Annotated in this window: 57 protein-coding genes (1 of these 57 running past the window's edge); 41 read left to right on the top strand and 16 right to left on the bottom strand. The window is 34.4% G+C overall.

Annotated features, from left to right (window positions below):
- The 3 genes from ABEG11_RS17110 to ABEG11_RS17100 all read left to right on the top strand — a co-directional run.
- A protein-coding gene (locus tag ABEG11_RS17110) for a hypothetical protein (protein ID WP_348825398.1) crosses the window boundary here: on the top strand, positions 1-140 show its end. It extends 2,059 nt beyond the left edge of the window; the window shows 140 of its 2,199 coding nt (coding positions 2,060-2,199); its start codon lies beyond the left edge, outside the window; the stop codon is at positions 138-140.
- Between the two features lie 732 nt (positions 141-872).
- Complete coding sequence (locus ABEG11_RS17105; protein ID WP_348825397.1) at positions 873-1,103, top strand: helix-turn-helix domain-containing protein; 231 nt, start codon at positions 873-875, stop codon at positions 1,101-1,103.
- A gap of 48 nt (positions 1,104-1,151) precedes the next feature.
- Positions 1,152-1,355 (top strand): helix-turn-helix domain-containing protein, encoded by a 204-nt coding sequence (locus tag ABEG11_RS17100; RefSeq protein WP_348825396.1) that lies wholly within the window; start codon positions 1,152-1,154, stop codon positions 1,353-1,355.
- A gap of 77 nt (positions 1,356-1,432) precedes the next feature.
- Here ABEG11_RS17100 and ABEG11_RS17095 read toward each other — a convergent pair whose 3' ends face one another.
- Positions 1,433-1,900, bottom strand: coding sequence for a UpxY family transcription antiterminator (locus ABEG11_RS17095; RefSeq protein ID WP_348825395.1), 468 nt, complete (start codon positions 1,898-1,900; stop codon positions 1,433-1,435).
- 581 nt (positions 1,901-2,481) lie between these two features.
- Between ABEG11_RS17095 and ABEG11_RS17090 the strand changes: the two genes are divergently transcribed.
- The 28 genes from ABEG11_RS17090 (at position 2,482) to fbp (ending at position 30,396) form a co-directional block, all read left to right on the top strand.
- The gene (locus tag ABEG11_RS17090) at positions 2,482-2,907 is read left to right on the top strand and encodes an adenylyltransferase/cytidyltransferase family protein (protein WP_348825394.1); all 426 of its coding nucleotides are present in this window, start codon (positions 2,482-2,484) and stop codon (positions 2,905-2,907) included.
- Between the two features lie 126 nt (positions 2,908-3,033).
- Positions 3,034-3,369, top strand: a complete 336-nt coding sequence (locus tag ABEG11_RS17085) for a hypothetical protein (RefSeq protein ID WP_348825393.1) — start codon at positions 3,034-3,036, stop codon at positions 3,367-3,369.
- Between the two features lie 189 nt (positions 3,370-3,558).
- On the top strand, positions 3,559-4,512 hold the full coding sequence (locus ABEG11_RS17080) for a GDP-L-fucose synthase family protein (protein ID WP_435302850.1): 954 nt from the start codon (positions 3,559-3,561) through the stop codon (positions 4,510-4,512).
- 105 nt (positions 4,513-4,617) lie between these two features.
- Positions 4,618-5,733, top strand: a complete 1,116-nt coding sequence (gene gmd / locus ABEG11_RS17075) for a GDP-mannose 4,6-dehydratase (protein WP_348825392.1) — start codon at positions 4,618-4,620, stop codon at positions 5,731-5,733.
- A gap of 52 nt (positions 5,734-5,785) precedes the next feature.
- Positions 5,786-7,198 (top strand): UDP-glucose 6-dehydrogenase, encoded by a 1,413-nt coding sequence (locus tag ABEG11_RS17070; protein ID WP_348825391.1) that lies wholly within the window; start codon positions 5,786-5,788, stop codon positions 7,196-7,198.
- Positions 7,199-7,312: 114 nt separating this feature from the next.
- Complete coding sequence (locus tag ABEG11_RS17065; protein ID WP_348825390.1) at positions 7,313-8,314, top strand: acyltransferase family protein; 1,002 nt, start codon at positions 7,313-7,315, stop codon at positions 8,312-8,314.
- Positions 8,315-8,360: 46 nt separating this feature from the next.
- Positions 8,361-9,647 (top strand): MATE family efflux transporter, encoded by a 1,287-nt coding sequence (locus tag ABEG11_RS17060; protein ID WP_348825389.1) that lies wholly within the window; start codon positions 8,361-8,363, stop codon positions 9,645-9,647.
- 26 nt (positions 9,648-9,673) lie between these two features.
- Positions 9,674-10,528 (top strand): glycosyltransferase family 2 protein, encoded by an 855-nt coding sequence (locus ABEG11_RS17055; protein ID WP_348825388.1) that lies wholly within the window; start codon positions 9,674-9,676, stop codon positions 10,526-10,528.
- Positions 10,529-10,532: 4 nt separating this feature from the next.
- Positions 10,533-11,072: an acyltransferase gene (locus ABEG11_RS17050; RefSeq protein WP_348825387.1), complete on the top strand. Its 540-nt coding sequence runs from the start codon at positions 10,533-10,535 to the stop codon at positions 11,070-11,072.
- Positions 11,073-11,113: 41 nt separating this feature from the next.
- Positions 11,114-11,719, top strand: a complete 606-nt coding sequence (locus tag ABEG11_RS17045; protein WP_348825386.1) for an acyltransferase — start codon at positions 11,114-11,116, stop codon at positions 11,717-11,719.
- Between the two features lie 13 nt (positions 11,720-11,732).
- Entirely contained in the window at positions 11,733-12,635 is a 903-nt protein-coding gene (locus ABEG11_RS17040) for a hypothetical protein (RefSeq protein ID WP_348825385.1), read from the top strand.
- A gap of 49 nt (positions 12,636-12,684) precedes the next feature.
- Positions 12,685-13,764: a hypothetical protein gene (locus tag ABEG11_RS17035; protein WP_348825384.1), complete on the top strand. Its 1,080-nt coding sequence runs from the start codon at positions 12,685-12,687 to the stop codon at positions 13,762-13,764.
- The gene (locus ABEG11_RS17030; protein ID WP_348825383.1) at positions 13,761-15,005 is read left to right on the top strand and encodes a glycosyltransferase family 4 protein; all 1,245 of its coding nucleotides are present in this window, start codon (positions 13,761-13,763) and stop codon (positions 15,003-15,005) included. The genes ABEG11_RS17035 and ABEG11_RS17030 overlap by 4 nt, the downstream gene beginning before the upstream one ends.
- A gap of 13 nt (positions 15,006-15,018) precedes the next feature.
- A complete protein-coding gene (locus tag ABEG11_RS17025) occupies positions 15,019-16,344 on the top strand; it encodes a hypothetical protein (protein ID WP_348825382.1) in 1,326 nt (441 codons plus the stop codon).
- Positions 16,341-17,480: a glycosyltransferase family 4 protein gene (locus ABEG11_RS17020; RefSeq protein ID WP_348825381.1), complete on the top strand. Its 1,140-nt coding sequence runs from the start codon at positions 16,341-16,343 to the stop codon at positions 17,478-17,480. Before ABEG11_RS17025 ends, ABEG11_RS17020 begins: the two co-directional genes overlap by 4 nt.
- A gap of 137 nt (positions 17,481-17,617) precedes the next feature.
- A complete protein-coding gene (locus tag ABEG11_RS17015) occupies positions 17,618-18,148 on the top strand; it encodes an acyltransferase (protein WP_348825380.1) in 531 nt (176 codons plus the stop codon).
- 46 nt (positions 18,149-18,194) lie between these two features.
- A complete protein-coding gene (locus tag ABEG11_RS17010; RefSeq protein WP_348825379.1) occupies positions 18,195-19,268 on the top strand; it encodes a glycosyltransferase in 1,074 nt (357 codons plus the stop codon).
- A gap of 4 nt (positions 19,269-19,272) precedes the next feature.
- Positions 19,273-20,385 (top strand): glycosyltransferase family 4 protein, encoded by a 1,113-nt coding sequence (locus tag ABEG11_RS17005; RefSeq protein WP_348825378.1) that lies wholly within the window; start codon positions 19,273-19,275, stop codon positions 20,383-20,385.
- 8 nt (positions 20,386-20,393) lie between these two features.
- Positions 20,394-20,936 (top strand): DapH/DapD/GlmU-related protein, encoded by a 543-nt coding sequence (locus ABEG11_RS17000; protein WP_348825377.1) that lies wholly within the window; start codon positions 20,394-20,396, stop codon positions 20,934-20,936.
- A gap of 5 nt (positions 20,937-20,941) precedes the next feature.
- Complete coding sequence (locus ABEG11_RS16995; protein ID WP_348825376.1) at positions 20,942-21,757, top strand: glycosyltransferase family 2 protein; 816 nt, start codon at positions 20,942-20,944, stop codon at positions 21,755-21,757.
- Positions 21,758-21,821: 64 nt separating this feature from the next.
- Positions 21,822-22,766, top strand: a complete 945-nt coding sequence (locus ABEG11_RS16990) for a UDP-glucuronic acid decarboxylase family protein (protein ID WP_348825404.1) — start codon at positions 21,822-21,824, stop codon at positions 22,764-22,766.
- Between the two features lie 116 nt (positions 22,767-22,882).
- Positions 22,883-23,629, top strand: a complete 747-nt coding sequence (locus ABEG11_RS16985) for a glycosyltransferase family 2 protein (protein ID WP_348825375.1) — start codon at positions 22,883-22,885, stop codon at positions 23,627-23,629.
- Positions 23,630-23,754: 125 nt separating this feature from the next.
- Positions 23,755-24,522 carry a polysaccharide biosynthesis/export family protein gene (locus ABEG11_RS16980; RefSeq protein WP_348825374.1) on the top strand — a complete coding sequence of 256 codons (768 nt, stop codon included), beginning with the start codon at positions 23,755-23,757 and terminating at the stop codon, positions 24,520-24,522.
- Between the two features lie 115 nt (positions 24,523-24,637).
- Positions 24,638-26,959, top strand: coding sequence for a GumC family protein (locus tag ABEG11_RS16975; RefSeq protein WP_348825373.1), 2,322 nt, complete (start codon positions 24,638-24,640; stop codon positions 26,957-26,959).
- Positions 26,960-27,113: 154 nt separating this feature from the next.
- Positions 27,114-27,530, top strand: a complete 417-nt coding sequence (locus ABEG11_RS16970) for a VanZ family protein (RefSeq protein WP_348825372.1) — start codon at positions 27,114-27,116, stop codon at positions 27,528-27,530.
- 19 nt (positions 27,531-27,549) lie between these two features.
- A complete protein-coding gene (locus ABEG11_RS16965) occupies positions 27,550-28,920 on the top strand; it encodes an exopolysaccharide biosynthesis polyprenyl glycosylphosphotransferase (protein ID WP_348825371.1) in 1,371 nt (456 codons plus the stop codon).
- A gap of 18 nt (positions 28,921-28,938) precedes the next feature.
- Complete coding sequence (locus ABEG11_RS16960; RefSeq protein WP_348825370.1) at positions 28,939-29,142, top strand: hypothetical protein; 204 nt, start codon at positions 28,939-28,941, stop codon at positions 29,140-29,142.
- A 234-nt stretch (positions 29,143-29,376) separates the two neighbouring features.
- Positions 29,377-30,396: a class 1 fructose-bisphosphatase gene (gene fbp / locus ABEG11_RS16955; protein WP_348825369.1), complete on the top strand. Its 1,020-nt coding sequence runs from the start codon at positions 29,377-29,379 to the stop codon at positions 30,394-30,396.
- A gap of 197 nt (positions 30,397-30,593) precedes the next feature.
- Here the strand turns inward: fbp and ABEG11_RS16950 are convergent, their stop codons facing one another.
- The 5 genes from ABEG11_RS16950 to ABEG11_RS16930 all read right to left on the bottom strand — a co-directional run bounded on the left by ABEG11_RS16950 (position 30,594) and on the right by ABEG11_RS16930 (position 37,111).
- Entirely contained in the window at positions 30,594-30,890 is a 297-nt protein-coding gene (locus ABEG11_RS16950) for a hypothetical protein (protein ID WP_348825368.1), read from the bottom strand.
- 545 nt (positions 30,891-31,435) lie between these two features.
- Positions 31,436-32,905, bottom strand: a complete 1,470-nt coding sequence (locus ABEG11_RS16945; RefSeq protein ID WP_348825367.1) for an oligosaccharide flippase family protein — start codon at positions 32,903-32,905, stop codon at positions 31,436-31,438.
- Between the two features lie 54 nt (positions 32,906-32,959).
- Entirely contained in the window at positions 32,960-34,252 is a 1,293-nt protein-coding gene (locus ABEG11_RS16940) for a glycosyltransferase family 4 protein (protein WP_348825366.1), read from the bottom strand.
- Positions 34,253-34,295: 43 nt separating this feature from the next.
- The gene (locus ABEG11_RS16935) at positions 34,296-36,722 is read right to left on the bottom strand and encodes a YfhO family protein (protein WP_348825365.1); all 2,427 of its coding nucleotides are present in this window, start codon (positions 36,720-36,722) and stop codon (positions 34,296-34,298) included.
- A gap of 107 nt (positions 36,723-36,829) precedes the next feature.
- A complete protein-coding gene (locus ABEG11_RS16930; RefSeq protein WP_348825364.1) occupies positions 36,830-37,111 on the bottom strand; it encodes a DUF4834 family protein in 282 nt (93 codons plus the stop codon).
- A gap of 386 nt (positions 37,112-37,497) precedes the next feature.
- On the opposite strand from ABEG11_RS16930, the gene ABEG11_RS16925 reads away from it, so the two are divergent.
- Complete coding sequence (locus ABEG11_RS16925; RefSeq protein WP_348825363.1) at positions 37,498-39,408, top strand: DEAD/DEAH box helicase; 1,911 nt, start codon at positions 37,498-37,500, stop codon at positions 39,406-39,408.
- 163 nt (positions 39,409-39,571) lie between these two features.
- Positions 39,572-40,339 (top strand): carboxypeptidase-like regulatory domain-containing protein, encoded by a 768-nt coding sequence (locus tag ABEG11_RS16920; protein WP_348825362.1) that lies wholly within the window; start codon positions 39,572-39,574, stop codon positions 40,337-40,339.
- Between the two features lie 606 nt (positions 40,340-40,945).
- Here ABEG11_RS16920 and ABEG11_RS16915 read toward each other — a convergent pair.
- Positions 40,946-41,605, bottom strand: a complete 660-nt coding sequence (locus tag ABEG11_RS16915) for a TrmH family RNA methyltransferase (RefSeq protein WP_348825361.1) — start codon at positions 41,603-41,605, stop codon at positions 40,946-40,948.
- Positions 41,606-41,827: 222 nt separating this feature from the next.
- Between ABEG11_RS16915 and ABEG11_RS16910 the strand changes: the two genes are divergently transcribed.
- Positions 41,828-42,526 (top strand): SIR2 family NAD-dependent protein deacylase, encoded by a 699-nt coding sequence (locus ABEG11_RS16910; protein WP_348825360.1) that lies wholly within the window; start codon positions 41,828-41,830, stop codon positions 42,524-42,526.
- Here ABEG11_RS16910 and ABEG11_RS16905 read toward each other — a convergent pair.
- On the bottom strand, positions 42,510-43,472 hold the full coding sequence (locus ABEG11_RS16905) for an ion channel (protein WP_348825359.1): 963 nt from the start codon (positions 43,470-43,472) through the stop codon (positions 42,510-42,512). The genes ABEG11_RS16910 and ABEG11_RS16905 overlap by 17 nt on opposite strands.
- Before the next feature lie 171 nt (positions 43,473-43,643).
- Here ABEG11_RS16905 and ABEG11_RS16900 point away from each other — a divergent pair, with 171 nt between their 5' ends.
- The 5 genes from ABEG11_RS16900 to ABEG11_RS16880 all read left to right on the top strand — a co-directional run bounded on the left by ABEG11_RS16900 (position 43,644) and on the right by ABEG11_RS16880 (position 49,463).
- Positions 43,644-45,554 carry an SPFH domain-containing protein gene (locus tag ABEG11_RS16900; protein WP_348825358.1) on the top strand — a complete coding sequence of 637 codons (1,911 nt, stop codon included), beginning with the start codon at positions 43,644-43,646 and terminating at the stop codon, positions 45,552-45,554.
- A 312-nt stretch (positions 45,555-45,866) separates the two neighbouring features.
- Positions 45,867-46,613, top strand: a complete 747-nt coding sequence (locus ABEG11_RS16895; RefSeq protein ID WP_348825357.1) for a hypothetical protein — start codon at positions 45,867-45,869, stop codon at positions 46,611-46,613.
- Positions 46,614-46,773: 160 nt separating this feature from the next.
- Positions 46,774-48,027: a peptidase T gene (pepT, locus tag ABEG11_RS16890; RefSeq protein ID WP_348825356.1), complete on the top strand. Its 1,254-nt coding sequence runs from the start codon at positions 46,774-46,776 to the stop codon at positions 48,025-48,027.
- Positions 48,028-48,045: 18 nt separating this feature from the next.
- Positions 48,046-48,609: a YdeI/OmpD-associated family protein gene (locus ABEG11_RS16885; RefSeq protein WP_348825355.1), complete on the top strand. Its 564-nt coding sequence runs from the start codon at positions 48,046-48,048 to the stop codon at positions 48,607-48,609.
- A 278-nt stretch (positions 48,610-48,887) separates the two neighbouring features.
- Positions 48,888-49,463: a hypothetical protein gene (locus tag ABEG11_RS16880; RefSeq protein WP_348825354.1), complete on the top strand. Its 576-nt coding sequence runs from the start codon at positions 48,888-48,890 to the stop codon at positions 49,461-49,463.
- Positions 49,464-49,540: 77 nt separating this feature from the next.
- Here the strand turns inward: ABEG11_RS16880 and yajC are convergent, their stop codons facing one another.
- The 3 genes from yajC to ABEG11_RS16865 form a co-directional block, all read right to left on the bottom strand.
- The gene (yajC, locus tag ABEG11_RS16875) at positions 49,541-49,816 is read right to left on the bottom strand and encodes a preprotein translocase subunit YajC (protein ID WP_348825353.1); all 276 of its coding nucleotides are present in this window, start codon (positions 49,814-49,816) and stop codon (positions 49,541-49,543) included.
- Positions 49,817-49,890: 74 nt separating this feature from the next.
- Positions 49,891-50,802: a transcription antitermination factor NusB gene (gene nusB, locus ABEG11_RS16870; RefSeq protein WP_348825403.1), complete on the bottom strand. Its 912-nt coding sequence runs from the start codon at positions 50,800-50,802 to the stop codon at positions 49,891-49,893.
- A 388-nt stretch (positions 50,803-51,190) separates the two neighbouring features.
- Positions 51,191-52,294, bottom strand: a complete 1,104-nt coding sequence (locus ABEG11_RS16865) for a Glu/Leu/Phe/Val family dehydrogenase (protein WP_348825352.1) — start codon at positions 52,292-52,294, stop codon at positions 51,191-51,193.
- Between the two features lie 200 nt (positions 52,295-52,494).
- On the opposite strand from ABEG11_RS16865, the gene ABEG11_RS16860 reads away from it, so the two are divergent.
- A complete protein-coding gene (locus ABEG11_RS16860; RefSeq protein ID WP_348825351.1) occupies positions 52,495-54,255 on the top strand; it encodes an ABC transporter ATP-binding protein in 1,761 nt (586 codons plus the stop codon).
- A 66-nt stretch (positions 54,256-54,321) separates the two neighbouring features.
- The gene (locus ABEG11_RS16855; protein ID WP_348825350.1) at positions 54,322-54,702 is read left to right on the top strand and encodes a PUR family DNA/RNA-binding protein; all 381 of its coding nucleotides are present in this window, start codon (positions 54,322-54,324) and stop codon (positions 54,700-54,702) included.
- A 233-nt stretch (positions 54,703-54,935) separates the two neighbouring features.
- On the opposite strand, the gene ABEG11_RS16850 is transcribed toward ABEG11_RS16855, so the two are convergent.
- The 5 genes from ABEG11_RS16850 to ABEG11_RS16830 form a co-directional block, all read right to left on the bottom strand.
- Positions 54,936-55,301: a hypothetical protein gene (locus ABEG11_RS16850; RefSeq protein WP_348825349.1), complete on the bottom strand. Its 366-nt coding sequence runs from the start codon at positions 55,299-55,301 to the stop codon at positions 54,936-54,938.
- Between the two features lie 62 nt (positions 55,302-55,363).
- Positions 55,364-55,822, bottom strand: a complete 459-nt coding sequence (locus tag ABEG11_RS16845; protein ID WP_348825348.1) for an SRPBCC family protein — start codon at positions 55,820-55,822, stop codon at positions 55,364-55,366.
- A gap of 277 nt (positions 55,823-56,099) precedes the next feature.
- The gene (locus ABEG11_RS16840) at positions 56,100-56,519 is read right to left on the bottom strand and encodes a hypothetical protein (RefSeq protein ID WP_348825347.1); all 420 of its coding nucleotides are present in this window, start codon (positions 56,517-56,519) and stop codon (positions 56,100-56,102) included.
- A gap of 106 nt (positions 56,520-56,625) precedes the next feature.
- Positions 56,626-56,787 carry a hypothetical protein gene (locus tag ABEG11_RS16835; RefSeq protein WP_348825346.1) on the bottom strand — a complete coding sequence of 54 codons (162 nt, stop codon included), beginning with the start codon at positions 56,785-56,787 and terminating at the stop codon, positions 56,626-56,628.
- Positions 56,788-56,791: 4 nt separating this feature from the next.
- Complete coding sequence (locus tag ABEG11_RS16830) at positions 56,792-57,319, bottom strand: hypothetical protein (protein ID WP_348825345.1); 528 nt, start codon at positions 57,317-57,319, stop codon at positions 56,792-56,794.
- Positions 57,320-57,671: the final 352 nt, after the last annotated feature.

Genomic DNA, 57,671 nt, shown 5'->3' with positions numbered 1-57,671 from the left:
CCCACGGAATATTTGTAAATAGCACTTTTTCAAATTATCCTGAATACAGTAAATTATTAGTGAATTTGAAAGAAAATGTGCCAACGGCAATCCTTGATGAAAAGTCCAATCCTTATCCCCAGATATTAGTTACCCATTAAATTCATATATAAGCAGTTAAACTGCAAATCACACAAAATTCAGATTAATTTGACTTAATCTGAATTTTGCATTTAAATAGCTCCCTCCTCGCCTATCGCATTGTTTTTATTCTCTCAGGGTTATTCTAGAAAGTTTAAAACCTGAATCAGATTTTATTAATTGGCTATAAATATGCTTCCTCTTTGTGCTTGATTCAGTTTTGTTTTAACAAGATTCAAGCTCTGGAAGAGTGTAATATTTATAGAAAAAACAAATATTACATGATCTGAGTTCCATTACTGCGAAATACAGTATTAATAGAACTCAGGTTTTAAACAGGATTTAATAAAACACAGTTTTGCAAGTGAATTATTTCCTTAGTATTTATATCCAAAAAAACTTCAAAAAAAAAGTGCAGTTTGGATTCCTAAAAATATATAATAAAGCATTATCAAACGACTATATAAACCTTTTCTTTCAATAATATAAGTATCTGATAGCCATTAAATTAATATATTGTATTTAATCGGTTTTTAAAATCCTTTGGACAGATTTATTATTAAAATTTGAAAACCTTGTATAATTTTAACTTGAAATTTAAAAGAGTTTTAATCCGTTAAATAGTTATTAAAATAACCATTTTTAAAACCGGCGGCATAAAAGGAATTATTCACTCATAGTTTTCATACTAGTAAATGAATTAAAAATCAAGTCAAAAATTCAAATGTAAATTATTTATATTCTTTGTTTTTATGAAATATAGTGTATACGAAAATATTAGAAAGATAAGGGAATTAAAGAATTTAACTAGAGAATATGTAGCGGCTGAATTGAAAATGAGCACCAGCGGCTATGGCAAAATTGAAAGAGGAGATGTAGATTTAACTGTTTCAAAATTAGTTGAAATATCAAAAGTTTTAGAGGTTTCAACTGAATTTATTTTCAAGTTCGATGTTTCTTATTTTTTTAATGAGACAAAATAGAACCATCTTAAAAGACTAAATTTAAATGTAATACTAAAAAATAGGACTATGGAAAATTACTATTCAAAAATTAAAGAGTATCGATTACAGAACAACCATACTCTGGAATATATAGCGATTCAAATGGAAATTAGTATAAAAAATTATGAAAATATTGAAAAAGGTATCGTTGATCTTAAATTATCAAAACTGGATAGATTAGTAAAGATTCTGGGAGTTAAAAAAAGCGAGCTTTTTAAATTAGAGAATTAATTTTTCAGGAAACAGCATTTTGATTGCTTTAAAAATGAGAAGCCAAATTTCTGATTTCCTGAAAAATATAATTTTCTTTATTTATGTTTTACTTTTAAAACAAACCCCAAAGATTCTAAAATTAAAACATAATGCGTTTTTGTAATATCTTTTACGACAGCATTCTGATCACAAAAAGGCCCAGAATTCAAGTGTATTTTATCTCCAATCTGATACTGCATAACAGATATTTCTTTGGCGGTATCTCCAGATTTAAGCCATTCTTTGATAGTCTCAATTTCATGATCTCTTACAATAGCATGTTTCCCCAGCCAAAACAAATACCTTAAAACTCCTGGAGAATTAAATACTAAGTTTCTATCTTTTTGTGCTAACTGCACAAAAATATAATGATCAAATAATGGTACTTCGACCTTTATTTTCCTGTCGGATCTTTGTTTAACTTTTTGGATTAAGGGACAATAACAATTCACTCCAAATTTAATTAATTGCTCTGAGGCTCTTTTTTCCCATTTAGGTTTTGTGTAAACTACATACCATTTCATAATCCTGTTTTTTTTAGTTCATATTTACTTAAGTTACATTTCAAATTAACCTTTGTCAATCATCATACAATTGCTGTAGATAGATTTTTTAAAGCTTAATTTTTCAGCACATATATTATTATACTAAACTCATTGTAAGAACATTGTTTCTTTAGTCAAAGAAAAATTGATTCAAAAAACATTTAAGGGTTTATCATTGTAAAATTAAATTCATGATATAATATCTGTTCACTATTTTAATATTTTTATTTCCTGATTTAGGACTTTTAGCTACTAAAATTGTGTTTTACATTGTTATAACTGCTATAATTTTATCATTATTATCATTGTTGAGTTTCTGATGATAGTGATTTGAATTTCATGATCTTTTTTAGCCTTGGGATTTAAATCATTTGAAGCAAGCCAGAAATGATTTTTTAATTTTTTACCCTTTATTTTTTTCTTTTTTGGATAGTTAAAATGTAACTATTCACGGGGAACCCTTATTCAAATTCTAAAAAAATCAACGAAGCCTGCTGATTCATGGCTTTGAATTTAATCTGCAATTACACAAAACTTTATTAACCTAAAAACATAATCCAATGAAAATAGGAATAACCTTTAGTGCTTTTGATTTGCTGCATGCAGGACATGTAAAAATGCTTGAAGAAGCAAAGCAAAACTGTGATTATTTAATTGTGGGGCTTCAAACGGATCCAACCATAGATCGACCCACAAAAAACAAACCTACTCAGACTGTTGTTGAACGCTATATACAATTAAAGGCGTGCAAGTTTGTTGATGAAGTAGTTCCTTATGCTACAGAGCAAGATTTAGAGGATATATTAAAATCTTTTACAATTCATTTGCGAATCGTGGGAGACGAATATAAAAATAGAGATTTTACAGGACGCACTTATTGTGAGGAAAAAGGAATTCAATTGTATTTTAATACTAGAGATCATCGATTTTCCAGTACCTGTTTGCGTCAGGAAGTATACCAAAAAGAACTTTTGAAAGTCATTTAGCCCTTTCTGGCGGTACCTAATGTGATAAAAAGCACCCGGATTTATTGATTTGTCTTATTAAAAATACAATTTAATATAGTGATTTGTAAAAATTAGTTTGAAGTTCCGATGTCAAAAGAAAAAATAATGATTACTTCTGAAGAATTTGATTTAGCTATGCAGCTTATCGCAAATTATAAATTGCAGTTAGATAACCAATTAAAAGATGCCCTGAATAAAGATCAAAAAATCAATATTCAGGGGGATATAAAAGAAAATACTTTTAGAGTCCTTCAGAAATATTATCAGATGTATTATGCCATGACACTTCACTGGGAAGATTTAAAAGCGATGGACAGGCATCTATTGGAGACTATTGATTATGACAAGATAAAGCTTTTAAAGGGACACGAGCATATGTCATTGCAGCTCCTCAAGAAGCTGATGATTTCTCATTCAATTATTGACAAAAAGGATTTGTAAAGAACGTACAGAGACAATCTATCTTATTGTGATTAATCAATTTTATCAATCCCCGCTGCAGTTTTTTAAACAGCCAAAATTACTGATACAATTTAAAAATGCAATAGTTTAATCTTATCAAAAACAAATGGTTATATTCCAGTAAATCAAATCAGATTTAAACATTTCATAAAAATAAACAAAGCCCACATGATTGATAAAAATTCGATAATTTATATTGCTGGACACAATGGAATGGCTGGAAGTGCCATATGGAGAACTTTGACTGCAAAAGGATATTCTAACCTTATCGGAGCATCAAGCAGAGAATTGGATTTAAGAAAACAAAAAGCAGTCCGTGACTACCTGCGCAAAACAAAACCTGATGTTATTATAGACGCTGCCGCAAAAGTAGGCGGTATTCTGGCAAATAGAGACTTTCCATATCAATTTTTGATGGAAAATATGCAAATTCAAAATAACCTGATCAGTGAAGCGCATCGATTAGGTGCCGATAAATTTATTTTTTTAGGAAGCTCATGTATTTATCCAAAATTAGCACCTCAGCCATTAAAAGAAGAATACTTATTAACAGCTCCTTTGGAACCAACGAACGAATGGTATGCATTGGCAAAAATAACCGGTATCAAATTATGCGAAGCCATACGTAAACAGTTCAATAAAGATTTTGTGAGTTTGATGCCTACCAATTTATACGGTACCCACGACAATTTCGATTTGAATAGTTCGCATGTTTTGCCAGCCATGATCCGTAAATTCCATGAAGCCAAACAAAACAACAATGCCGTAGTAGTTCTTTGGGGAACTGGCACACCCATGCGAGAGTTTCTATTTGTAGATGATATGGCCGAGGCTGTAGTTTTTGCTTTAGAAAATCAGCTTCCTGACAATTTATACAACATAGGAACAGGAAAAGATCTGGCTATAAATAAATTAGCCTCCATAGTCCAGAAAATTGTTGGTCATACCGGGGAGATTATCTGGGATGATACCAAACCAGATGGAACACCAAGAAAATTAATGGATGTTTCAAAAATGAATAAGATAGGCTGGAAACACCAGACTGATTTAGAAGAAGGAATCGAGAGAACCTATAATTGGTTTTTAGAAAATATCGGCAGTTTCAAGCAAAAAGGCTTTTAACACAGTCTCAATTTATCAGTTTCCGAAAACTCTCAAAAAAACTTTTATTTTTTGCGCAATTGCGTGGCAATTCTTTGTGCCTTATAATCATAAAAAATCAATCGAATGAAAAAAACCGCCCTAATTACTGGAGTAACTGGACAAGACGGAGCCTATTTAAGTGAATTTTTATTAAAAAAAGGCTATAAAGTACATGGATTAAAAAGACGTACTTCATTATTCAATACAGACAGAATCGATCACATGTATCAAGATCCTCACATAGAAAACAGGAACTTCGTTTTACATTATGGTGATATGACTGACAGTACAAATCTGACACGTCTTATTCAGCAGATCCAGCCTGACGAAATTTATAATCTGGCTGCCATGAGTCATGTAGCTGTTTCATTTGAAACGCCAGAATATACAGGAAATGCCGATGGACTCGGAACTCTGCGCCTTTTGGAGGCAGTCCGGTTTTTAGGATTGGAAAAAAAAACCCGTATCTATCAAGCATCAACATCTGAATTATACGGCAAAGTGCAGGAAGTTCCTCAATCTGAAACCACTCCATTTTATCCCCGTTCTCCTTATGCGGTAGCCAAAATGTATGCTTACTGGATTACTGTAAATTATAGAGAAGCTTATGGCATATATGCCTGCAATGGTATATTGTTTAATCATGAATCTCCTATCCGGGGAGAAACTTTTGTGACACGCAAAATTACCAGAGCAGCTTCAAGAATCGCATTAGGCCTGCAGGATAAACTATATCTAGGCAATCTTGAAGCAAAACGTGACTGGGGTCATGCCAAAGATTATGTACGCATGATGTGGATGATTCTGCAGGCTGATACAGCTGAAGATTGGGTAATTGCTACAGGAATTTCTACTCCTGTGCGTGAATTTGTAAGAATGAGTTTTGCCGAAGTAGGCATAACACTGGAATTTAAAGGGGAAGGAATAGATGAAAAAGGCTATATAATATCCTGTAATAATCCAAATTATCAACTGCCGATAGGCAAAGAAGTACTAGCAGTAGACCCAAAATACTTCAGGCCAACGGAGGTCGATTTACTAATTGGCAATCCTGCCAAAGCCAAGACCAAATTAGGCTGGAAATGCAAATATGATTTAGCCGCGCTGGTGAAAGACATGATGCAGGCGGATTTAAAACTAATGCAGAAAGATCAGTATTTAAAAGAGGGCGGCTATACAACTTTAAATTATTTTGAGTAATCAAAAAGGCAAGCAGTCAAAAAAAAGAAACACCTCACAAAAAATATTGAATATGAAGATCCAAAATATCTGCTGTTTAGGAGCTGGGTATGTTGGCGGCCCTACAATGTCTGTCATCGCGTATAAATGCCCCGAAATCAAAGTGACTGTTGTCGATTTAAATCAAGAGCGGATTGATGCTTGGAATGATGAAAATCTAGATAACTTACCCGTTTATGAACCAGGACTTGCTGATGTGGTCCGAGAAGCAAGAGGCCGGAATTTATTTTTCTCTACTGATGTAGAGAATGCAATCGAGATTGCAGATATGATTTTTATAGCAGTAAATACTCCCACCAAAACCTATGGTGAAGGCAAAGGAATGGCGGCCGATCTTAAGTTTGTTGAATTGTGTGCCAGACAAATAGCCCGCATAGCAAAAAACGATAAAATTATAGTTGAAAAATCTACTCTTCCGGTACGAACCGCTGAAACACTGCAGACAATTTTGGACAGCACTGGCAATGGGGTGCATTTTGAAGTCCTGTCGAATCCAGAATTTTTAGCAGAAGGAACCGCCATCGAAGATTTATTTAATGCTGACCGTGTTTTGATTGGCGGCAAGCAAACAGAAAGCGGTCAGAAAGCAATACAGGCTCTGGTTGATATTTATGCACATTGGTTAACACCAAAACAGATTTTAACTACAAATGTATGGTCTTCGGAATTGTCTAAATTGACTGCCAATGCTTTTTTGGCCCAGAGAATTTCTTCGATTAATGCTTTATCTGCTTTGTGCGAAGCTACCGAAGCCGATGTTGATGAAGTAGCAAATGCCATAGGAACCGATAGCCGTATAGGCCCTAAGTTTCTGAAAGCCTCGGTAGGATTTGGCGGATCATGCTTTCAAAAAGATATTTTGAATCTGGTGTATCTCTGCCGTTATTTTAACTTACCTGAAGTGGCCAATTATTGGGAACAGGTAATTATCTTAAATGACTATCAAAAATACCGATTTGCAAAAAAAATTATAAGCTCTCTTTTTAATACCGTTAGCGGTAAAAAAATTGTATTCCTTGGCTGGGCTTTCAAAAAAGACACTAATGACACTCGCGAATCTGCAGCAATTTATGTGGCCGATCATTTGATAGAAGATGGTGCCGAAATCCATGTGTATGACCCGAAAGTCCCGGAAGCTAAGATTAAAGCCGACATGCGCTATCTATGGGAAATAAACGGGCTTTCAGAACATAAAACAGCTTCAAAACTGAAGCAGCTTTTTGTTTACAACAACCCCATGGAAGCACTTGACCAAGCACATGCCGTTGCCATTCTTACTGAATGGGACGAATTTAAAACTTATGATTGGAAAACTATTTATACCAATATGTACAAGCCCGCCTTTATACTAGATGGACGCAATATTCTGGACACAAAAAAATTAAGTGCCTTAGGATTTCAAATCAAGGGAATAGGCAAAGGATAATCAGGATGGGGCCTTTTTCAAGAAGGAAGATATTTTGCATAAAATTCGAATAAAAAAATACGACCGTTAAACTGCAATTCATTTGAAACTACGGTGAAATAAATAATAATTAATATGATTAAACCAGGTTTAGTTCGTTTTGCTCTAGCAAGTTTAGTGGTTTTATTTCATATTACTAAGTTTGTTTTTATAGGTCATCTGGCGGTTTATTGTTTCTTTATATTAAGCGGCTATTGGGTTTCTTTAATGTATGAAACAAAATATAGCAGAACCAGACAGCCATTGATGGTTTATTACTGCAGCAGGATTTTTCGGCTGCTGCCAGTTTATTACATGGTCAGTTTGTTAACTTTTATAATGCTTTTGTTCTTTGATCCTAAAACAATAGAAGCAATAAATTTTACATCAGCTGCCGGTATTGGTTTTGGGCTCGCAAATATTTTTATGCTGGGTTATAATCAGCTTGGTTTTGCTCCTTTAGTCCCAGCTTGGTCGTTAGATATCGAACTGCAGTTTTATTTGTTATTGCCAATCCTGATGCTATTGATGAAACAAAGAAAGGAAAGAATATTATTTATAGCTGCCGCTTTTTTTTTAACATTGGTGTTTTCGTTTTTATTACCAGAATTATTAATTAGCAAAACGATACTTAAATATTTAGTTTTTTTCCTGATAGGAATAGCAGTCTATAAGTCAAAAATAAATTTTAAACCCAAAATAGAACAAGGTTTCAATGCCTTATTTATTGTGGTTTTATTAATACATTATCTGGTTCCAGATTTATTTGCCTTAGTCAGAATAACGGATAGCAGTTACAATGAGGGTTTTAATATTATAACTGCTCTGATACTAATACCGCTGCTTGCCAATAGCGTACTAAGAAAAAGTGATTCCAGGGACATTTTGCTAGGTGGCATGTCATACGTTTTATATTTAAGCCATTGGATGTTTATAATACCGTATAATTATTATATAAAAGAGCTGACCAAAACAGAACGGATTCCCTATACATTAGCTTATCTATTGATAACTTATTTGTTTTCGCTGCTTCTATATCAATATTATGATATGCCACTAGACAGATTAAGGAAACAATGGGTTTCAAAGAAAATGTAAAACAGAGTTGAGTACTTTATTAATTAATCTTATTTTAAATCGAAGTATGCTAAATAGGATAAAGGAACATCCTCAGTATGATAAAGTACTGCAATGGGGAAAGTTAATAAGTATTACTGGCTCTGCACAAATTATTGTTCAAGGAGTAGGATTTGTAAGTGGTCTTTTGATTATACACTTGCTTCCAGTTCATGAATATGCATTGTACACGCTGTCTAATACTATGCTGGGAACCATGACGCTGCTTGCTGATGGCGGAATTGGTACAGGAGTATTATCGCAAGGTGGAAAAGTATGGCAGAATAAGGAAAAACTAGGAGTAATCTTGGCTACTGGTCTCAATTTACGGCGGAAATTTGCCATCGGAAGCCTTCTTTTTGCAATTCCTTTGTTAATTTATCTGCTGTTGCGGAATGGCGCCAGCTGGTTAGCAGCTATTTTAATCGTAACATCTTTGATTCCTGCGTTTTTTGCTGCTTTGTCTGATTCATTGCTGGAAATTTTTCCGAAACTTCATCAGGATATACTTCCTTTGCAAAAGAATCAAATAATGGTAGGGTTTGGACGGCTCATCCTTACCGGCTTGACAATTTTTATTTTTCCGTGGACGTTTGTCGCTATTTTAGCAGGCGGAATTCCAAGAATTTATGGGAATATAAAATTGCGGAAAATTGCCGAAAATTTTGTTGACAATAATCAGACAACCGATCCGGTTATAGAAAAGGAAATTCTCTCCGTTGTCAAGCGAGTATTGCCTGGCGCAATCTATTATTGCCTATCGGGACAGATTACTGTTTGGCTCATTTCAATATTTGGAAATGCTACAACGGTTGCTCAAGTTGGTGCATTAGGAAGAGTATCTGTATTATTAGGATTATTTGCCACGCTGTTTTCTACGTTATTGGTACCCCGTTTTGCACGGCAGAAAAATGAATACAAAGTCTTGCTAAACCAGTTTATATTAAATGTTTTAATTCTGCTGATAATATGCTTGTTTCTTGTTTTAGGAATCTCTTTCTTTTCGTCACAATTTCTATGGATATTAGGCAATAATTATAGAGGTCTAGACGCAGCTCTTGTTCTAAATGTAATTGGCAGCTGCTTAGGATTAATCACAGGTTTATTATTTTCTCTCAGCTCAAGCCGAGGATGGCTTATTAATCCATACATATATATTTTAACCAATTTACTCTGTATCATAATTGGCATTTTCACTTTTGATATTTCAAGCTTGATTGGTGTTTTGCGCTTCAACATATTTATTTCTGTGGTTCAAGCAGTAATATATGCATTCTACACATTATTAAAAATATATAAGTTAAGATCAATTTAGTGTTACCAATTTTTAATATTCATAATATGATTACTCCATTAGTATCCGTTTGCATCCCCGTTTACAATGCCGAAAAGTATATTGAAGAGACCGTAAATTGTTTTCTGCTGCAAACTTATATCAACATTGAAGTAATCATACAAGATGATTTTTCGACTGATGGAACATGGGAAATACTCAACAGTTTATTTCATGGGATGCCTAAAGTAAAATTATTTAGAAACGAAAAGAATCTTGGAATCGGGCCTAATTGGAATAATGCCTACAATCATGCCACAGGCGAATATATTGTTATTGCAAATGCCGATGATATTCATGAAAATACATTTATTGAGAAAGGTGTAGATAAATTATCTGACGTCAATATAGATTTCATTTCATTTAAATACAAAATGCTTTTTGAAAAAACGGGTGTAAAAAAATATACTCTAAAAAATGAATTTATTACATCTGGATATGTTGAAAATGCCTTTGAAAAAATTGCATTTGAAAATCCTTTTCATATAATTTTTACAATTTTCAGAAAAAAAATTTTAGATGAAATCAAATGCAATGGCAAGCTGTTTTTAGACACCCAGATTTGTGATGCTGAATTAATGCTGCGGTACTCCGAAAACAGAAATCTGTATTACTGCGATGAAGTGATTGGATATTACAGAATTCATGAAACTAACAATTCCACCATTCCGCTTGGAGAATTAAAAAGTTATTATAATGATGTCCTCCCTATCTGGCATGCCAGACTCACTAAAAAATTTGGCTTTAAATTCAGAAAGGGGATTTTAATGGGCGCAATTTATTATTTCAAATCAGCTGTTAAAGGCAGAAGCCCTTGGAATTACAAACTATTTTTTAACATGCTCCGATTCACAATAGCTTGATTTAATGAAAATCAGAAACATAATATCCGAATTCAGATTGTACCTCTGCAATCATATAATAGCACATATTCCCAGCCATACAATACGCTTGCTGTATTACCGCAGGATTATGGGTTTCAGTATTGGCAAAGGAAGCTCAATTTATATGAATTGCAGATTTGATTCGGCCAAAGGTTTAGAAATGGGTACTGACTCTGTTATAAATGGAGGCTGCAGAATTGATACCAGAGGCAATGTAAAAATAGGGAGCAATGTGTCCATCTCTGAAGATGTTATTATTTTAACTGCCGATCACGATGAATTATTTGATATCGCTCAACCCCGTGACAAAATGGTAATACTGCATGATTATGTATGGATAGGAACCAGAGCTATGATATTGCCAGGCACTGTAATAGCTTTTGGTGCTGTTGTTGCTGCCTCGGCTACTGTTACAAAAGATGTAGCCACCTGTAATGTCGTCGCTGGGATTCCTGCAAAATTCATTAAAATGAGAGCCAATAACTTTGATTATAGCGGAAAATACAGAAGGTTATTTCAATAAATTTTGAAAATTTTACAACTGATCAAATAATTTTGAAAAAAATGAAACAGCCTATTTTAGCCATATTAAGAGTCAAAATTAGATTTTATGCACAATTGCTAAGAGTCTTATATCTTAAAACATTAGGCCTTCAAGTAAATAAGGGCTGCTTAATTGGAAAAATTGAATGTGACTGGCCATCTAAAATAAGAATGGGAATAAACTGTGAACTGCGCGATTATATTTTATTTTGGTTTAAAGATCCTTTTAATTCAGACAATTACATAAAAATTGGCGACAGGACTTTTATTGGCAGAAATTGTGAGTTTAATTGTAATTCTAAGATCATAATTGGAAAAGATGTTTTAATTGCAAGCAATACGATTTTTGTTGATAATAATCATCAGATTAAAAAAGATATAAAAATAGCCAGCCAATCAGTCAGTATCGCTAATATCATAATCGAGGATGATGTATGGATAGGAACCGGGTGCATAATACTTATGGGAGTTACCATTGGAAAAGGAGCAGTTGTTGGAGCTGGTGCAGTTGTTGTACAATCGATACCTGCTTATGAGATATGGGGTGGAGTGCCTGCTAAAAAAATTGGCGAAAGAACGGGCTCAATACTGCAAACAAAGTCATTTACAATACACTCTAAAATATAGACAGCCAGATTAAATGGAGATTGTTACAACACTTTACGAAGGACATTATGAAAAAGGCGTAGGAGCTCTGGTTAATTCTTTGGTTCAATCCTCTTTTAAAGGGAAAATTTATATTGGATACAGGGGAAATCTGCCTTCATGGATCTGTCAATTGGACAAAACAGATCAAAATTTTAAGATAGGAAATGATGTTCAGTTAATTTTTGTGCTGCTGCATGTTGATATGCATTTTGGATATTACAAACCTTCCTTCATGAAAAAAGTCGCCGATGAAAACCCTGATGTTGCCAGCATATATTATTTTGACCCGGATATTGTTGTAAATGCACCTTGGAGCTTTATTTCCTCATGGACAAATATAGGAGTCTCGGTCTGTCTTGATAATTGTTTCCCTTTTGTACACCAAAACCATCCCTGGAGAAGAGAGTGGCAAAAACTCGCAAATCAGGAGACAAAAAGTGATTTAAATTACTATGTAAACAGTGGTTTTATTGGCCTGCATAGAGATAGTTTCAGATTATTAGACCGATGGATCTTGCTTACGGATAATTATAAAGCCATTGATGGAGATCTGTCCAGATTTGAAAAAGATGGTTTTCGTGCTTTTAAAGGAGATCAGGATTTGCTCAATGCAGCAATGACAATATCGCCAGATCTTACTTTTAGTATTATAGGAACTGAAGGAATGGGATTTACAGATCCTGCTTATTTGATTGCTCATGCTGTAGAAAGCACAAAACCATGGAAAAATAATTTCATTAAACAGATAATAGTAAAAGGCTCTAAACCTGGTACTGCAGCAAAAATGTTTTTTAACTACTGCCAGTCCCCTATCGAAATTTATACTAAATCACAATTGAAGATCAGAAAAATAGATATTAAGCTAGCTTCAATTCTAGGCAGAATATTGGGTTAAAACAATTATAATTGAATAGTGACTGAATTTTGGCAAAAAAAAAGCGTGAATGAAAATACTCTTTTTATGTGGCTCTTTAGAACCTGGTTTTGACGGTGTTGGTGATTATACCCGCCGATTGGCAGGAGAGCTGATCAGGGAAGAACACCAGGTATTTATTATAGCATTAAAGGATAACGGCAAGACTGTTATTACTGAAGAGCTTCAAGAATGTGAAGGCACAGCAGTAACTGTTTTACGTATACCGCATAATACCTCATCACAGCTTTGTTATAATACAGTAAAGCAAAACTTAGCAGTATTTAATCCAGAGTGGATAAGCCTGCAGTTTGTTCCTTATAGTTTTAACGCAAAAGGACTCCCCTTTTGGCTGCCATCTTTTTTAGAGAGATTAAAAGGAAAACACAAGTGGCATATCATGTTTCATGAATTATGGCTAGGAATAGACAAAGAATCATCATTCAAACACAAATGCATAGGCCGATTACAGCAGCTTATTATTAAAAAAATAGTTAATAAAACCAAAACACAATCTGTTAACACACAAAATCAATTATACCAGTTCTTCCTTCAATCTCATGATATAACCGCCGAAGTTTTACCCATTTGCGGCAATATACCTTTGACGGCGGTAAAGAAAGAAGCGACGGGATTTACTCAGTTTGTTTTGTTTGGGAGTATTCACTATGGAGCACCCTTCAAAGATTTTGTTAATGAGTTAATGAGTTTCAATACACTTGTTAAACCTTTAAAATTTATTTTCATTGGCAAAAACGGTGCCGAATTAAGTCACTATACCTCAATTCTCGAAGGTTATAATATTGCGTATGAAGTTCTGGGTATACAATCTGAAAATGTAATATCGCAAGTCCTTATAAATAGTGATTTCGGCATATCTACAACTCCTTATTTTCAGACAGAAAAAAGCGGTGTTTATGCAGCATATAGAGAGCATCAGATAAATACTATCAGTATTTCGCGCAATTGGACGCCAACAAAAGGACAATACGTAATCCCGCAGATTATTAAATATGAAAAAAATAATCTGAATATAATCCCGAAAAAAGTTGAAGTATTTGACTTGCATAGCATGGCAATGCAGTTTATTAATTCCATTTCCAAATCATGAAGTTACTTGTATCTCATCCAACTTTAAATGCAAATTCCAAAAATCTGGTAATTGGGTTATTAAATAACAGGCTGCTTTATAAATTGTTCACATCAATTGCAATATTTCCGGATCAGTTTTTATATAAACTGGGCGACAATCCAAAATTAAAAGATTTAAAAAGAAGGAGCTTAGATAAAACGTGGCAGCCTTATACCCGATCAAAATCTTTTTTTGAGTTTGGGCGTTTACTGGCTTCAAAACTGCATATAACGTATTTAATCAAACACGAAAAAGGCTTGTTCTGCATAGATAATGTTTATCAGAAGCACGAAAAATGGGTAGCAGCACATTTGGCTAAGGCAAAAAAAGAAGGATTATCAGCAGTGTATGGATACGAGGATGGTGCATTAACCACTTTTATAAAGGCCAAAAAATTAGGTCTTTACTGTATTTATGACTTGCCCATTGGTTATTGGAAAAGTGCCCGCCTATTACTGGAAAAAGAATTTGAACTTAATCCCGATTGGTCAAATACACTTACAGGTTTTAATGACTCTCAAGAAAAACTGCATAAAAAAGATCAAGAACTGGCCTTAGCCGATGTTATTTTTGTAGCCAGCAGTTTTACAAAAAAAACATTAGAAGAATATTCTGGAAAGTTACCCGAAATAAAAGTCGTCCCTTATGGTTTTCCAGAAGCCCATGAAAAAAAACATTATCAGCCGCTTGCAAATAGAAAACTTAAAATTGTATTTGTAGGCGGTTTATCCCAAAGAAAAGGGATTTCATATTTATTTGACGCTGTTGATGGATTAGAGGACAAAGTAGAATTAACGATTATAGGACATAAAGCAGTTGCTGATTGTACTGCAATGAACCAGGCCTTAGAAAAACATCTGTGGATTCCGTCAATGTCACATAACCAGGTATTGGCTTGCATGCGCGAAAATGATGTGCTGGTTTTTCCCTCGCTTTTTGAAGGATTTGGGCTGGTCATTACAGAGGCAATGTCCCAAGGAGTCCCTGTCATTACAACAGATCGTACGGCAGGTCCCGATTTAATAACCCATGGCAAAGATGGATGGATTGTTCCAGCAGGCTCTTCGGAAGCTATAAAGGAAGTATTGGAAAAGATATTTGAAATGCCGGCAATATTGCAGCAGTTCGGAACCGCCGCACAAAATAAAGCTCAAACCAGGCCGTGGTCAATTTATGGACAAGAAATGGCTGAGGCACTTGCATCGTTAAGGATTTCATAAACTATCGGAATAAATGTACATAACGAAAGAACATCTATCAGAACCTCAAACGTATAATTCCATAAAAACAGCTGTCTGGGCTTACTTTTTACTTTGGATTTTTGAAGGTGCTCTGCGCAAATGGATTTTGCCTGGCCTAGCGACACCTTTGCTAGTAGTACGTGATCCCATTGCCATATATATAATTCTAAGAGCTGTACAGTTAAAAGTAAATTTTATAAATCCCTATATCACCATTAGTGCGATTTTCACGCTATTAAGTCTAGCAATTACACTCACATTTGGGCATGGCAATCTTTTCGTTGGAATCTATGGAGCCCGGATTATGCTGCTGCATTTTCCATTGATTTTTATAATCGGACGGGTTTTTACCAAAGAGGATGTACTCCAGGCAGGACGAGTGCTTCTGGTGCTCAATATTGTGATGACAGTGATTGTCTATTTTCAATTTACAAGCCCACAGACAGCTTTTATTAATATTGGAGTTGGCGGCGAAGGCAGCGCAGGCTTCTCGGGTGCAATGGGATATAGCAGACCACCTGGCACATTCTCGTTTATTTCGGGATTAGCCAGTTTTTATACTGCTGTATCAGTTTTTATTTTTTATTTCTGGCTGTCAAAAGATTATTGTTCCAAAATTCTGCTTTATGCCAGTACTATTACTTTAGTAATTGCTTTGCCATTAACCATAAGCCGAGGGGCTGTTGTTGCTGTTATAATAGTAGGCTTATTTGCCGTAATCGCATCAATGACCTCTAACAAAATGATTATGAAATTAATAATCAGCACTATAATTTTTTATATAGTAATACTTGCTTTACAAGAGTATTCTGATTCATTTAAATTAAGTACCGAAGTATTTATGGATCGTGTCGAATCAGCCAATAAGTCTACCTCAGGCGGTGGCTTAAAGGATTCTATATTTTTAAGAATGCTTAATGATTTTATTGGTCCAATCGCTGATTTATTTAGTCAGCCATTATTTGCAGGCAATTTAGGCATGGGTACAAATGCAGGTGCTCAAATGTTAAATGGCAAAATTACTTTCCTGATTTCCGAAACGGAACTGGGGCGTTTGGGAGGAGAACAGGGCATCATTTTTGGAGGAGGGCTAATTGTTTTACGCATGTTTTTAACCATTAGTATTGCTGTCAAATCATTTAAATTACCACAAGATGAGAAACTTCTTCCCTTTATCATCTGTGGTGCCGCCAGTGTAACAATAATTCAGGGGCAGTGGGCTCAGCCCAGTATTTTAGGCTATGCCACAATTATGGGAGGTTTAGTAATGGCTAGTTTAAGCAAAACTGATACTCTATTGCAAAAAACTATTCTATGATTACAGAAATAATTTTAATTGGCAACTATAAGCCTGACAAGCAATTCAGCATGCAAATATTCGAAGCTTTAATGGCTGAAGGATATGCCGGATACAACCTTAAAGTCAGTGTAATCCGTCCTGGCGTAGTATTTGGAAAATCAGGTTTTAAGAGTCTCAGCTTAATAAAATGGTTAGCATATATTGATAAATTTATACTGTTTCCAATTAAGATTTTATTAACCCGAAGTTTTAATTTCATGCTTTTCAAAAAAGTAAGCTATCATATCTGCGATCATTCGAATGCATTTTACCTTTACTTTTTGCCTAAAAGCAAAACAATAATAACCTGCCATGATGTTTTAGCAATAAGAGCTGGCCTTGGATTTACCGATACATACTGCACAGCAACAAAATCGGGAGAAATTTTGCAAAAAATTATTCTAAAGGCATTGTCAGGAGCCAATAAATTAGCTGCTGTTTCCGAGTTTACATTAAATCAGCTGATATCAATTGACAACAAGCCCAGAATCAATAAAAAATGGATTTACATTCATAATGCACTGTCTAAAAAGTTTTTTCCTTTGCCAGAAGATCAAATTCAGGTTATTCTAAAAAAGTTTCAGCCATTAAAAGACAAGGCTATTATTTTGCATGTTGGTTCCGATCTGGAACGCAAAAACCGAAAATTATTAATCCACATGATTTATGAACTGAAAAACAAGTGGGATGGATTATTGGTTTTAGCAGGAGAAAATTTAAATACTGAACTGCTCGAATTAATTCAAACATTAGATGTTTCAGATCAAATCCTGCTGATCCCCAATCCTGCTGATAAGGAAATCATAGCTCTTTATTCACTATGTGAAGCAATGATTTTTCCATCCTATTCGGAAGGTTTTGGCTGGCCAATTATTGAAGCGCAGGCTTGTGGAGCTCCTGTTATAACGAGCAATAAAGCACCAATGATGGATGAAGTGGGTGGCAAAGCAGCATTGTATGCCGACCCAGACGATGCCAGTTCCTTTGCAGAACAATTTCTAAAATTAGATGACAAAAAGTTTAAAAATGAAATTATCAGGCTTGGCTATGAAAACGCAAAACGATTTGATTTTGACAGTACAATGCACAAATATGTTGAATTCATAAACAATTGACCATGTTATTTCTAAAAATAATAACCTTTGTATTGCCTTGGCCTCTGAAGCGGTTTATGTTAATTCATTTTTTTAAGTACGAAATTAATCCATCAGCCAGAATAGGACTCTCGTGGATTTACCCCAAAAAACTGATTATGGACTCAGATTCCAATATTGGACATTTTAATGTAGCCGTTCATTTAGATTTAATAACAATGGGAGAGCAATCCAGCATAGCACGAGGCAACTGGATTACGGGATTTCCCAGCAATACTGATTCCAAACATTTTCAGCATCAGCATGACCGCAAATCATATTTGATAATTGGACAGCATTCTTCCATTACAAAAAACCATCATATCGATTGTACCAATACAATTTATATTGGAAATTTTGTAACGATTGCAGGTTATGCCAGCCAATTATTGACTCATTCTATTAACATCGGGTTAAATATCCAAGACAGTCATCCTATAACTATAGGAGATTATTGTTTTGTTGGTACAGCTGCAACTATTTTAGGAGGGGCATCCTTGCCTGCTTATAGTGTACTTGGTGCAAATTCTTTATTGAACAAAACCTTTACAATTCCATATTGCCTGTACGGTGGCAATCCGGCTAAAGAAATCAAAGGCTTATCGAAAGATTTCAAATATTTTAATAGGGAAACAGGTTTCGTTTATTAAAAAATATCTGAAATAAACTTGATATCGCCGAAAATAAACTAAAAACATGAAAGTAATTCATTACATAGCCAGCGTTGATAAAAGTGGCGGAGGAACCACGGAGTATATGCGTTTGCTAAGCAAAGCCTTAAAAAATGACACATCGCTCACCATTGCTACAGGTTTTTCTAAAGATCCAATAACTATCGAGGGAGTTTCAATAAAATTTTTCGACAGCAATATTTATCGATGGTTTTCGCTGATAAATGAATTCAGAGCTTTCCTTGAAGATGAAAAACCAGACATAGTGCATATTAATGGAATTTGGAGTCCTCAAAACTGGGGCTTCCAAAAAGCAGCTCAGGAACTAAAAATAAAAGTGGTAATGTCTCCTCATGGAATGCTGGAATCATGGATACTGCAGCATAATCCTCTGAAAAAAAAAATAGCGTTTTATTTATTTCAAAATAATGCGATTAAAAAAGCAGATCATATTCATGCCACTGCTCAAATGGAAAAAGACAGTGTTCGAAAGTTAAGCTTTGACAATCCAATTTCCATCATACCCAACGGAATAGATCTCACCGAATTAAAAAGAGATAAAGAAGAATATGGAACTAAAAAAATGGTATTCCTGTCTCGTATACATCCAAAAAAAGGTGTTGAAATCCTGCTCGAAGCCTGGAGAAATTCGCCTACCAAAGGCTGGACTCTGGAAATAGCGGGAAATGGTGATGATGATTATCTAGCCACTCTGTGGCAAAATGCACGTGACTTGAAAAATGTACATTTTGTAGGGCCAAAATATGGTGAGGATAAATGGAACTTTTTACGATCTGCTGATGTGATGGTGCTTCCCACCCATAGCGAAAATTTTGGCATTGTGGTAGCAGAGGCATTAGCTGTAGGCGTACCCGTTATCACTACTACAGGGACACCTTGGCAAGATCTGGAAAATTATAATTGTGGCTGGTGGATTGATCTCTCGGTAATAAATTTAAAAGCAGCTTTACAAAATGTCTTTAACACCCCTGTTGACACTCTTGAAACAATGGGCGAAAATGGCAAAAATTTAGTTCAAGAAAAGTACGATATACAGGCTATAGGAAAGAAAATGGTGCAATTGTATAATTATATGTAAAGCGATGAAAATAACAATAGTTCAAGGAGCTTTTTTCCCAATTCCTCCATCATTGGGTGGCGCCGTAGAAAAAATGTGGTACGGTTTAGCAAAGGAATTCGTCAACCGGGGCCACGAAGTAAATTATATATCAAAATCATGCAAAGGCTATCTGGATACTGAAAATGAAGGGGGAATAAATCATGTCAGAGTTAAAGGCTATAAATCCCCATCATCAGGAATTATTCTAAAGATTTTAGATTTGCTTTATACATTGAAAGCTGTTCGGAAAATCTCAAATAATACAGATGTTATTATTTCAAATACATTTTGGCTTCCTCTCTTTTTATCATCAAATCAACAAAAAAAATGCCTGATTGATGTGCAGCGAATGCCAAAAGGACAAATGAAATTTTACACAAAAAATGCACGATTGAGAGCCAATTCGAGTCCTGTTGCCAAAGCAATAAAAAATGAAATCAGGAGAGAATACTTTGATAAGGTGGTTATGATTCCTAATACATTGCCATTTAAAAATAAAAATGCTATTGATTTTTCAAAAAAAGAAAAAACAATACTATATACTGGCAGGATACACCCTGAGAAAGGCTTAGATATTCTAATAAAATCTTTCGTTTTACTCAATACAGAGGATTGGCAGCTCCATATCGTAGGTCCATACTCTATAGAAACTGGCGGTGGCGGCGATGCTTATTTACAAGAATTAAAACTGTTGTCCAAAAATAGCAATGTGGCATTCTTGGGACCAATATTCGACATTGAAAAGTTAAGTGAAGTATATTCTAAAGCTTCGATATTTGTTTACCCTTCAATTGCGGAACAAGGAGAAACATTTGGGGTTTCGCCGCTGGAAGCTATGAGCTGGGGATGCGCAACAATAGTTTCAAATTTAGACTGTTTCAAAGATTTCTTAATTCATAATAAAAATGGTTTGTGTTTCGATCATCGTTCCGAAGAAAAAGTTGAGATCCTAAAACAGCATCTCAAAGATTTGACAGAAAATCCAAAAATTATGAATGACATCGCAAAAGCAGGATTGATGGTTAATGAAACCCATTCTAACGAAAAGTTAGCCACTGAATTCCTAAATGAATTTGAGTCAATGAAAACCAAGTAACGGTAAGAATGAAACAGCAGTACCAGCAAAATTCGCCATACGATTCACCATGGTCTATATCACAGCGTTTTAAAATGATGGTTTGGGAATATGTATGGTTACTATTTTGTATATGGACTCCAAAACCTGCTAACCGCTGGAGATTATTCTGGCTGCAATTATTTGGCTGTACAATTTACGGAAAACCATTTGTACATCAAAGAGCAAGAATCCAGATTCCATGGAATCTAATCCTGCATGATCACGCATGCCTCGGTGACCGGGCAAATGCTTATACACTAGGGGTCATAGAAATATTTGAACACGCGACTGTAGGCCAGGAAGTATACCTGTGCACAGGTACTCATGCATTTGACAAGCCAGCCATGAACCTCCTGACAGATAAAATAACAATCCATAAAAGAGTTTTTATTGGAGCAAGAGCATTTATAATGCCCGGCATAACAATAGGCGAAAATGCTATTATTGGCGCAGGAAGCATCGTTACGAAAAATGTAACAGCAAATACTGTAGTGGGCGGCAGCCCCGCAAAGATTATTAAGCAAAACTGACAAGAATGAGTATTCAAAATAAATTCAGCATAGTCATATTGGCCTACAATGAAGAAGACACATTGCAAAGCTGCTTAGATTCTGTTAAATGGTGTGATGACATTGTCCTTATAGACAGCTACAGCAATGACAATACTTGTGAAATTGCTAAAAAATCAGGAGCAAGAGTTTTCCAAAATAAATTTACCGACTTTGCTCAACAGCGCAATTTTGCAAATGACACAGTTAATTTTAAGCATGAATGGGTTTTCCATCTCGATGCCGATGAACATTTTACAAATGAATTAAGAGCAGAATGCAATAAAGCCATTGAGGCCTATCAATTTGGAGCTTTCTTAGTTCCTGCAAAAGAAATTCTCTGGGGTACCTGGCTAAAACATTCGGCAGGAACGGTATACCAAATGCGGTTTCATAAACTTACAGATGCCCGATATGAACAATATGGCCATGGCCAGAGAGAATGCGATCTGAAAAAAGGTTTAGGAAAATTAAAAAATCCCTATGATCATTATTTTTTCAGCAAAGGAGTAAATCAATGGTTTGTTAAACACTTAAAATATGCATCAGACGAAGCCAAAAATGAACAAAACGTTTCATTGAATAAAATACCATACAGCAAATTAATAACTGGCAAAACCTACGAAAAAAGAAGAGTATTAAAAGCGATAAGCTATAAAATGCCTTTCCGTCCTTTACTGAAGTTTTTTTATATGTATATCCTGAAACTTGGTTTTTTGGATGGCAAAACAGGTTTCAGATTTTGTGTAATGAAAAGTATGTATGAGCAGTTCATTATCTTAAAAAAAGCAGAAGCTAAATGAATTACAATTTGATAATGAATCTATTACATACAATTTCCTAAAATATTCAACTTAAAAAGATATGATGAAAAAAATATTGATAACCGGAGGAGCAGGATTTGTAGGTTCGCATTTATGCAAGAGATTACTCAATGAAGGAAATGAAGTTATATGTCTTGACAATTACTTTACTGGAGCCAAATCTAATATTATCGATCTGCTGAATCATCCTTATTTCGAAATGGTAAGACACGACATTACCGAGCCGTACTATGCTGAAGTAGATGAAATATACAATTTAGCTTGCCCAGCCTCCCCTATTCATTACCAATACAATCCAATCAAAACCATCAAAACCTCAGTAATGGGTGCTATCAATGTATTAGGATTGGCAAAACGAGTAAAGGCCAAAGTCCTGCAGGCCAGTACTAGTGAGGTGTACGGAGACCCGCTGGTACACCCGCAGACGGAAAGCTATTGGGGACATGTAAACCCAATAGGCATCCGCTCCTGTTATGATGAGGGCAAGCGCTGTGCCGAAACTTTATTTATGGATTACCATAACCAAAACAAAGTAGCAATCAAGATCATCAGGATTTTTAATACTTATGGCCCCAATATGAATCCTGCTGATGGCAGAGTAGTATCTAATTTTATTGTACAGGCATTGCAGGGAAAAGATATTACCATTTTTGGGGATGGATTGCAGACTCGATCATTTCAGTATGTTGATGATTTAGTCGAAGGCATGATCCGGATGATGGACTCTGAGCCTTCATTTCTTGGGCCTGTAAACTTGGGCAATCCTAATGAATTTACAATGCTCGAATTGGCACAAGCCATCATCGGCTTGACAGGCTCTAAATCCAAAATTATTCATCTGGAATTGCCACAGGATGATCCTAAACAGAGACAGCCAGATATTTCATTGGCAAATATTAAATTGAATGGCTGGGAACCCAAAACACAATTACAAGAAGGCTTGACTGCAACTATCAGCTATTTTGACAGACTATTGTCAAATCAATAAACAGCTTCTTTTTATCAAAACATTTATTTACACTGATTTTCGTCAATTCATTATTGGCGAAAGCTTCATTGTATGTTCTAATTCGTTAACTACACATAAATTTTAAATAATTTACTATGAAAATCACAATAATAACAGTGTGTTACAATCGAAAAAACACTATTGAAAAAGCCATCAAAAGTGTATTGGAACAAGATTATCATGATATCGAGTACATTATTATTGATGGTAATTCCAAAGATGGAACAAAAGAGATTATTGAATCGTACCGAGACAGGATAAGCCAATACATCTCGGAACCAGATAAAGGAATGTACGATGCCATAAATAAAGGAATCAAATTAGCAACGGGTGATGTAATTGGATTGATGCATTCTGATGATGAATTTTATGATACCAAAGCTATCAGCAGGATAGTCGCCCGCTTTGATTTTTACAGGAATATAGAAGGTGTGTATGGCGATGGCATTTATGTTTCAAATGATACCGAAGAGCGATTAATCAGAAATCGCATAGGAGGTATTTTCAGCTTAAATAAAGTAAAAGAAGGCTGGCTGCCCTTGCATCCTACCGTTTATTTGAAGAAAAGTATTATCGAAAAATACGGTTTATATAATCTTGATTTTAAAATAGCTTCGGATACAGAATTTTTACTGCGCTATCTGTATAAATATAAAATTAATATGATTTATATCAACTCATACATCGTCAAAATGCGAATGGGAGGCATGAGTACCAATATAAAACGGGCTTTTGAAGTTTTATGCGAAGATTACAAAATATACAGGTATCACGGCTTAACTGCATTTATATCTGTCTTTCTTAAAAAAACTATTGCTTTAAGGCAGTATATAGCTCATTAAAAAAGACAGCTGTTATCCGTTCAATACCTTTCTTATCATAAATATTCTGCAACACAAAATAACAGTCTGTTAATTTCTAAAATCAATAAAAATTAATAGAACCTATTATACAAACCTAAACTATCATGAAAAAAATCCCTTTACTTATAATAATCCTGCTATTATTTATACTGCAGTCCTGCACCACAAAAAAAGCGATGCTGTATGTACAAGATATAGACAGCTATACCAATTCACCTTTAAATTATTCGACTACAAAAATACAGCCAAATGATATATTGAAAATTGATGTTGGTGATCTTAATCCCTTAGTCGCTGCGCCATTTAATATGAATGGTGGAAGCTCTTCGCAGCAATCTATAGAAAACATGAGATTAGAAGGTTATCTGGTTAATCCACAAGGCAATATTACCATGCCCATCTTGAACGAAATCCAGGTGGGGGGGCTAACTCCAGCTGCAGCTGAAAGTACGATAAAAGGACGTTTGATAAATGAGGGATATTTAGTGAATCCTACGGTAATGGTAAGAGTCCTCAATAATAAATTTACCATCCTGGGAGAAGTTAATAAGCCTGGTGTAATCCCTTTTCAGGAAGAGTCCATTAGTTTACTAGATGCAATAGGACTGGCGGGAGACCTTACTTATTCAGCAATTCGAAAAGATGTAAAACTTATCAGGGAGCTTGATGGAAAACGCATTGTTTATCACGTTGATCTGACTACTGCATCATGGATTTCTAATCCAAATTTCCGAATCAGACAAAATGACGTTATCATCGTAACCCCCAATAAGCTAAAAGTAAATAGCGGAGGATTAATCAAAGATCCAATTCAATTATTAGGTTTAACAGCCTCCATTTTAGCCCTCTTTTTAGTGATTAAAAACAACTAAAGCAGATATTTTTCATTGGAGAATACCATCTAAAAATGTTTCAATTACATCAAAATAGTTTCTTCTATTTATCAAACTTCAGCTTGTTATTTTAAAAAATTTAATAGAAAACAGTATGGATCTTAAAAAAGAATTTTTAAAATATTTTAAATATTGGCCGTGGTTTCTGCTTAGTTTAATTGTTTGTGCAGGCAGCGCCTATTATTACATTGGTGCGGTCTCTCCTACTTATGAAACTTCGGCTTTGATTAATATTGATACAAAGAAGGAAAAAGATGCAGAGATATTAAATACCAATAACATAAAAAAAGAGAAAGAGGATCTGGAAGAAGAAAAAATGTTCATCACTTCAAATGATTTCTTGTCTAAAATTGTAACTGATCTAAAACTGAATATCAATTATTTTGAAAAAGGATATCTGGACAACAAAGTAATATATGATATCCCCTTTACAATAAAACCGCTGATTTCTAATGATTCGCTGCCACAAATGGTATATAACATTAAAATTGTAGAACACGGATTTATTGTAAATGATGCATCTACTGAGAAAAGCTATTTGATGCGTGGCCACGTAAACAATCGGGTTTTTAAAGGAATCCCTTTTACAATTGAGTTATCATCTGCTGCACAAAAAAACCTCTTGGCTTATCTTGACAAAGAATACGTAGTAACTCTAGAGCCTACTGGGATGGCATTAAAAAATTTGAAATCGTCCCTGAATATTGTCTCATACGAGAGTCCAAACACCAACCTGCTGCTGAGCCATATAGGAACCAATCCTGTACTTTCCGTAAAAATACTTGACAAGCTTATTGAAACGCTTGATAAAGATATGGTTGCTAATAAGCAAAAAAAATACACAAAAACAATATCCTATTTAAACCAGCGGATAGCAGTTTTTACAAAAGAAAAAGATTCTATCGAAAGTGTCAAGGAAAATTACCTGAGTAATAATAACATCTATGTTTTAGATCAATATATTGCCGCTAAAACCAGCGAAAAAACGACAACAGCAGCTAATTCATTAATTAATGAAAAACAATTGGCTCTGACTAAATTTGCAATAGATGACATCAAACGAAGCGGTTATACCACAGTTCTGGGCACAGATTATAATTTAAATCTGCCCTCTATTAACCAAATGCTTGTAAATTACAATACAAAGCTTATGGAGAGCGAAGTACTCCTGCAAAGAGCCCAAAAAAACAATCCTGCTTACATAAGTTTAATGGAACAATTAAAAATCCAAAAACAAGCAATATTAAATACTTTGGGAGATTATTTAAATAATTTAAACCAGACCGATGCTGTTAATAAAATAGAACAGGATAATGCGATTGCCGCAGCAAGAAGCATACCTACAAAGGACAAAGAACTTGGAAACATCAATAATAATCTGGATTTAAAAGAGGAAACTTATCTGGCTTTATTGCAGCGAAGAGAAGAAGCGATTTTGAATGGAGCCGTTTTAGAATCCAATTTAAGCATACTGGATTCTCCGCAAACCAATTATTCGGCCATTTTTCCTAAACCCAAGCCTTTTATGCTGGGAGCCATTTTATTTGGATTTCTATTGCCTTTTGGCTTTATATATCTAAACACACAAATGGATTCTAAGATCCATAATGAAGAAGATCTTCAGGCAGTTCTTGGCGAAATTCCGTTTTTAGGAACTATCCCAAAAATACATGTCCATAAAAAATTAGAAAATTCGGCTACTTCCCGCTCCATTATTGCAGAAGCAACTTGTACCTTATTTTCAAACATCTCTTATTTACTGCCCCAAAATGAAGAAAAAAAAGGAAACATACTATTATTTTGTTCATCTACTCAGGGCGAAGGCAAGTCATTCTGTGCCTTTCATAATGCAATAACAATAAGCAATCTTAATAGAAAAGTTCTGCTTATTGGAGCTGATTTAAGAAATCCTCAATTGCATGATTACTTTAATGCTGACAAAAATGCATTTGGACTCTCAAATTTTTTATCAAATAAAAATGAAGATTGGAAAAACTTTTTGATAAAAGAAAATAATTTTTCTGACAACTTGCATATTTTACTTTCCGGGAAAATCCCTCCAAATCCTACCCAATTATTAACCAATTCAAATTTTGAAGTATTACTCGAAGAAGCAAAAAATCTTTATGATTTTATAATTATAGATTCAGCTCCGGTACAAGTCGTATCTGACACACTTAACTTCAGTTATTTAGCAGATGTGACCATGTATATTGTCAAATCCAATTACTCGGATAGAAATACATTGCGCCAGCTGAAAAATTTCATAAAGAAAGGACAGCTAAAAAATGTTGGCATTGTAATTAATGGAATTAGCGACAAAAATGTGTATGGATATGGCTATACTTATACTTACAAAGAAGAAAAAAAGGATAAGAAGCCATGGTTTAAAAAAAACATCAGACAGCTTTCTTAGGATCGTAAAACTGCTTGCCTAAACCAGCAATTATCTTAAAATCAATATTTTGATTTTTAATGAGTTTTGCACAAAACCAAGATATCGGAAACAAGTGCTTTACCTAAAAAGATAATCATTCCAAATTGTTCTTTTCCTAAAAATAGTATTTAAAATGTCTAAGAAATTAATTCTATTTCCATTGTTAATTGTTACCGGTCTGGTTTTTTACTATTCCTGGTTACCGGATTCTCAAATGCGCTCCGAGACTTACTTGCCGCAATGGCTTTTGGACTGGAGCAATCATTATTACAATCTACGTACAGCAGTTCCCTTTGCCTTTTTTGGGTATTTGCTGGAGGCATATACAATAAGGCGGGTTTCGTACAAAATGAATGAAAATAAAAATTTAATTTTTATACAGAATTTAGGCGTGGCAGGTTTTATAGCTTTCATTGCCGAGTGTGGCCAATTTCTAATAAAAGGAAGAAACCCGGATCTGATGGATATCTATTTTGCAATAATAGGAAGTTTAGCAGGGGCTCTGATTCATAATTTATTTAATAAAATTAAATTGAAAAATGCGAAATAGGCATAAATTTACCTTTATAATGTGCTGTGCCATTGCTGATATGATAGCCATGATACTTGGTACTATAGTCTGTTTAAATGTTGCTTCAGGAGAAAATATCGGATGGAATACCTTATTCCTCAATAAAATGATTCCTATTACAATTTTAAGCTGGCTATTTTCGGTTACTTATTTTCAATTGTATCGGGTAGATGTTCTTTTTAGTTTAGAATATTTTTTCCGTAACAGCTGGCGTGCTTTTTTAACCCAAAGAATCCTGTGGCATAGTTATATATTTATTTTTCAGGACAATGTGCTATACTTTTTTGGAAGCAAGGCTAATCTGTTTCAATTGAGTTTTCTGCTTTGTTATTTTTTATCATCAAGAGTTTTATTTACACTAGTTATAGGAAAAATCAAAGGATGGGTTTTCAAACGGTACACGGTAGCAATTTGGGGATTTAATAAAACGAGTATCGAATTGGCTTCTCATTTAGAGAATAATTCCTTTTTTATTGACTTTATGGGTATTCTCAACGAAAACTCATCTGTAAACTATAAAAGCAATGATGATTTTAGCATAGCACTCTGCAAAGCTATTGATAAGGCATCCAGCAGGAACATCAATGAATTATACATTGTATCCAATCCAGATCTTATTACTGATCTGAATTACTTTTTTGAACTTGGAGACAAACATTGCATGCGTTTGAAATTTGTTCCAGATTTTTCAGCTATTTCAAAAAAACATTTTAGCTCGACACATTTAAATAATTTTCATGTTATAAAACCCCGTTATGAGCCACTGCAAAATGCGTACAACCGACTGATAAAGAGAATATTCGATTTAGTTTTTAGTATTTCAGTAATTATTTTCATTTTGTCATGGCTATATCCTTTGCTGGCATTTCTTATTAAAAGGCAAAGCAAAGGCCCCGTTTTATTCAGGCAATTACGGACTGGCAAAAAAAATGAACCCTTCTGGTGCTATAAATTTCGAAGCATGTATATAAACTCTGGAGATGAAAGCAAGCAGGCTCAAAAGGAAGATTCCAGAATTACTCCAATTGGCAAATTTATCCGTCGCACAAGCTTGGATGAAATGCCGCAGTTTTTTAATGTATTGATGGGAAATATGAGTGTTGTAGGACCACGCCCGCATATGATTAAGCATACTACAGATTATAATGATCATATACATAATTTCATGGTAAGACATTTTGTCAAACCCGGAATTACAGGCTTGTCTCAGGTTTCTGGCCTGAGAGGCGAAACTAAAAAAGTATCAGATATGAAACGCCGTGTGAGCACAGACATTAAATATGTCCAGACCTGGAGTTTAATAACTGATATTAAAATCTGTTTTTTAACAATTATTGTAACCTTAAAAGGGGATAAAAATGCTTTTTAAACTAAAAAAACAACTATCATGGACATTACTTATTACTTAATTGGCTTACTTACAGGAGTTTCTGTAAGCACATTTTTTATTGGCAAAGAATTGTATAAATATTATACTAAGTACACCATCCAGCAAAAACAATTGGATCGCATTTTAAAATTGAATGATAAAATAAAAAAAATAAAAAACTTGCATTCCATTAAAAATCAAAATCTTAATGTTGGCGTGTAAGTCTATTTTTAACTGACTTATTTTTCAATATCTAATGAAGAGCTTCTTTTTCGCATTAGCGAAATACAACATTTGATAATTTAAAATCCAAACAAACATTCAAATCAATAATAGGCCAAAAATCCTATTATTAAAGGAAGTCCTATGCCTATTGGGCTGAAGCTCTGCATTGCAAGTTTTATCATTTAGTCAAAAAAAGAAATTACACTATTTACATTTAAAAACACGCTAGATATGGAAGAAGGCAATAACAAAACATTGGGCGAATTTATAATTGAAAATCAAAATGAATTTAAATATTCATCTGGAGAGTTATCTCGTATTTTTAACTCTATAAAATTAGCTGCCAAAATAGTCAGCCATAAAGTAAACAAAGCGGGGTTAGTTGATATTATTGGTGGTGCGGGAGAAAAAAACATTCAAGGAGAAGATCAGCAGAAATTGGATGTTTATGCTAATGAGGTTTTTATCAAAACAATAATAAACCGTCAGATTGTATGTGGCATAACCTCCGAAGAAAATGATGACTTTATAACCGTTCAAGGAGGTAATAATGGTAACAATAATAAATATATTCTTTTAATAGATCCTTTGGATGGTTCGTCTAATATTGATGTAAATGTTTCAGTAGGAACCATTTTTTCAGTATACAGAAGAATATCAGAAATAGGAACTCCGGTCATACTGGAAGATTTTCTGCAGCCAGGAATAAACCAGGTTGCCGCAGGATATGTAATTTATGGAACCTCTACAATGCTGGTATATACCACAGGGCACGGTGTAAATGGATTTACATTAAATCCTGCTATTGGCACATTTTATCTTTCACATCCTAAAATTAAATTTCCCGAAGATGGAACCACATATTCTGTAAACGAAGGGAATTATATACATTTCCCGCAAGGCATTAAAGATTACATTAAGTTTTGCCAGCAAGAAGAAAGCGACCGCCCCTATACTTCAAGATATATAGGAAGCCTGGTTTCCGATATGCACCGAAATATGTTAAAAGGCGGAATTTATATGTATCCAAATACCAGGTCAGCAAATGGTAAATTAAGACTCTTGTATGAATGCAATCCAATGGCATTCATAACCGAACAAGCTGGAGGAAAGGCATCTGATGGAATTTCTAGAATAATGGAAATTGAACCTGCCAGCCTGCACGAAAGAGTGCCATTTTACAGTGGCAGTATTAACATGGTCAATAAAGTAGAAGAATTTATAGCTAAAGCCAAATTGAGTAAATATTAGATTATAAAAATATGCTGAATAAGTAAAAAAGCCCCTCAATCTGAGGGGCTTTCTGTTTATAAACAGACAAATTAAAATCGTCCTAAATTAAACTAATATATTTAAAAATTAACAGATGTTTACTAATCCAATCTTATTCATTTTTAAGCGACGCTCATTACTGATAATTTAAGGCGATTTGAATTAAAAATTAAAAATTATCCTAAATAACAATTTTCCTCAAAAACCACACCTTCTTCATCTATTGCTACAAGAACCTTTTTATCTTTTGCCGTAACTTGTGTCATGTATAACCAAGGTAAGGACCACATTCCAAGTGTTGCACAGCAAATTAAAAAATTGAGACTATGGTTAACTTTCTTACCTTCTTTATATAGTACTGTAAAAGGCGTTTTTTCATTTTGCTCTATAACTACAAAACCATTTTGAATTTTATTGGCAATAGTTTTTGTAAATAGATTTAATTTTTCTTGTTTAATAAAATGATCTTTCATCTTCTAGACATTTAAGTTAATAAGCATTAATATCATATTGACAACATTACAAATATAAAACTCCTTTAAAGAGTTCGCAATACCCACTTTTGGGGATATTTCAAAATATTTTTTGTATGTAATTGATTATTAATCATTTACAAATAGCAAAATATTAAATGAGCAAAAATAATCGTCAGGCGTTAGTATATAATAAAATAAACACAATAAAACCTACAAAATAAATGTTAATAAAAAATAAATTAACAAGTCGCAGAGTGTTAATTTGTAATAATTTAACAGATCAAGTTTTCTATATGGCCATTTTAAAAATATTATCTGTAATTAAATCGAAAAGAAGCTGATATAACAAATATAAAGTATGATGCCAAAAAGCTATCTGAAAGATTGAAACAGCAGCTATTTTAAGGATAACCTAACTGACATTCTGTATATAAAAGGTAAAAAATATCAAACCTATTATATAAAATGTGAAGATTAATTAATATAAACGTCACTAATGAAACACATCACCCAGAAAAAAATAAAATTAATTAGAAATTGATTTACTTAGTTCTTCGCAGTTTTAAAAATAGCTTATCTAAAGTTTGATTAATTTCGGGCGAAACAACGAACTTATAATTAATAAAAATATAAACAAAAGTCGCTAAAATAGATTTTAAGCTAATAGCAATAAGGGGGTTTATTGGAAATTTCCAAAAATAAAACAATAAAAAAACAACAACAGTAATTCCAATAGAATGCAAAGTCTGTATTGTGAATGGGTACAAATGCATTCTCTTTACAACAAAAAGCAGCTTAGCAATACTATAACACGTTATCGATAATAATGTAGCAAATGCAGAACCAATAATCCCAAACAGAGGGATAAAAATCATATTCAATATTACCGTCAAAACCACAAGCCCAACTCCTAAAAACAATACTGCCCGATAATACTTGGAATTAAAAATTATAGCATTATTGTTTCCTAATATCAAATCAAAATATTTAGAAAGCCCAATCATAAACACAACTGCAATTCCTCCGCTATATTCTTTGGGAACTATCTCATACAGCTGATTGATATTCACAAAAATACACAGCATTACAAATCCGCCCACAATCTGCAGGTTTATTGATGTCTTTTTATATAAATCATTGAGTTCATCATGCTTATTCTCATGCATTAATTTTGCAGTAATCGGATAAACAATCTGGTGCATGGCACGGCTCGGAACAGAAATTACTAATGCAATATAAGTTGCAACCGAGTAATAAGCTATATTTTCAATTTTCATGTATTGGTTCAGCATTATTTTATCTCCATCCAGCAGCAGGTTTGCTACACTTCCCGAGAGAATGATGTAAAAAGTATACACTAATATATCTTTTGCATTTGCGGGTATTACAAACTGAAAAACGGGTCTCTTTATATAAAAAGCATAAAACATTGTAACGAGTAAAGCCAATAAATAAATTCCAGCTGTTACATAAACAAACTGCACCACAGTAATCCATTGATAATAAACTCCAATTAAAGTAATTAATGAAAGCAGGCGCAAACCTACTTCCTTAATAAAATTTCCAAAAACTGAATGCATATGAACCCGGGCCCACGCATAAAATATCTCGAAATAAGCCATACAAATACCTGTAAATGGAATAAGAAAAATGAATGATTTAACTACAGGATTTTTTTTGGAAACAAAAGCTAAAATATCATCAAAGAAAAAAACACCCAATAAAGCCAGCGGAATACACATCAATAACGGAAATAAAACTGTAAATGATAAAAACTGTGACCGCTCTTTTTCGGTTTGATACTGGGCATAAAATTTTACTAGCGTATTCTGCATGCCAATGGCAAACAAAGGCATAATAACATTAGCTGCCGAAAGAATATAATTGGTCAAAGCATAGTAAGTAGCCCCTAGAAATATGGGATACAAATACAAAGTATTTATGGCTCCAATTGCAAAACCTATATATGTTATTATTGTGTTTTTTAAGGATTGATTTAATACTATGCCCATTAAATAGGAGTTTAAAAGTGTTTTAAGGTTTAAAAGTTTAAAGCTGGGAAAACCTTAAATTTTTGATTTTATCAATTGCGCTAATTCGCTGGTCAAATTCTTTCTGGAATATTTTTGCAAACCTACAGCATACGACTGTAACTTCCCATCCAAAAACTGATTATAATATGAGATGATGGTACTTTTTAATTTTTCTTTCTCATTATATTCAAAAAATACCCCAGTATTGGTTTCAGTGATAATTTGGGAAAAATCAGAATCCTTTGGCCCAATGGCAATTATTGGCCTGCAGGAAACCATATATTCAAACAATTTGCCTGGAATTATGCTTTTGGTTTCTTCTGAATTAATTTCGATCAGTAATAAGACCTGAGAATTTCTTTGATGCATAACTGCTTCCGAATGTGATATATAACCCAGATTATTAAGATAAGAATCCAGATTAAACTGAGAAATAGTGTCCAGTATTTCCTGACTTACAGCTCCAATTAATTTTAGCTCTAAGTGCATTTTAAAATCTGGTATTTCCTGGATCAATTCTGCCAATGATTCCCATAGAATAGCGGGATTTCTTTCGGAAAGAAATGAACCGATATGAGCAAGGCTAAATTTAGAATCAAGAGTTGCTTTTGATGCTGGCTCATTATCATAGCCATTGGTAATAACTGTTATTGGCTTTCTGGTTATAGCTTCAAATTCAGCCTTTGTAGTTTTGCTGGTTACAATAATAGTATCAGCAGTATTTAGAACCCTATATTCGAGTGCTTTGTGTTTCCTTGCTGCCAATGTAGATAAACGCAAAGATTTATGATATCCAATCGTAGTCCAAGGATCGCGAAAATCAGCAAGCCAAGTCAAATCAAACTTTTCTTTCAAGCACAATCCTATTAAATGCAAGCTGTGTGGTGGTCCCGATGTAATTATGGTATCTATATTATTATCTAAAATATATTTTTCCAAATAGGCAATGGATGGCTTTACCCAGAAAACACGAGCATCGGGAATAAAGAGATTCCCTCGGATCCATAACAGTATTTTATCCAGTGAAGTTTGTTTTTTCTTATTTGGAATAATACCAGAACTGATTTTTTTCGTCTTATTTTTAGAAAAAAATGAAGCTAACTGATATGGCTCAAAAATTTTATTTTTTAAAACTATAACCTTTTCTGAAACTTCTTTTTCCAGATTAGCATCAACAATTGGGTAAGTTGGATTTTCAGGAACATACACAACTGGCTGTATATCGAAATCAGGCAGGTATTTTGCAAATTTAAGCCAACGTTGAACTCCCGGCCCTCCTGCAGGTGGCCAATAATAAGTTATAATGAGTATTTTTTTTGAGTTCAAATTAATAAAGCATTTGAAATTAATACAATATCAAAAATATCAATTAATTAATATTCTTAAATTTATTCTTTTTCTTTCCCTCAATATACACACCTCCAACCAAAAGAAAGAACATCCCGATACAGCTTATCAATGTAATTGTACCTCCTGTTTTTACAACCTGAGGATCAAATTTAAATTCAATATTATGTTTTCCTGCGGGAACTATAATAGCTCGTAATGTGTAATCGGCTCTCATGATTGGTGTTTCTTTTCCGTCAACAAGAGCCTTCCAGCCTTTTTCATAATACATCTCAGAAAAAACAGCCAGACCTTCCTTAGAATTATTTGATGTGTACTTAATATTATTAGACAGGTACGAATCCAAAGTTATGCCTGCCAAACTATCTTTGGCGAAAGCCTTATTTTTAATAAACGGAAATTCGTTTTCATTAATTATGGCTGTTTCCTTGGAATTAAATTTATCCAAGGCTTTCATCTCACCGTCAGTATTTTTAACTAAATCTATTTTGCTCACAAACCACGCATTCCCATTGGCATCTGGATTGATAATTGGCGTTTCCTTTCCTTCTTTATCAGTTTGGATCACGTATTTTACGTTCAGCATATTAAGGATTTCCATATTATTTTTGGCAATCTGATAATCAAATAATTGCTGCATACGCTTAGGGCGCACAGCACTATACCCGCCAATTGCTTTATGAAAATAAGAGGTTCTGGCCTGCATTAACCCTTGAATGTCAAAAACACGATAAATACCAGGATCTTCCAGGATTTTAGTATCTGCGAGAGTTGGCTGGAAAGGCACTTCTACATCTCTAGCGTTTATAAAATCCTTATTGGAAACATAATTTTTATCAACAAAAAACAAATCGGCAGCCATAAATAAGCCTACTATAATAATAGCTGTATTCTGAGCGATTCTATTTTTGACAAAAAGCCACAAAGTTCCTGCCGCTATAAGAATAAAAAATCCTGAACGCAGTAAATCGGCACTGTATAATGATTTTCTATCAGCAACTAAAGCATCAACAAAGCTTGGTCCATAATTCTGGAGGAAATAACTATCATTTGCAGTCGAAAAACTAAACATGCTTTTAGATAAAAACAGCATTACAATTAATCCAAGACCAACCGCTCCAGATTGCAGCAGCGGTTTTAACTGTTTTTCTTTTTCTAATTTAAAAAAAGACTGCAATCCCATAATAGCCAATACAGGAAAACACAATTCCAGCACTACTTGGATAGAGGACACCGCTCTAAACTTATTGTACATTGGAATATAATCTATACAAAAGTCAGTCAATAAAGGGAAGTTCTTGCCCCAAGAAAGAAGCAGGGACACGAGAGCCCCGCCCAGGAAAGCATATTTAATTTTTCTATCATCAGTAAATAAGGCAACAATTGCCAAGAAAAAAACCACAGCACCTATATAAGCTGGTGCCGATACTATTGGCTGATCTCCCCAATAAGTTGGCATGCCCGAAACGAAATCTGTGGCTTGAGCTTCTGGCACACCTTGCGAAATCATGAATTCAAACATACTGCTGTCTGTTCCAACTTTTTCATTATTGGAACCTCCAAAAAGTCTAGGCGCTATCAGATTAAAGCTCTCAGCAATACCATAACTGTATTCAGTAATATAATCATACGTCATTGCCGAATCGGTAGTACTTTTGGAACCATCAGGATTAAAACTTAAATCACTTTTTCCACGAATACTAAAATTAGCATATTCAACAGTTGCCAATAAATTACCAGCATTTGCTCCAATTGCCAATATTCCTGCACCAAAAAGTGTTCCTATAGATATAAACAGCGATTTATACTCTCTTGCTTTTATTCCTTCGTAAATAAAATAGCCCGAAAGAATTAACAGCAATATCAATAAATAATAAGTCATTTGAAAGTGGTTCGCATTTACTTCCAGTGCAATTGCAAACATGGCCAGTAAACCTCCCAAAATATATTTTCTTTGAAATGTCAGAACAAAACCCGCTACAACCATTGGCATATAGGCAATCGCATGTGCTTTGGCATTATGTCCTACTCCTAGTATAATAATTAAATAGGTAGAAAAACCAAAAGCGACAGCTCCGAAAAAAGCTTTAAGCGGATCGGCTTTTAAAACCAGCATCAAAATATAGAAACTCAAAAAGTACAAAAACAGATAATCAGCTGGACGAGGCAAAAAACGCAGTACATCATCAATAGCTCCTACATAATCATGAGGATATTTAGCTCCTAATTGATAGGTTGGCATCCCGCCAAAAGCTGAGTTTGTCCAATAAGGCTCTTCATGATGAGTGGCTCTGAAATCATTTTGTTCCTTGGCCATACCCGTATATTGGGCAATATCTGACTGAAAAATCTGCTTTCCTTGTAAAACCGGGAAAAAATAAAGAGTAGAAACGAGAACAAAACCAAGAATGGCAAGTGCGTGCGGAAAGAACTTTTGAAGTTGCTTCATTAATAGTATTTTAGATTGAGGATAAACGATTTTTAATTTCAGAATTGAAATTTAATTATTTCTGATTTTGAAATTGACATTGAAACTAATATTATTTCGTCAATTTATCAATCAAGCTCTTCATAATCAACATACTCCCCTACTTTTTTGGTTTCGCGAGGATTCTTGCTGTTAGCAGTATCAATTATGATCTCATCATTATTAGGTGTTTTTCTCCAGGCTGTCTGCTGAGCACGCTGCTGATGCTGCTGAAAATTTTCGCCCGCTTTTTCCACCGCCTTCTTTACTAATAAAGGCAAAAACAATCGCGCCAAAAACTTAAAAATATAATAGAAAGCAATCATATAAAAGACCGCTCTTATAAAACCTGAAAAAGAGGCTGTTTGCATAATCAATGATTTTTAGGCAAAATTAATAAATCAATATTGAAACTATGGAGCAATTTAAAAATATCATTCTTAAATAAATGATAAAAAAGGATTAAATAGCTATCATAAAACATTAAAAAGCACATTACCAATACTTCAAAAAAACTTTTGAAGAAAAACACTAAAAAACTATATAGCATAAAAACAGTTTCAGCGCATCTTTTTTTAACAAAAACACCTGAAACGAGACATATTTTCACAGTCAAAATCAATTTTAAAATCCAAAAAGCAGATCAGCAAAACTTAACAAACTGATTATCAAAACACAATAAAAACTTAATTCTTAAAATTGCATTAGCTTTTATGGATTATAAACAGTAATTTTGCACCCTATTTTAAAAATACATATGAATAAATTTGAACAATTAGGATTGAATGAGTCGTTACTGAAGGCGATTATCGATCTAGGATTTGAGAATCCGTCAGAAGTACAGGAGAAAGCGATTCCCCTATTATTGGAAAAAGACACAGATATGGTTGCGTTGGCTCAGACTGGGACAGGGAAAACGGCAGCTTTCGGTTTTCCGCTAATCCAAAAAATTGATGCCGACAACAGAAATACACAAGCATTAGTTTTATCGCCAACACGCGAACTTTGTTTACAGATTACCAACGAACTTAAAAACTACTCAAAATACGAAAAAGGTATTAATGTGGTAGCAGTTTACGGCGGGGCTAGTATTACAGAGCAAGCCAGAGAAATCAAGAGAGGAGCACAAATCATTGTGGCAACTCCAGGAAGAATGCAGGACATGATTAACAGAGGTCTGGTAAACATTAAAAACATAGATTACTGTGTTCTTGATGAAGCAGACGAAATGCTGAACATGGGATTTTATGAGGATATCGTATCTATTTTATCCGATACTCCAGACGAAAAAAGTACTTGGTTATTCTCTGCAACTATGCCACAGGAAGTTGCCCGAATTGCAAAACAATTCATGAGCGAACCATTAGAAATTACAGTTGGGACTAAAAACTCAGGTTCTGCAACAGTTTCCCACGAATTTTACTTAGTGAATGCACGTGACCGCTATGAAGCTTTGAAAAGATTGGCCGATGCTAATCCAGACATTTTTTCTGTAGTTTTCTGCCGTACAAAAAGAGATACTCAGGCTATTGCCGAAAAATTAATTGAAGACGGATACAGCGCTGCAGCATTGCATGGAGATTTATCGCAGGCACAGCGTGATGGTGTAATGAAATCTTTCCGCGGAAGACAAATCCAGATGCTTGTTGCAACAGACGTTGCTGCTCGTGGAATTGACGTAGATAATGTAACTCACGTAGTGAATTATCAATTACCAGACGAAATCGAAACCTACAATCACCGTTCTGGCCGTACTGGCCGTGCTGGTAAATTGGGAACTTCTATTGTAATTGTAACTAAAAGTGAATTACGCAAGATTTCTGCTATCGAAAGAATCATCAAACAGAAATTCGAAGAAAAATCAATCCCTTCGGGTATTGAAATCTGCGAAATTCAGCTATTACACTTAGCAACAAAAATCAAAGATACTGAAGTAGATCACGAAATTGACAACTACTTGCCAGCAATCAATAATGTTCTTGAGGATTTGTCCAAAGAAGAGCTGATTAAAAAAATGGTATCTGTAGAATTTAACCGTTTCCTTACTTACTATAAGAAAAACAGAGATATTTCTACTCAGTCTGCAGGTTCTGAAAGACGTGACCGTGGTGACGATAGAGAATCAAGAGGAAATAATAACGGAGGTGCCACCAGATATTTTGTAAACATCGGTTCTAGAGACAATTTCGATTGGATGTCATTAAAAGATTACCTGAAAGAAACATTAGACTTAGGCCGTGATGACGTTTTCAAAGTAGATGTAAAAGAAGGATTCTCTTTCTTTAACACTGATCCTGAACACACTGACAAAGTAATGGAAATATTGAACAACGTACAGCTAGAAGGACGTCGTATCAATGTTGAAATATCAAAAAATGACGGAGGCGGAAGACGCGATCACAACGGAAGAAATTCTGGAGGCGGTTTTGGCGGCAGAAGCTCTGCTCCTAGAAGAGAAGGAAATTTTGCTCCAAGACGCGAAGGCGGTTTTAGAAGCGAAAGAAGCTCAAGCTCTAGAGAAGGCGGTTTCAGATCTGAAAGAAGTTCTGGCAGAAGAGAAGGCGGTTTTTCATCTGATAGAGGCTCAAGAGATGGTGGATCAGAAAGAGCTCCAAGACGTTCTGAAAGTTTTGGCGATTCATCTAGGCCAAGACGAAGAAGAGACTAATACAATTTAGTAGTTCCCAATATAAATCTCCCGAAAATTCGGGAGATTTTTTTTTAAGATACGATTGCATTAACTTGGCCAGATTGTTAATTTTCTTATAATTATAAAGGAACAATCAAATATTTAATGCCGTTTTACTACTTTTAAACCTTTAAATCAGTTTATGAAACATATTGTACTTTTATTATTCTTTGTTGCCTCTTTAAATTCAGTCGCCCAAACTGCTGAAATTCCCCAAAAAATATCTGGTACCATCATCAGCGACAACACTGGCACACCTTTAGCCGATGTTAACATCATCAATATTAACCAGGTAACAGGAACCACCACCGATAATAAAGGTCATTTCGAACTTGCAGTAACACAAAGTGACACTTTGCATATTACCCTTCTAGGATTCGAATCATTGCGTATTCGCGTAACCAATGACTGGATTAAAAACAAAACAACTACAATACAGCTTACCCAAAAAGCAATCCCTTTGAATGAAGTAGTTATCAGCCCATATTACCTTACCGGCTATCTCGAAATTGACGCTAAATTAATTCCAATAAAAGAAGACTACCGCTACAGTATCTCTGGCTTAGGACAAGGTTATGAAGCAGGCCAGTATGCCCCCGAAGCTTTTGGAAAAGTACTGGGATCCATCTTCAACCCGGCAGATATGCTATATAATTTCTTCGGTAAAAGACCACAGCAGCTCAAAAAACTCCGCGAAATGCGAAAAGACGACACTGTGAGAAAACTATTAGAAACAAAATATGACCGTGAAACTATCTCTTTACTTCTAGGGGTATCACAAAGTGAAATTGCCGAAATTTTAAGCCGATGCAGCTATTCGGAAGCTTTTATAAAATCAGCTAACGATCTCCAAATCATGGATGCAATAAGCGGCTGCTACGAACAATACAAAATATTAAAAAAGAAATAGTAAGCATTTAAATTTCAGCATATACCAGCATTATCTGGGAGTGCCACCATAAAAAAAAGAAGCCAACTCATCGTAACGGTAAGTCGGCTCCTTTTCTTTATGCTGTCGGGCTATCCGCGCTACTTCGGTAGCCAGCTCTTATCCCAATGTCATTAAGTTAAGGATTTCTTATTAAAGTTTGTCTAAATATAATTCTCGCAGAGACGCTAAGACGCAAAGGAATCCGATTTTAACTTTGCGCCTCTGCGTCTTTGCGAGAGTGAAATAAAGCTTAACTTAATGACATTGGCTCCTATCCCTCACTCGGACAAACAAAAGATTATTGTGCAATAAAAAAATCTTTTAACCTGGACTCTATTATTAATTGTCATTAAAACATTTCGCTTCTATGGAACTATAGGAATCTTGGCCACTTGTTGATTTGCATAAATATTTTGCCACTTCTGTGACTCACCTCAGTTTGTTTTTGACAATATTCAAGCGCAGCAGGAGCATAAAAACAGTTGTGTAATCCAAGCTCCATAGGTGTGATATATATTAATCGGGTTCAGGTTTTTTAGCAGGAATGTGAATACAGCAATCTATAATCTGTTATATCTTATCCAATCAAAGATTACTGCCATAATATCTCTCTTCAATCCGTCTGATATCCTTAATAGATTTCTTTGCCCAATCCAATCGTTTCTCTAAAATCTCATCTTCTGTCAATTGCCAATTAATATCAGAATTACGCAATCGGTTCGTCAGATTCTGAATAATAATTGCTGCCGAAACCGAGATGTTCAGACTCTCCGTAAAACCCACCATCGGAATTTTAACAAAGCCGTCTGCTTTCTGCATAATCTCTTCAGACAAACCTTCTTTTTCAGTTCCAAAAAACAAAGCACTCGGTTTCGAAATATCAAAATCCTCCAGCAGACAGTCATTTGTATGTGGTGTTGTTGCAATGATCTGATATCCTTTATTTTTTAACATATCAATGCAGCTGACAGCACTGTCATAAGCCGAAATATCAACCCACTTTTGAGCTCCCATCGCAATCTGCTTATCCATTCTTTTGCCAAAACGCTCCTCTATAACATGCAATTCCTGTATTCCAAAAACCTCACAGCTACGCATCACCGCACTCGCATTATGCATCTGAAAAACATCTTCAACCGCGATTGTAAAATGTTTTGTTCTGTTTTTTAATACTTTCAAAAAATTCTCTTTTCTGTTATTAGTCAAAAAACCTTCAAGATAATTCAGGTAATCCAAATCAATCATTATTCTTTTTTTTGACAAAAATACTAAACTTGAAATAAAATTCATATTTAACTGCAAGATCTACAAAGCAGGCTCAAGGCACACAAAGCTTTGCAGACTTAACGTAACTCTTTACTAACCTTTTCGTTAAAACTTTACCTCAATTTTCATCAATCTTTCAGTATAAAATTTATAGAAAATTGTGTAATTTGTGGCTCATTATCTCAAGTAAACTAAAAGAAAATGAGAAAGAAATTAATAGTACTTACAGGAGCTGGAATCAGTGCCGAAAGCGGTATCAAAACATTTCGTGACAGCGATGGATTGTGGGAAGGCCATAATGTAATGGATGTAGCCACTCCCGAAGGCTGGCATAAAAACCAAGCTTTGGTACTTGACTTCTATAATCAGAGACGAAAGCAGCTAAAAGAAGTAAAACCCAATCTAGGCCATCATATTTTGGCTGAACTTGAAACTTATTTTGATGTTTACATCATCACTCAAAATGTAGATGATTTACACGAAAGAGCCGGAAGCACCAAAGTGACGCATTTGCATGGTGAGCTGCTAAAAGTACGAAGTACCAAAAATGAAAATCTCATATTAGACTGGCATGATGATTTGAATATAGGAGATAATGATCATCAGGGTCATCAGCTACGTCCGCATATTGTCTGGTTTGGAGAACAAGTCCCAGCATTGGAAGAAGCAATTGACTTAACAGAGCAGGCCGATTATTTTGCGGTTATTGGAACTTCGCTTCAGGTGTATCCTGCTGCGGGCCTGATTAACTATACCCCAAAAACAACACCTATCTATTATATCGACCCTAAACCTATAAAAATTCCTAATCTTAGAAACTCTCTCGAAATAATTCCAGAAATAGCCTCCAAAGGCATGCTTGTTTTAAAAGAACAACTTCTTTCTAATCTACGGCAATAGGATAAAAAGCATTCAGCAATCCCATATCAAGAACTGTACTTTGGTTATCATCGCTTTTGGTATACATGGGCTTAAATTTAGCACCATACACCACTTCGTCAAAGGTGTAAGACGTCCGGGTCGCCACAGTGGTACTGAACATATCGTCAAAAGTTTTTATAATGACTATAATCTCACCCGAAACCGCTTCAAAGTCCGCCTGCATAAAACCATCCAAAGGACTCTCACTGGTTATAGGATGTACTAACGTCCAGGACAATGCAAGCGAATTTATTTTGTGATACTCCAGATCCAGTGTAAAAAATTTATTAACCATTACGCCATCCTCCTCTATTTGCATTCCAAGAGTTACATTTACTTCGGCATCAATGTAATTTGTATTTTTATAAGGAGCTAACCTAAACATCAGTGCCTTTCCATTATTAAAAGGAGCAATGATAGCGTTATCAGAAAATTTCAAATAAATAGCAGGCTTGCTAAAACGTCCGAAAAACAAACCTGTAGCAATTGCAAAACTGAGTAATCCCATTAATGCTTCAGCAGATGACAAGGCACTCGTGTAAAACCCTGTCGGGCTGACATGGCCATATCCAACAGTTGTAAATGTCTGGGCGCTGAAAAAATAAGCTTGTCCAAACTGCATCCATTTATCATCGGCAGTGTCAATTCCGTTAAGATGTTCGATTCCAATTCCAAAATAAAGAATGGCAAATACAAAATTTATAGAAATATAAAACAGCAGCAGGACAAAAAGAAACTTCCACGAAGGCATATCCAGCATGGTATGATACCAGCTGATACGGTCCAGGATTCCAATGCCTTTTTTTGTTGCATTTACAGATCCGTCTTTATTAATAAACCGCCCGCCAGTATTAAATGCACTGCTGCCAAAACCAGTATTAATCAGTGTTTTTGCTTTATTATTAAATCGATGAAATAATGCCATAGATTGTTTTTAAATAGAACGCAAATTAGTTAATAAATCTAATGTAACAATAAATAAAAACAACACTCTAATCATCGAAAAAAACGCAATAAAAAAAGAAAATTCTAACAAAAAAAATTACAACTAAACTTAAAAAAAATTATATTTATAATCTAAACCCTCATTATTATTATGGAATTAATCTTTACTTACTGGTGGATATTCTTAATTGTTCTATCCCTTCTTTTTTACAAATTTGTTTTACGTGTTTTTTTTGGAATGGTCATTGTTCCAGAAAACAAAATTGGTCTGGTAACCAAAAAATTCGTTCTCTTCGGTTCTGAGAAATCATTACCCGATGGCAGAATAATTGCCACCAAAGGCGAAGCTGGATACCAGGCCAAAACACTAGCTCCAGGATTGTATTGGGCTATGTGGCCTTGGCAATTTTCTATCGACATGGCTTCCTTTACGATTATCCCCGAAGGAAATATCGGGTTATTATTAAGTAAGGACGGTGCTGAAATCCCGACTGGGCGCATCCTTGCACAAAAGGTAAATTCAGATAATTTTCAGGATGCTACTATGTTTCTCGATAATGGTGGTCAAAAAGGAAGACAATCTGCCTTTGTAACGACAGGATCTTATCGTATTAACACCCATTTATTCGAAGTTATTATTTCTCCGCAAGTTGTTATTTCTGAAAACATGGTTGGAATTGTTACTGCAATGGACGGAGAACCTATACCAATAGGACAAATAGCTGGTAAATTTGTTGAAGGTCATAATAATTTTCAAGACATTGATCAGTTCCTGAAAAATGGAGGAAACCGCGGACTGCAGCCTCAAGTCATGCTTGCTGGTTCTTATTATATCAACCCATGGGCTGTCCAGATTGAGCAAACCCCAATGACAGACGTGCCTATTGGTTATGTTGGTGTTGTCATTTCCTACATTGGTGAAGACGGACAAGATGTAACAGGCGACACTTTCAAACATGGAAATATTGTTTCCAAAGGACAGCGTGGCGTATGGATGGAACCCTTTGGCCCAGGAAAATATGCCCTTAACAAATACACTACCAAACTAGAAGCTGTTCCTACAACCAACTTAGTCTTGAACTGGGCAGATGCAAGAAGTGAATCCCATAACTTAGATCAAAATCTTTCTACAATAACAGTTCGTTCCAAAGATGGTTTTCCTTTCAATCTAGATGTTTCGCAAATCATTCATGTACCAGCCAATGAAGCACCAAAAGTTATTGCCCGCTTTGGCAGCATGAATAATCTGGTTTCTCAAGTTTTGGAGCCTACTATAGGTAATTATTTCAGAAACTCCGCTCAGGAAAGTGATGTAATTTCATTTCTTTCGACAAGAAAAGAACGCCAGGAATCTGCTAAAAATCACATCAAAGTAGTTTTGGATGAATATAATGTGAATGCTGTAGATACCTTAATAGGAGATATCGTTCCGCCTGAGTCATTAATGAAAACCTTAACAGACAGAAAAATTGCCGAAGAAGAACAGAAAACCTATCAGACACAGAAAATGGCACAAGAACAGCGCCAAGGAGTCGAGAAGGAAACTGCCATTGCAGATATGCAGAAAGAAATTGTAAAAGCTTCGCAAAGTGTTGAAATTGCACAACGCACAGCCGATGCCACCGTAAAAAAAGCCGAAGGAGATGCTACAAGCTTAAAACTTAATGTAAATGCTGAAGCAGAAGCTACCAAAATGAGAGCCAATGCTGAAGCTGAAGCAACAAAAGCAAGAGCCGGCGCACAAGCTGAAGCTACCAAGCTTACTGCTAGTGCCGAAGCAGAAAGAATTTCTAAAACAGGTTTAGCAGAAGCCGAAAAAATCATGGCAATTGGTAAATCTACCGCTGAGGCTTATCAGCTTCAGGTTTCTGCGATGGGCGATGACAATTTTACCAAATACAAAATCACTGAAGAAATTGGAAAAGGAAAAATCAAAGTCATTCCTGATGTCCTGATTTCTGGAAGCAATGGAACAGATGGATCCATGAGCGGGCTTTTGGGGCTGAAACTTATGGAACTGATGGATGCAGATAAAAGCAAAATGACCAATAAAAAAGAATAAGAGGTTCAACCCCTATTTCTAAAGAAAATCTGCTGTAATAGGCAGATTTTTTGTTTTTATATCAACCGAATACATATCCATAACACGCGGACTATTAATATTCTATCTATAATAATATAGTATTTAATTTATAAACAAAAGTAAGAGTTATAACTTAATTTATTTAAAAAAGAAATTTAAAACCAACTTTAACAAAAAATTAAAATATTTTTATCATAAAAAAACAAAAATTTAAAAAAAAAGTTATATTTGTTACACCTAAACAATCCAAAATCAACCAAATACCGCTAAGTTATGAATCTAAAACAATCATTGATTATTGTATTTCTTTTGTTTACAAAAACGTTCTACTCCCAAGAAACAAAAAACGAAACAGCGAGTTCAGAAACAGCTTCCACGATTAAAACTGATAATACTGCAGCAGCTGCACCAGTAGATTTTAAAAAACAGATCCAAGAATTAAAAGAACAGGAAAAAGCATATTTAGCAAAACAAGAGGCTGAAAAAAAAGCTGCCAAAATCAAACAGGAAGCTGACAAAAAAGCAGCAGACGATGCTCAAAAAGCAGCAGATAAAGCCGCAACTCTAGCAAAAGCAGCAGAAGCAAAAGCAGCTGCAGAAGCAAAAGAAGCCGCAGAAAAGGCATCCAAAAATAAAGCAATAGCAGATAAGGCTCAGGCAGAAGCTGACAAAAAGGCCGCAGAAGCCGCCAAAGATGCCGCAAACAAAGCAGCAAAAGAAGCCGCAATTGCTGCAAAAACTCAAGCTGAAGCTGACAAAAAAGCCGCTGAAGAAGCAGAAAAAATCTCTAAAGAAAAAATAGCTGCTTATAAAAAAGAAGTAGATAACGCGAAAGAAGCAAAAGAAAAATTTGCTAAAGATGTTGAAAAACTCAAAAAGGAAAAAGAAGAAGCTGATCAAAAATTAGCCGCATCAGCCAAATTAGCATTACAAAAATCTACTCAATTAGAAGAACAAATTGCTAAAGCCCAAGCTGAAGCTGATAAAGCGGCAGCAGCTCAAGCTAAAATTGAAGCTGAGAATGCAGCAAAAAAATAGTTACCCAATACCCCACAATAAAAACCTAACCCAATTTAAATCTAACCAATTTAAAAACTGAAAATCCGTTGAAAAACGGATTTTTCTATTTTCAAGCATTAACACACACCAAAATTTTCTCTTTTTCAAAAATCCCTATCTTTACCAAAAAATAAATACCATGCAACATATAATTGACCGTTTTGTAGGCTATGTCACTATTGACACCGAATCTGATGCAAGCTCCAATACAACACCCAGTACTGCTAAACAATGGAATTTAGCCAATAAATTAGCTGACGAATTAAAAAACATCGGACTGGAAGATGTTACCATAGACGACAAAGCGTATATCATGGCTACTCTGCCAAGCAATGTCGATCATGAAGTTCCTGCAATTGGATTTATTTCACATTTTGACACTTCTCCTGACTTTTCTGGTGCGAATATAAAACCGCAGATTATTTCTAATTATGATGGTAAAGACATTATTTTAAACGCTGAAAAAAATATCATTTTATCCCCATCTTATTTCAAAGATTTACTGCAGTACAAAGGACAGACATTAATTACAACAGACGGAACAACCTTATTGGGAGCAGATGACAAAGCAGGTATTACTGAGATTGTAACTGCAATGGAGTTCTTGATTAACAATCCAGATATCAAACACGGAAAAATCAGGATTGGATTTACTCCTGATGAGGAAATCGGCCGTGGAGCTCATCATTTTGACGTTGAAAAGTTCGGAGCAGAATGGGCATATACCATGGACGGCAGCCAGATAGGCGAATTAGAATATGAAAATTTCAATGCGGCAGGAGCTAAAATTACCTTTAAGGGAAAAAGCGTTCATCCAGGTTATGCCAAAGGAAAAATGATTAATTCCATGCTTATTGCCAATGATTTTATCAATGAATTACCAGAAGATGAAACCCCTCAGAAAACGAAAGGATATGAAGGATTTTTTCACGTACATCACTTGTCTGGAAGTATTGAAGAAACTGTTCTGGAGCTGATTATCCGCGATCATAACAAATTAAAATTTGAAAAACGAAAAGAACTCATTCATAAAATAACCAAAAAATTCAACAAAAAGTTCGCCAGGCAATTTGGAGAAGACATTGTTATTGCCGAAGTAAACGATCAATACTACAATATGAAAGAAAAGGTCATTCCTGTAAAACATATTGTAAACATTGCCGAAAAAGCGATGAAAGAACTCGGCATTAAACCAATCATAAAACCTATACGGGGAGGAACTGACGGATCTCAGTTATCATACAAAGGACTTCCCTGCCCTAACATATTTGCCGGTGGTCATAATTTTCATGGCAAATATGAATATGTTCCCGTAGAAAGCATGCAAAAAGCGGTAGAAGTAATTGTTCGAATTGCCGAATTGACTGCCAAAGGCGATTATTTAAAAAAGTAAAACTTAATCGGCTCTGATATGGACATGATTAACCATTGGGGAAATGAATTGGATATTTTGAAAGCAATTATAGCCAAAACAGAATTGACTGAAACCAATAAATGGGGAGGCTGTGTGTATGTACTCGATAACAAAAACATTGTTGGTGTAGGAGGATTTAAAAAATTCTTCACGCTTTGGTTTTTTAACGGTACTTATCTCAAAGACGAGAAAAAACGTCTGGTTAATGCAAATGAAGGAATTACTAAATCACTGCGTCAATGGCGGTTTACATCCAAAGAAGAAATCCTTGAAGATGAGATTCTGGCTTATATCCTAGAAGCTATTCAAAACGAAAAAGAAGGCAAAATCATCAAACCTAAAAAAACAGCAGAAACAGCCGTAATCCCTGATATCCTGCAAAAAGAACTCAATGATAATATCCAATTGAAGGATGCATTTCTAAATTTCAGTCCTTACAAACAGAAGGAATTCATCGAATATATTGAAACTGCCAAACGGGAAGAAACCAAACGCTCTAGAATTGAAAAAATAAAGCCGATGATTTTAGACAATATTGGCCTGAATGACAAATACAGGTAAAGAAATTTTAAAATCCAATTTATAAATTCTCATATTTCAAATCTCAAGTTCCACACTAATGGAATTTGGGATTTTTTTTGTTAAAAACATTACCATTTCATTGCTATACAACACGGTAATCCTTTAAAAATCAGTAAAACCTTAACATTGGAGCATTAAAAATATTCACTATATTTGTTAATATACCGAAAACAATTTGGTAACACTGAAATATTTTTCAGAAAAAACTTCCCAATGCAGCATCAATAAAAATTAAATAATTCCTAAAATTACTAATTATGATAGAAAAAAAAGAAGAACAGCCCACTCCTGAAAAAGTGATACTTCCAGAATCACCAATAAACGAAAATAAAGAAGTTCCAAAGGCGGCTGTTTCCAAACCGGCACCAAAGCCAAGAACAGTCAGAACTGCTGCAGCTAAACCAGCAGCAGCTAAACCGGCCACTGTCAGAACAGCTGCCGTTAAACCGGTTACTGTAAAGCCTGCCCCGGTAAAACCAGCGGCTTCAAGATCCACTGTTACCAGAAAGACACCAGGTTCAAGTGACGCAAAAACTGCTGCACCACCTGCCGCAGTTGTTAAAGAAACTACTATTGAAGAAATTAAAACTGAAACACTAGCTGCTCAAGAAGATAAAAAAGATAAAAAGAAGAAAAAAGACAAATCAAAAATGAAAGAAAAAGAAAAAGAAAAAGAGAAAAAAGCAAAAGCGAAAGAGAAAGCCAAGAAGAAAGCAAAAAAAGCTAAGAAAGCCAAAAAAGAAAAAGCTAAAAAAGCAAAACTCAAAGCCAAACTCAAAGAAAAAAAAGCGAAAGCAAAAGCAAAAAAGTCAAAAAAAGGAAAGAAAAAATAACTCCTTAACCAATAAAAAATCCCAAATTCCAGTTATTTTTTAAACCGGAATTTGGGATTTTTTTATTTAAACGAAAACTAAGCCTTTTTAGACAAAGTTGCAGTCAGTTCCAAAGAAATTGAAGAACGCTCCATTTTTAATTTTCCAGCCATTGTCTCAATAATAACTGTCGCATCAGCAAGCTCTGCAATTTTACCGTGAATACCGCTTTTAGTGATTATTTTATCGCCAACTTTTAAGCCGTTTTCAAATTCTTTTTCATTTTTCGCTCTTTTTTGCTGTGGACGAATCATAAAGAAGTAAATAACTACGAACATCAATAGAAATGGCAAAAACTGTTGTATTTGTCCCATAATTTAATTTTTAATATTTGTTAATTGAATTTTATTGTTTTTGTTTTTTTGGAATTTGTTTTTTGGAGTTTGTTTTACATTAAGCCTCTTCCAATTTTTACAATTCTTTTCTTATCTTCAAGCTCTTTAACCAGATTATCCAAAATCCCGTTGATGAAAATACTGCTTTTGGGAGTAGAGTATTCTTTGGCTAATTCCAGATACTCATTCAAAGTTACTTTTACTGGAATCGAAGGAAATTTCAAGAACTCGCAGATTGCCATTTTCAGGATAATAGTATCAATTTCAGCAATACGCTCACTGTCCCAGTTTGGTGTTTTATCAATATATTCTTTAGCTAATTCGGTTTCGTTCAAAACTGTTTTTCTGAACAGATCTTTTACATAAGCCTTATCCTCGTTGTCTTTGTATAATTTTGGAACTCTAAAATTATCATCCTCACCTTGCGTGATTGCCTTCAGCTGTTTAACAATATGAGTGTTCACCAATGGAATATCATCAATCCAGGTTAATTTATCATCCTCAAGATAATCATATAGTTTTTCATTGGGAACTATAACTTCCGAAAAAATCGAAACAATAAATTCTTTGTCTTCCTCAAAAGTATTCACTCGATTGCTCATGTATTTGGCATACAATTCGCTTTCCTTGATAGCATTAAGCAGCAGAATAATATAATCGTCATTTAGTGTCCAATTATTTATCGAGCGGTTTTCTAAAGCAATACTTAAGGAATTATTCTCGGCAAGAATTTGAAAAATACTGTTTTTAATGAATTTTTCATTTGGATTGCGCTCTTCTTTGGTAGCCAAATGTTTCTGGCTTGACAGATGCAAAAAAACAGTTTCTTTTTTACAGATTTCTATCAGTGAAGAAAGCATAATAAGGTATAAATCTTGAATAGCGTCAATACTATGCATAAGGAATTTCTCCTCTTTTTCTAAATTATCAGAACCATTTTGATGCATTGCATAAATGGATTGCATGACTTTAACGCGGATGTGTCTTCTGTTTACCACCTTGTAAGAACTTTTAAAATTAAGTCTGCAAAATTAATACTTTCCTCTCTTAAATGAAAATTTATAACCGTTTAATTTAAGTCCTCAAAACAGCTGTCATTCTACGTAAATATAATCTCATTTTTTAGGAGCAGAAACAGTAGTACATTTCAGGAAACACTGCTCCCGCTATCCGTTGCAATCTTGCTGCCCGAACCCCGGGCAACAAGGATTTTTACTGCTATCGGGGCTAAACGGCACTATTTGATTTTCATAATTAATTACACTCAAAAATCATATAAAAAAAATCAGCTCCAGAATATCCAAAAAATATTCTAGAACTGATTTCAAAAAGAATTACAAACTAACCCCCAAACTATTTTGCGTTTTCTATTTTTCTTAAATCAATACGGTTTTGAGCAATAGTCAAAGCTGCCTGATGAGTCGTGATACTATTTGCAGCAGCGTAATCGAAAATTTCCAATGTTGTATTGTAAATGTTTTCTGTTCTGCGCATGATTTCAGCTTTATCATAATGTTCAATTTCTGCATAAACATTGATAATACCGCCTGCATTAATCAGGAAATCCGGAGCATAAAGAATACCTCTTTCCTGCAGAATCAATCCATGTGTATTCTCGTTTGCCAATTGGTTATTAGCCGCACCGGCAATCACTTTTGCTTTTATTTTATTTACTGTATTGTCATTGATTGTTGCCCCCATTGCGCAAGGTGCATAAATATCGACATCGGCACTGTACAAATCGTCTCCCGTAAAAACCTGTGCATTATATTTAGCAGCCACCTGATATAATTTTTCTTCATTGATATCAGAAATAAAAACCTGCGCTCCTTCTTTTGTCAAATATTCAACCAAAGTTTCTCCTACGTGCCCAATTCCTTGAACCAATACTTTTTTTCCTTCTAATTTTTCGGAACCAAACTGCTGTTTGGCAGCTGCTTTCATCCCCATGTATACTCCAAAAGCCGTAACAGGTGATGGATTTCCAGCTCCTCCTCTTTCTTCAGAAATACCGGTTACATAAGGAGTTACATCCCTTACAATATCCATGTCGGCAGTTTCCATTCCAACATCTTCAGCTGTAATATATCTTCCGCTAAGTGAATGTACAAACTCACCAAATTTCCTCATGAGTTCTGGTGTCTTTTGGGTTTTGGCATCACCAATGATTACTGCTTTTCCACCGCCAATATTTAATCCTGTAATAGCGGCCTTATAAGTCATTCCCCTAGAAAGACGCAGAACATCATTCAAAGCTTCCCATTCATTAGCATAATTGAACATCCGTGTACCTCCCAAAGCCGGTCCCATAACCGAATTATGAATACCTATAATTGCTTTTAATCCTGTATCTTTGTCATTGCAGAAAACAATTTGCTCATGACCATTGAAAGACAATTGTCCAAAAACAGGATCCATTTTTTGAAGATCTTTACCAGTTGTAACTGTAGCATCCATAATACTATTTTTATTAGTTAAAAAATACGAATTTATCAAAAAGACACTTCAAACATACGTAAAAAATAAATATACATCAATAAATTTACTTAGAAATAAATATTTATTAATAATAATTGAAAATATTTATTTTAACATAATTGTTAAAATTCAGACATTAAATAAACAGCAAAATCAATTATATACCGAATCCTCATAATATGAAAGAATTACGTTATTTAAATAAATATTTCGTCAAATACAAATTCAGCTTTTTACTTGGTATAATTATCACCATAATCGCACAAATATTTTCTTTATTTACTCCAAAACTCATCAGCAAATCATTTAATGAAATAGAAGCCTTTGCCAAAAGCAGCACAGCTGACACCAGCGTAATCAGCCAGCAGCTGATTTCAAATATTTTATTAATTATTGCCACTACAATCGTTGCAGGATTTTTGACATTTTTGATGAGACAGACATTAATCGTAATGTCGCGCCATATTGAATTTGACTTAAAAAATGAAGTTTTCCATCAATATGAAAGGCTTTCTCAAAATTTCTACAAACAGAACAGAACTGGTGATTTAATGAATAGGATCAGTGAGGATGTTTCAAAAGTACGTATGTATGTTGGGCCGGCTGTAATGTATTCGATAAACACCTTTATCCGCTTTGCAATCGTGATTGGGTACATGTATAATGTTTCGCCAAGATTAACTTTATACACAATATTGCCGTTGCCTATATTATCATATTGCATTTTTAAATTGAGTTCAGAAATCAACAAAAGATCTACCACTTTTCAGCAGTATTTATCAAAAGTATCGAGTTATACTCAGGAAGTTTTTTCAGGAATCAGAGTGATAAAAGCGTATTCATTAGAAAATCAGCATCAGGACAACATTGCCGATCTGGCCAATGAAAGCAAAAGCAAAAGCTTGAGTCTTGCAAAAGTTCAGGCACTGTTTGGACCACTGATGATTGCGCTGATTGGTGTGAGTAACCTGGTGGTGATTTATTTTGGAGGTTTAATGTACATAAACGGCACCATCAAAAGCATAGGAACTATAGCAGAATTTATTCTATATGTTAACATGCTGACTTGGCCCGTTGCTTCATTGGGATGGGTTTCATCAATGGTTCAAGAAGCTGAAGCTTCGCAGAAAAGGCTCAATGAGTTCTTGAAAATTGTTCCCGAAATACAAAACCAAAATCCTAATGCTTCAAAAATAGACGGGAATATTACATTCAGCAATGTAAGTTTTACTTATGAAGACACAAATATTAAAGCACTGCAAAATGTAACTTTCACAGTAAATAAAGGAGAAACTTTGGCTATTTTGGGAAAAACAGGCTCGGGAAAATCGACAATTTTAGCATTACTTTCAAGGCTTTATGATGTTACTGACGGACAGATTCTGATTGACAATAATGAAATCAGCCAAGTCAACTTATTCGATTTAAGAAACAGCATCGGCGCTGTTCCTCAGGACGCCTTTTTATTTTCTGATACGATTAAAAACAACATTAAATTCGGCAAAGAAGATGCTACTGATCTGGAAGTAGAATCGGCTGCAAAAAGTGCTGTAGTTCATGACAATATCATCAATTTTAACAACGGATATGACACGATTTTAGGCGAACGTGGCATTACGCTTTCCGGTGGTCAGAAACAGCGTGTTTCTATCGCCAGAGCCATTATAAAAAATCCGCCAATATTACTCTTTGATGATTGCTTGTCGGCAGTTGATACCGAGACCGAAGAGGCCATTTTGAACAATCTTTATGAAATATGCAAAGATAAAACTACCATAATTGTAAGCCACAGGGTATCGTCTGCCAAGAATGCCGATAAAATCATAATTCTTGACGAAGGCAGGATAATCGAACAAGGCTCTCATAATCAATTAATAAACAAAAATGGGTATTATGCTGCACTTTATTTAAAGCAACTTTCAGAAAAAGAATTGCTTTAAATGTTGGATAATACATATATTTTTATGATTTTTGATTGCTATTAAATAAAAAATGACGAAAAGATTATGAGAGAAAATGATATGTTAGAAAAAGAAGAAATATTCTCAAAAGTTTTAAGAGCTGGAAGAAGAACCTATTTCTTTGATGTTAGAGCTACCAAAGCTGATGATTATTATATTACGATTACCGAAAGTAAAAAATTCACAGAAGAAGACGGTTCTTTTCATTTTAAAAAACATAAAATCTATTTGTACAAAGAAGATTTTACTGCATTTTCGGAAATCTTAGAAGACATGACTTCTTACGTTTTAAACCACAAAGGCGAAGAGGTAATCTCTGAAAGACATCAGAAAGATTTCAAAAAAGAATATGCTTTAGACAAAACAGACGAAGAAGGCGTACCAAGCACCTCGAGTTTTACTGATATCGATTTTGACGATATTTAATTAAAAGAATAAAACAAAAACAGTCCAAAGATCTTATGATTTTTGGACTGTTTTTGTTTTATAAAGTTCACAGATAATTTGTATTACTCCGATATTATTTTTGAAGATTTAAAGACCTTGACCCATTTTTCTTGAGATTCTGGTGTTATCTCTTTTTGCGGTGCTGACCAAACATTACAAAATAATTTATTTTCTCCCTGTATTATGTACCAGATCTGAGATTCGGACAGGTGTTAAATTTTAAGAATAAACCAAGGATATTGCGCTTTGTAGTCCTGCTCAATTATTGTTCTTTTTGCTGTTGGAACATATTTCAACGGCGGATAGAAAGCTTCGACCCTGCTTAATGGCACATATAGAGAATCACGGCATATATCAGTTGCCAGGCTTTCGCTGGAATTTCCAATAAATTCTTTGTCTTTTAAAAATATTATCCTGGTTAGCATACCCCCAATGTCATCTTGCTGATCAGCTATATGCCAGCCCTCATCTTTTGGCCAGTTAATGGTAAATTTCTCCGTGTTTAAAATGGATTGCGCATTACTGATGCTGTATATAAAAAATACAAATAGAACGATACTTTTTACCAGTCTTCTCATTAATTTGAGGTAATATAAAATTAAAAATGCTTATTTAAGATACTAAAAATGCGGAACAGCTGTTATCTCTCACAAATTTCCTTCAGCTTGTCGAGTGCTTTCGGGTATGTCTGATTCATATAATCCAATAAATCTTCAGCAGCGTCTAAGTCTACTGTTACATTTGTTACCCCATTGTTTTCTTCGAAAGTATAATTTTCAAATCCGTTTGCCCATTTTTCAACTTCTGGTCCTTCTGTCACTTCCTGATCCTCTTTTAAAATACCATAATGCTGAATCGATACAAACTGGTTTGGAATGTTTGCAGCAATTTTAGAAACCATGCCTCCCTTTTGTCCTTTGCTGTCTACTCCAGTAAATAGAATTTTACTTCCCTTGTCCCAGCTTCCCTCATAGGCCGATGTAGGGTTAAACAATGATGTCCATTCCTCATAGTCAGATTTAGTGCTGATACCAAGCATACTATCATATACCTTAGCTTTAGGAGCATTGATGCTTATTTTGAATTGTAACTTTTTCATAATTATTAATTTTAAAGTTAATACATCCAGTTGCTATTAATACGGTATAACGCAAATATGCAAATAAACTTATAAAAAGAACGTGTAAAAAAAGGTCTAGCGATTTGCTTAATCTTCCCAATACAAAACCAATTTCAAATTAAACCTAATACCAAATCCGTTGTAGCGGTTACCAGTAGTACTTCTTATGTATTCTTTGTCGTATTTTTTTCATTCAAAATTTGATCAATGGCAATTTTGGCTTCATTCACTAATTGAACATTATTCCTTCTTTTAATTAATTCTTCTGAAGAAAGGTTTTGAAATTCACGTTGAAAAAAGAAATTTTATTTTCTTGTGTTTTTCTAACTTCAGTTGACTCAGCATCAAACCATTTTTTCTTTAAATCTATTAATTCCCGTAACTTTATGAAAATCAATATTATTAATAATATTAAAGGAATCAGTTGTACAAATCCCATCGATAAACTAAAAGCTTCGCTGAATTTAACCGCATTGAAGACTGAGAGAATTAATGCGAATGTTAGCATCCCTAGACTTAAATCTTTTTTTTCAAGTAGGAGAGCCGTTGAAACAGTCATTGCACTTAAAATTCCAAATATAAATTGAGGACAAAAAGATGGGTTTCTGATAATTGAAATTATTATACTTATCCAAAGCATTATAATAATCACTATTTCAGTTGTCGGTTTTCGCATTCGTCTTCTTTTAGTATTAATGCTAACATCCCCTTGCTACAAGAGGTTTGGGGTTAAATTAAGCCAAATCCCCAAATCTCTTGTAGCAAGTGTTGTGCGATCGGCTTTATTTTTTAGCAGTTATTTTTTCTTTAGGAATTCTTTTCGCAACATTTTTTTTAGTTTTTCTACTTGCAATAAAATCACTAATTTCTTTTCTCTCTTGTTCTGTCAAAGGAGGACTTTGAATAATAAAATCTACACCTTTAGGTTCTTTTATTAAGTTCATAGCTTTAAGATTTAAAATATTTTTTTACTAACTTTTTGGCTGATTCAGTTTCTATAATCATTCTTTGATTTTTAAAATGATAAGCTCCTAAAGTTTCTTCGTAATGTTTAATTAAGTTTGTTTTTGCTGTAAATGCTACAAAACCATCAAAGCCTTTTTGGAATGAAACTTTGCAAGCATAAGCTACTAAATTTCCCGCAACACCTTCGTAAAGTTTGTCTTTTCCAATGTTGAATGGAGAACTTTCGAGTAAATTCATATAAATATGATCTTGTTCAATTGTTATACTCAAAAGACCTTGTAATATTGATGAGTTATTTACAATTGTTAGTTTGTAAACTTCTTTTTGTAAATCTTTAAATTCTGATTTCCAATCAAAATTCCATCCATTTTTTTTAGTTACATTTTTCAAGTCCACAGTTGTCATTCTGCTAACTTCAGTTTGAAAACTGTCTCCTGAAATGGTGTTCAAAATCGAATCAGTTAATTTATCAACTATGAAATCTTGCTCTATTTGAATTTTATTGCTCATACTTCAAAAATACGAAATATTTTGAAGTATAGAAAACGCAATTTTCGGCATAAATTCCTCCTTAGCGTGGTAAAGCTGTCGCACAACATTGAATATGCTATCTCTCTGATACAAGATGCCATTTTATATAACATCCTCAGCATTTCCTTTTTTCAAATATAACCAATAATAATTACAATCCTGAAAAGTGCATTGTAGAAACGAAAAGCACATTCGACCCCTATATATCAGTTTTAAGCCATTAGCACACAAAAATTTTAATTCAGAAAATAAAAGGATCAAGAACAAAACCTGGGGAGGAATGTCAAAATAAAATCAGAAATTTGTAGTCTAAGAATTATATATGACTCCA

The sequence above is a fragment of the Flavobacterium aestuarii genome (assembly GCF_040049115.1).
GTDB classification, from domain to species: domain Bacteria; phylum Bacteroidota; class Bacteroidia; order Flavobacteriales; family Flavobacteriaceae; genus Flavobacterium; species Flavobacterium aestuarii.
This window is presented reverse-complemented; position numbering and strand designations above follow the sequence as displayed.

Coding starts and splice junctions, on each gene's coding strand:
- ABEG11_RS17105 (WP_348825397.1), top strand. CDS start 873: ATGAAATATAGTGTATACGAAAATATTAGAAAGATAAGGGAATTAAAG.
- ABEG11_RS17100 (WP_348825396.1), top strand. CDS start 1,152: ATGGAAAATTACTATTCAAAAATTAAAGAGTATCGATTACAGAACAAC.
- ABEG11_RS17095 (WP_348825395.1), bottom strand. CDS start 1,900: ATGAAATGGTATGTAGTTTACACAAAACCTAAATGGGAAAAAAGAGCC.
- ABEG11_RS17090 (WP_348825394.1), top strand. CDS start 2,482: ATGAAAATAGGAATAACCTTTAGTGCTTTTGATTTGCTGCATGCAGGA.
- ABEG11_RS17085 (WP_348825393.1), top strand. CDS start 3,034: ATGATTACTTCTGAAGAATTTGATTTAGCTATGCAGCTTATCGCAAAT.
- ABEG11_RS17080 (WP_435302850.1), top strand. CDS start 3,559: ATGATTGATAAAAATTCGATAATTTATATTGCTGGACACAATGGAATG.
- gmd (WP_348825392.1), top strand. CDS start 4,618: ATGAAAAAAACCGCCCTAATTACTGGAGTAACTGGACAAGACGGAGCC.
- ABEG11_RS17070 (WP_348825391.1), top strand. CDS start 5,786: ATGAAGATCCAAAATATCTGCTGTTTAGGAGCTGGGTATGTTGGCGGC.
- ABEG11_RS17065 (WP_348825390.1), top strand. CDS start 7,313: ATGATTAAACCAGGTTTAGTTCGTTTTGCTCTAGCAAGTTTAGTGGTT.
- ABEG11_RS17060 (WP_348825389.1), top strand. CDS start 8,361: ATGCTAAATAGGATAAAGGAACATCCTCAGTATGATAAAGTACTGCAA.
- ABEG11_RS17055 (WP_348825388.1), top strand. CDS start 9,674: ATGATTACTCCATTAGTATCCGTTTGCATCCCCGTTTACAATGCCGAA.
- ABEG11_RS17050 (WP_348825387.1), top strand. CDS start 10,533: ATGAAAATCAGAAACATAATATCCGAATTCAGATTGTACCTCTGCAAT.
- ABEG11_RS17045 (WP_348825386.1), top strand. CDS start 11,114: ATGAAACAGCCTATTTTAGCCATATTAAGAGTCAAAATTAGATTTTAT.
- ABEG11_RS17040 (WP_348825385.1), top strand. CDS start 11,733: ATGGAGATTGTTACAACACTTTACGAAGGACATTATGAAAAAGGCGTA.
- ABEG11_RS17035 (WP_348825384.1), top strand. CDS start 12,685: ATGAAAATACTCTTTTTATGTGGCTCTTTAGAACCTGGTTTTGACGGT.
- ABEG11_RS17030 (WP_348825383.1), top strand. CDS start 13,761: ATGAAGTTACTTGTATCTCATCCAACTTTAAATGCAAATTCCAAAAAT.
- ABEG11_RS17025 (WP_348825382.1), top strand. CDS start 15,019: ATGTACATAACGAAAGAACATCTATCAGAACCTCAAACGTATAATTCC.
- ABEG11_RS17020 (WP_348825381.1), top strand. CDS start 16,341: ATGATTACAGAAATAATTTTAATTGGCAACTATAAGCCTGACAAGCAA.
- ABEG11_RS17015 (WP_348825380.1), top strand. CDS start 17,618: ATGGACTCAGATTCCAATATTGGACATTTTAATGTAGCCGTTCATTTA.
- ABEG11_RS17010 (WP_348825379.1), top strand. CDS start 18,195: ATGAAAGTAATTCATTACATAGCCAGCGTTGATAAAAGTGGCGGAGGA.
- ABEG11_RS17005 (WP_348825378.1), top strand. CDS start 19,273: ATGAAAATAACAATAGTTCAAGGAGCTTTTTTCCCAATTCCTCCATCA.
- ABEG11_RS17000 (WP_348825377.1), top strand. CDS start 20,394: ATGAAACAGCAGTACCAGCAAAATTCGCCATACGATTCACCATGGTCT.
- ABEG11_RS16995 (WP_348825376.1), top strand. CDS start 20,942: ATGAGTATTCAAAATAAATTCAGCATAGTCATATTGGCCTACAATGAA.
- ABEG11_RS16990 (WP_348825404.1), top strand. CDS start 21,822: ATGAAAAAAATATTGATAACCGGAGGAGCAGGATTTGTAGGTTCGCAT.
- ABEG11_RS16985 (WP_348825375.1), top strand. CDS start 22,883: ATGAAAATCACAATAATAACAGTGTGTTACAATCGAAAAAACACTATT.
- ABEG11_RS16980 (WP_348825374.1), top strand. CDS start 23,755: ATGAAAAAAATCCCTTTACTTATAATAATCCTGCTATTATTTATACTG.
- ABEG11_RS16975 (WP_348825373.1), top strand. CDS start 24,638: ATGGATCTTAAAAAAGAATTTTTAAAATATTTTAAATATTGGCCGTGG.
- ABEG11_RS16970 (WP_348825372.1), top strand. CDS start 27,114: ATGTCTAAGAAATTAATTCTATTTCCATTGTTAATTGTTACCGGTCTG.
- ABEG11_RS16965 (WP_348825371.1), top strand. CDS start 27,550: ATGTGCTGTGCCATTGCTGATATGATAGCCATGATACTTGGTACTATA.
- ABEG11_RS16960 (WP_348825370.1), top strand. CDS start 28,939: ATGGACATTACTTATTACTTAATTGGCTTACTTACAGGAGTTTCTGTA.
- fbp (WP_348825369.1), top strand. CDS start 29,377: ATGGAAGAAGGCAATAACAAAACATTGGGCGAATTTATAATTGAAAAT.
- ABEG11_RS16950 (WP_348825368.1), bottom strand. CDS start 30,890: ATGAAAGATCATTTTATTAAACAAGAAAAATTAAATCTATTTACAAAA.
- ABEG11_RS16945 (WP_348825367.1), bottom strand. CDS start 32,905: ATGGGCATAGTATTAAATCAATCCTTAAAAAACACAATAATAACATAT.
- ABEG11_RS16935 (WP_348825365.1), bottom strand. CDS start 36,722: ATGAAGCAACTTCAAAAGTTCTTTCCGCACGCACTTGCCATTCTTGGT.
- ABEG11_RS16930 (WP_348825364.1), bottom strand. CDS start 37,111: ATGCAAACAGCCTCTTTTTCAGGTTTTATAAGAGCGGTCTTTTATATG.
- ABEG11_RS16925 (WP_348825363.1), top strand. CDS start 37,498: ATGAATAAATTTGAACAATTAGGATTGAATGAGTCGTTACTGAAGGCG.
- ABEG11_RS16920 (WP_348825362.1), top strand. CDS start 39,572: ATGAAACATATTGTACTTTTATTATTCTTTGTTGCCTCTTTAAATTCA.
- ABEG11_RS16915 (WP_348825361.1), bottom strand. CDS start 41,605: ATGATTGATTTGGATTACCTGAATTATCTTGAAGGTTTTTTGACTAAT.
- ABEG11_RS16910 (WP_348825360.1), top strand. CDS start 41,828: ATGAGAAAGAAATTAATAGTACTTACAGGAGCTGGAATCAGTGCCGAA.
- ABEG11_RS16905 (WP_348825359.1), bottom strand. CDS start 43,472: ATGGCATTATTTCATCGATTTAATAATAAAGCAAAAACACTGATTAAT.
- ABEG11_RS16900 (WP_348825358.1), top strand. CDS start 43,644: ATGGAATTAATCTTTACTTACTGGTGGATATTCTTAATTGTTCTATCC.
- pepT (WP_348825356.1), top strand. CDS start 46,774: ATGCAACATATAATTGACCGTTTTGTAGGCTATGTCACTATTGACACC.
- ABEG11_RS16885 (WP_348825355.1), top strand. CDS start 48,046: ATGGACATGATTAACCATTGGGGAAATGAATTGGATATTTTGAAAGCA.
- ABEG11_RS16880 (WP_348825354.1), top strand. CDS start 48,888: ATGATAGAAAAAAAAGAAGAACAGCCCACTCCTGAAAAAGTGATACTT.
- yajC (WP_348825353.1), bottom strand. CDS start 49,816: ATGGGACAAATACAACAGTTTTTGCCATTTCTATTGATGTTCGTAGTT.
- nusB (WP_348825403.1), bottom strand. CDS start 50,802: ATGCAATCCATTTATGCAATGCATCAAAATGGTTCTGATAATTTAGAA.
- ABEG11_RS16865 (WP_348825352.1), bottom strand. CDS start 52,294: ATGGATGCTACAGTTACAACTGGTAAAGATCTTCAAAAAATGGATCCT.
- ABEG11_RS16860 (WP_348825351.1), top strand. CDS start 52,495: ATGAAAGAATTACGTTATTTAAATAAATATTTCGTCAAATACAAATTC.
- ABEG11_RS16855 (WP_348825350.1), top strand. CDS start 54,322: ATGAGAGAAAATGATATGTTAGAAAAAGAAGAAATATTCTCAAAAGTT.
- ABEG11_RS16850 (WP_348825349.1), bottom strand. CDS start 55,301: ATGAGAAGACTGGTAAAAAGTATCGTTCTATTTGTATTTTTTATATAC.
- ABEG11_RS16845 (WP_348825348.1), bottom strand. CDS start 55,822: ATGAAAAAGTTACAATTCAAAATAAGCATCAATGCTCCTAAAGCTAAG.
- ABEG11_RS16840 (WP_348825347.1), bottom strand. CDS start 56,519: ATGCGAAAACCGACAACTGAAATAGTGATTATTATAATGCTTTGGATA.
- ABEG11_RS16835 (WP_348825346.1), bottom strand. CDS start 56,787: ATGAACTTAATAAAAGAACCTAAAGGTGTAGATTTTATTATTCAAAGT.
- ABEG11_RS16830 (WP_348825345.1), bottom strand. CDS start 57,319: ATGAGCAATAAAATTCAAATAGAGCAAGATTTCATAGTTGATAAATTA.